Annotated in this window: 53 protein-coding genes and 5 pseudogenes (2 of these 58 cut by a window edge); 30 read left to right on the top strand and 28 right to left on the bottom strand. The window is 59.9% G+C overall.

All coding sequences use genetic code 11. From position 1 onward, the window contains the following. Nucleotides 1–188, top strand: the final stretch of a protein-coding gene (locus N7E02_RS00560) for an Rrf2 family transcriptional regulator (protein WP_286578187.1). Its footprint begins 271 nt before the window's first position; only the last 188 of its 459 coding nucleotides appear in the window; the start codon falls outside the window, past its left edge; it ends in the stop codon at nucleotides 186–188. Between the two features lie 47 nt (nucleotides 189–235). On the opposite strand, the gene fdxA is transcribed toward N7E02_RS00560, so the two are convergent. The 4 genes and pseudogenes from fdxA to N7E02_RS00540 form a co-directional block, all read right to left on the bottom strand. Then, nucleotides 236–574: a ferredoxin FdxA gene (gene fdxA, locus N7E02_RS00555; protein ID WP_286578186.1), complete on the bottom strand. Its 339-nt coding sequence runs from the start codon at nucleotides 572–574 to the stop codon at nucleotides 236–238. A gap of 10 nt (nucleotides 575–584) precedes the next feature. Further along, nucleotides 585–1046, bottom strand: a complete 462-nt coding sequence (locus tag N7E02_RS00550; RefSeq protein ID WP_286578185.1) for a group III truncated hemoglobin — start codon at nucleotides 1044–1046, stop codon at nucleotides 585–587. Nucleotides 1047–1244: 198 nt separating this feature from the next. After that, nucleotides 1245–2795: a diflavin oxidoreductase gene (locus N7E02_RS00545; RefSeq protein ID WP_286578387.1), complete on the bottom strand. Its 1551-nt coding sequence runs from the start codon at nucleotides 2793–2795 to the stop codon at nucleotides 1245–1247. Nucleotides 2796–2811: 16 nt separating this feature from the next. After that, nucleotides 2812–3232: pseudogene (locus N7E02_RS00540) on the bottom strand (PAS domain-containing protein). Between the two features lie 433 nt (nucleotides 3233–3665). Between N7E02_RS00540 and N7E02_RS00535 the strand changes: the two are divergent. Beyond that, the gene (locus N7E02_RS00535; RefSeq protein ID WP_286578184.1) at nucleotides 3666–5144 is read left to right on the top strand and encodes a Na+/H+ antiporter; all 1479 of its coding nucleotides are present in this window, start codon (nucleotides 3666–3668) and stop codon (nucleotides 5142–5144) included. A 10-nt stretch (nucleotides 5145–5154) separates the two neighbouring features. Here N7E02_RS00535 and N7E02_RS00530 read toward each other — a convergent pair whose 3' ends face one another. The 15 genes and pseudogenes from N7E02_RS00530 to paoA form a co-directional block, all read right to left on the bottom strand. Further along, the gene (locus N7E02_RS00530; protein WP_286578183.1) at nucleotides 5155–5793 is read right to left on the bottom strand and encodes a hypothetical protein; all 639 of its coding nucleotides are present in this window, start codon (nucleotides 5791–5793) and stop codon (nucleotides 5155–5157) included. Between the two features lie 110 nt (nucleotides 5794–5903). Beyond that, nucleotides 5904–6311, bottom strand: a complete 408-nt coding sequence (locus tag N7E02_RS00525) for a hypothetical protein (RefSeq protein WP_286578182.1) — start codon at nucleotides 6309–6311, stop codon at nucleotides 5904–5906. A 280-nt stretch (nucleotides 6312–6591) separates the two neighbouring features. Further along, nucleotides 6592–7011, bottom strand: a complete 420-nt coding sequence (locus tag N7E02_RS00520) for a hypothetical protein (RefSeq protein ID WP_286578181.1) — start codon at nucleotides 7009–7011, stop codon at nucleotides 6592–6594. A gap of 76 nt (nucleotides 7012–7087) precedes the next feature. Next, nucleotides 7088–10213, bottom strand: a complete 3126-nt coding sequence (locus N7E02_RS00515; RefSeq protein ID WP_286578180.1) for an efflux RND transporter permease subunit — start codon at nucleotides 10211–10213, stop codon at nucleotides 7088–7090. Between the two features lie 12 nt (nucleotides 10214–10225). Next, the gene (locus N7E02_RS00510) at nucleotides 10226–11395 is read right to left on the bottom strand and encodes an efflux RND transporter periplasmic adaptor subunit (RefSeq protein WP_286578179.1); all 1170 of its coding nucleotides are present in this window, start codon (nucleotides 11393–11395) and stop codon (nucleotides 10226–10228) included. 199 nt (nucleotides 11396–11594) lie between these two features. Continuing rightward, complete coding sequence (locus N7E02_RS00505) at nucleotides 11595–11735, bottom strand: hypothetical protein (protein WP_286578178.1); 141 nt, start codon at nucleotides 11733–11735, stop codon at nucleotides 11595–11597. Between the two features lie 315 nt (nucleotides 11736–12050). Next, a complete protein-coding gene (locus N7E02_RS00500; RefSeq protein ID WP_286578177.1) occupies nucleotides 12051–12878 on the bottom strand; it encodes a carbohydrate ABC transporter permease in 828 nt (275 codons plus the stop codon). Beyond that, nucleotides 12875–13753, bottom strand: coding sequence for a carbohydrate ABC transporter permease (locus N7E02_RS00495; protein WP_286578386.1), 879 nt, complete (start codon nucleotides 13751–13753; stop codon nucleotides 12875–12877). The genes N7E02_RS00500 and N7E02_RS00495 overlap by 4 nt, the downstream gene beginning before the upstream one ends. 72 nt (nucleotides 13754–13825) lie before the next feature. Further along, on the bottom strand, nucleotides 13826–15094 hold the full coding sequence (locus N7E02_RS00490; RefSeq protein WP_286578176.1) for an extracellular solute-binding protein: 1269 nt from the start codon (nucleotides 15092–15094) through the stop codon (nucleotides 13826–13828). Between the two features lie 70 nt (nucleotides 15095–15164). Beyond that, on the bottom strand, nucleotides 15165–16235 hold the full coding sequence (locus N7E02_RS00485; protein WP_286578175.1) for an ABC transporter ATP-binding protein: 1071 nt from the start codon (nucleotides 16233–16235) through the stop codon (nucleotides 15165–15167). A 9-nt stretch (nucleotides 16236–16244) separates the two neighbouring features. After that, nucleotides 16245–17756, bottom strand: coding sequence for an arabinosylfuranosidase ArfA (gene arfA, locus N7E02_RS00480; RefSeq protein WP_286578174.1), 1512 nt, complete (start codon nucleotides 17754–17756; stop codon nucleotides 16245–16247). Nucleotides 17757–17897: 141 nt separating this feature from the next. Beyond that, on the bottom strand, nucleotides 17898–18827 hold the full coding sequence (locus N7E02_RS00475; protein WP_286578385.1) for an ArsR/SmtB family transcription factor: 930 nt from the start codon (nucleotides 18825–18827) through the stop codon (nucleotides 17898–17900). A 214-nt stretch (nucleotides 18828–19041) separates the two neighbouring features. Further along, nucleotides 19042–21246 (bottom strand): aldehyde oxidoreductase molybdenum-binding subunit PaoC, encoded by a 2205-nt coding sequence (gene paoC, locus N7E02_RS00470; protein ID WP_286578173.1) that lies wholly within the window; start codon nucleotides 21244–21246, stop codon nucleotides 19042–19044. A gap of 3 nt (nucleotides 21247–21249) precedes the next feature. Then, a pseudogene (locus tag N7E02_RS00465) lies at nucleotides 21250–22199 on the bottom strand (FAD binding domain-containing protein). Next, a complete protein-coding gene (paoA, locus tag N7E02_RS00460) occupies nucleotides 22196–22846 on the bottom strand; it encodes an aldehyde dehydrogenase iron-sulfur subunit PaoA (protein ID WP_286578172.1) in 651 nt (216 codons plus the stop codon). Before paoA ends, N7E02_RS00465 begins: the two are co-directional and overlap by 4 nt. 278 nt (nucleotides 22847–23124) lie before the next feature. On the opposite strand from paoA, the gene N7E02_RS00455 reads away from it, so the two are divergent. Both N7E02_RS00455 and N7E02_RS00450 read left to right on the top strand, forming a co-directional pair. Then, nucleotides 23125–24039, top strand: coding sequence for a LysR family transcriptional regulator (locus N7E02_RS00455; protein ID WP_286578171.1), 915 nt, complete (start codon nucleotides 23125–23127; stop codon nucleotides 24037–24039). 180 nt (nucleotides 24040–24219) lie between these two features. Then, nucleotides 24220–24975 carry an SDR family NAD(P)-dependent oxidoreductase gene (locus N7E02_RS00450; protein WP_286578170.1) on the top strand — a complete coding sequence of 252 codons (756 nt, stop codon included), beginning with the start codon at nucleotides 24220–24222 and terminating at the stop codon, nucleotides 24973–24975. Nucleotides 24976–25047: 72 nt separating this feature from the next. Here the strand turns inward: N7E02_RS00450 and pcaF are convergent. The 3 genes and pseudogenes from pcaF to N7E02_RS00435 all read right to left on the bottom strand — a co-directional run bounded on the left by pcaF (nucleotide 25048) and on the right by N7E02_RS00435 (nucleotide 28357). After that, nucleotides 25048–26252: pseudogene (pcaF, locus tag N7E02_RS00445) on the bottom strand (3-oxoadipyl-CoA thiolase). Nucleotides 26253–26407: 155 nt separating this feature from the next. Then, nucleotides 26408–27229: a bifunctional allantoicase/(S)-ureidoglycine aminohydrolase gene (locus N7E02_RS00440; RefSeq protein ID WP_286578169.1), complete on the bottom strand. Its 822-nt coding sequence runs from the start codon at nucleotides 27227–27229 to the stop codon at nucleotides 26408–26410. Between the two features lie 111 nt (nucleotides 27230–27340). Continuing rightward, nucleotides 27341–28357 carry an MFS transporter gene (locus tag N7E02_RS00435; RefSeq protein WP_286578168.1) on the bottom strand — a complete coding sequence of 339 codons (1017 nt, stop codon included), beginning with the start codon at nucleotides 28355–28357 and terminating at the stop codon, nucleotides 27341–27343. A 5-nt stretch (nucleotides 28358–28362) separates the two neighbouring features. On the opposite strand from N7E02_RS00435, the gene N7E02_RS00430 reads away from it, so the two are divergent. Further along, nucleotides 28363–28659, top strand: a complete 297-nt coding sequence (locus N7E02_RS00430; protein ID WP_286578167.1) for a hypothetical protein — start codon at nucleotides 28363–28365, stop codon at nucleotides 28657–28659. 197 nt (nucleotides 28660–28856) lie between these two features. On the opposite strand, the gene N7E02_RS00425 is transcribed toward N7E02_RS00430, so the two are convergent. Both N7E02_RS00425 and N7E02_RS00420 read right to left on the bottom strand, forming a co-directional pair. Beyond that, a complete protein-coding gene (locus tag N7E02_RS00425) occupies nucleotides 28857–29240 on the bottom strand; it encodes a response regulator (RefSeq protein WP_286578166.1) in 384 nt (127 codons plus the stop codon). Next, on the bottom strand, nucleotides 29221–29637 hold the full coding sequence (locus tag N7E02_RS00420; protein ID WP_286578165.1) for a response regulator: 417 nt from the start codon (nucleotides 29635–29637) through the stop codon (nucleotides 29221–29223). The genes N7E02_RS00425 and N7E02_RS00420 overlap by 20 nt, the downstream gene beginning before the upstream one ends. A 370-nt stretch (nucleotides 29638–30007) precedes the next feature. On the opposite strand from N7E02_RS00420, the gene N7E02_RS00415 reads away from it, so the two are divergent. The 10 genes and pseudogenes from N7E02_RS00415 (at nucleotide 30008) to N7E02_RS00370 (ending at nucleotide 37632) form a co-directional block, all read left to right on the top strand. Then, nucleotides 30008–30868, top strand: a complete 861-nt coding sequence (locus tag N7E02_RS00415) for an amidohydrolase family protein (protein ID WP_286578164.1) — start codon at nucleotides 30008–30010, stop codon at nucleotides 30866–30868. Further along, a complete protein-coding gene (locus N7E02_RS00410) occupies nucleotides 30865–32316 on the top strand; it encodes a class I adenylate-forming enzyme family protein (RefSeq protein ID WP_286578163.1) in 1452 nt (483 codons plus the stop codon). Before N7E02_RS00415 ends, N7E02_RS00410 begins: the two co-directional genes overlap by 4 nt. An 82-nt stretch (nucleotides 32317–32398) precedes the next feature. Next, a complete protein-coding gene (locus N7E02_RS00405; RefSeq protein WP_286578162.1) occupies nucleotides 32399–33211 on the top strand; it encodes an acetoacetate decarboxylase family protein in 813 nt (270 codons plus the stop codon). Between the two features lie 47 nt (nucleotides 33212–33258). Continuing rightward, nucleotides 33259–33474, top strand: coding sequence for a twin-arginine translocation signal domain-containing protein (locus tag N7E02_RS00400; RefSeq protein ID WP_286578161.1), 216 nt, complete (start codon nucleotides 33259–33261; stop codon nucleotides 33472–33474). Then, nucleotides 33399–34280: an ABC transporter substrate-binding protein gene (locus N7E02_RS00395; protein WP_353622772.1), complete on the top strand. Its 882-nt coding sequence runs from the start codon at nucleotides 33399–33401 to the stop codon at nucleotides 34278–34280. The genes N7E02_RS00400 and N7E02_RS00395 overlap by 76 nt, the downstream gene beginning before the upstream one ends. Further along, nucleotides 34280–34891: a cysteine hydrolase family protein gene (locus tag N7E02_RS00390; protein ID WP_286578160.1), complete on the top strand. Its 612-nt coding sequence runs from the start codon at nucleotides 34280–34282 to the stop codon at nucleotides 34889–34891. Before N7E02_RS00395 ends, N7E02_RS00390 begins: the two co-directional genes overlap by 1 nt. Continuing rightward, nucleotides 34888–35715, top strand: a complete 828-nt coding sequence (locus tag N7E02_RS00385) for an ABC transporter ATP-binding protein (protein WP_286578159.1) — start codon at nucleotides 34888–34890, stop codon at nucleotides 35713–35715. Before N7E02_RS00390 ends, N7E02_RS00385 begins: the two co-directional genes overlap by 4 nt. A gap of 19 nt (nucleotides 35716–35734) precedes the next feature. After that, nucleotides 35735–36511, top strand: coding sequence for an ABC transporter permease (locus N7E02_RS00380; protein WP_286578158.1), 777 nt, complete (start codon nucleotides 35735–35737; stop codon nucleotides 36509–36511). Nucleotides 36512–36796: 285 nt separating this feature from the next. Then, a pseudogene (locus N7E02_RS00375) lies at nucleotides 36797–36991 on the top strand (GntR family transcriptional regulator); the annotation flags it as partial. Next, nucleotides 36958–37632, top strand: a complete 675-nt coding sequence (locus tag N7E02_RS00370; RefSeq protein WP_353622771.1) for a GntR family transcriptional regulator — start codon at nucleotides 36958–36960, stop codon at nucleotides 37630–37632. The pseudogene N7E02_RS00375 and the gene N7E02_RS00370, both read left to right, overlap by 34 nt. A 100-nt stretch (nucleotides 37633–37732) precedes the next feature. Here the strand turns inward: N7E02_RS00370 and N7E02_RS00365 are convergent, their stop codons facing one another. Next, nucleotides 37733–38398: a TetR/AcrR family transcriptional regulator gene (locus tag N7E02_RS00365; RefSeq protein ID WP_286578157.1), complete on the bottom strand. Its 666-nt coding sequence runs from the start codon at nucleotides 38396–38398 to the stop codon at nucleotides 37733–37735. Between the two features lie 422 nt (nucleotides 38399–38820). On the opposite strand from N7E02_RS00365, the gene N7E02_RS00360 reads away from it, so the two are divergent. The 7 genes and pseudogenes from N7E02_RS00360 (at nucleotide 38821) to N7E02_RS00330 (ending at nucleotide 46168) form a co-directional block, all read left to right on the top strand. Beyond that, nucleotides 38821–39831: a TRAP transporter substrate-binding protein gene (locus N7E02_RS00360; protein ID WP_286578156.1), complete on the top strand. Its 1011-nt coding sequence runs from the start codon at nucleotides 38821–38823 to the stop codon at nucleotides 39829–39831. Between the two features lie 58 nt (nucleotides 39832–39889). Then, nucleotides 39890–40753, top strand: a complete 864-nt coding sequence (locus tag N7E02_RS00355; RefSeq protein WP_286578155.1) for a shikimate dehydrogenase — start codon at nucleotides 39890–39892, stop codon at nucleotides 40751–40753. Between the two features lie 19 nt (nucleotides 40754–40772). Beyond that, complete coding sequence (locus N7E02_RS00350) at nucleotides 40773–42662, top strand: bifunctional sugar phosphate isomerase/epimerase/4-hydroxyphenylpyruvate dioxygenase family protein (protein ID WP_286578154.1); 1890 nt, start codon at nucleotides 40773–40775, stop codon at nucleotides 42660–42662. Nucleotides 42663–42910: 248 nt separating this feature from the next. Further along, nucleotides 42911–43519: a YkoF family thiamine/hydroxymethylpyrimidine-binding protein gene (locus N7E02_RS00345; RefSeq protein ID WP_286578153.1), complete on the top strand. Its 609-nt coding sequence runs from the start codon at nucleotides 42911–42913 to the stop codon at nucleotides 43517–43519. Between the two features lie 21 nt (nucleotides 43520–43540). After that, nucleotides 43541–44346: pseudogene (locus tag N7E02_RS00340) on the top strand (ABC transporter permease). Next, nucleotides 44343–45140, top strand: a complete 798-nt coding sequence (locus N7E02_RS00335) for an ABC transporter ATP-binding protein (RefSeq protein ID WP_286578152.1) — start codon at nucleotides 44343–44345, stop codon at nucleotides 45138–45140. Before N7E02_RS00340 ends, N7E02_RS00335 begins: the two are co-directional and overlap by 4 nt. Further along, nucleotides 45137–46168: an ABC transporter substrate-binding protein gene (locus N7E02_RS00330; RefSeq protein WP_286578151.1), complete on the top strand. Its 1032-nt coding sequence runs from the start codon at nucleotides 45137–45139 to the stop codon at nucleotides 46166–46168. The genes N7E02_RS00335 and N7E02_RS00330 overlap by 4 nt, the downstream gene beginning before the upstream one ends. Before the next feature lie 60 nt (nucleotides 46169–46228). Here N7E02_RS00330 and N7E02_RS00325 read toward each other — a convergent pair whose 3' ends face one another. Next, nucleotides 46229–47059, bottom strand: a complete 831-nt coding sequence (locus N7E02_RS00325; protein ID WP_286578432.1) for an alpha/beta fold hydrolase — start codon at nucleotides 47057–47059, stop codon at nucleotides 46229–46231. Between the two features lie 320 nt (nucleotides 47060–47379). Next, nucleotides 47380–48498 carry an RHE_PE00001 family protein gene (locus tag N7E02_RS00320; protein WP_286578150.1) on the bottom strand — a complete coding sequence of 373 codons (1119 nt, stop codon included), beginning with the start codon at nucleotides 48496–48498 and terminating at the stop codon, nucleotides 47380–47382. Between the two features lie 283 nt (nucleotides 48499–48781). Here N7E02_RS00320 and N7E02_RS00315 point away from each other — a divergent pair, with 283 nt between their 5' ends. The 6 genes from N7E02_RS00315 to N7E02_RS00290 all read left to right on the top strand — a co-directional run bounded on the left by N7E02_RS00315 (nucleotide 48782) and on the right by N7E02_RS00290 (nucleotide 55161). Then, nucleotides 48782–50164, top strand: a complete 1383-nt coding sequence (locus N7E02_RS00315; protein WP_286578149.1) for an FAD-binding oxidoreductase — start codon at nucleotides 48782–48784, stop codon at nucleotides 50162–50164. Nucleotides 50165–51279: 1115 nt separating this feature from the next. Next, entirely contained in the window at nucleotides 51280–52371 is a 1092-nt protein-coding gene (gene rutA, locus N7E02_RS00310; protein WP_286578148.1) for a pyrimidine utilization protein A, read from the top strand. Further along, nucleotides 52371–53105, top strand: coding sequence for a pyrimidine utilization protein B (gene rutB, locus N7E02_RS00305; RefSeq protein WP_286578147.1), 735 nt, complete (start codon nucleotides 52371–52373; stop codon nucleotides 53103–53105). Before rutA ends, rutB begins: the two co-directional genes overlap by 1 nt. Before the next feature lie 28 nt (nucleotides 53106–53133). Beyond that, nucleotides 53134–53520, top strand: a complete 387-nt coding sequence (gene rutC / locus N7E02_RS00300; protein WP_286578146.1) for a pyrimidine utilization protein C — start codon at nucleotides 53134–53136, stop codon at nucleotides 53518–53520. A gap of 49 nt (nucleotides 53521–53569) precedes the next feature. After that, complete coding sequence (rutD, locus tag N7E02_RS00295) at nucleotides 53570–54343, top strand: pyrimidine utilization protein D (protein ID WP_286578145.1); 774 nt, start codon at nucleotides 53570–53572, stop codon at nucleotides 54341–54343. 185 nt (nucleotides 54344–54528) lie between these two features. Next, nucleotides 54529–55161 (top strand): LysE family translocator, encoded by a 633-nt coding sequence (locus N7E02_RS00290; protein ID WP_286578431.1) that lies wholly within the window; start codon nucleotides 54529–54531, stop codon nucleotides 55159–55161. A 64-nt stretch (nucleotides 55162–55225) separates the two neighbouring features. Here N7E02_RS00290 and N7E02_RS00285 read toward each other — a convergent pair whose 3' ends face one another. After that, nucleotides 55226–56050 (bottom strand): IclR family transcriptional regulator, encoded by an 825-nt coding sequence (locus N7E02_RS00285; RefSeq protein ID WP_286578144.1) that lies wholly within the window; start codon nucleotides 56048–56050, stop codon nucleotides 55226–55228. Between the two features lie 347 nt (nucleotides 56051–56397). On the opposite strand from N7E02_RS00285, the gene N7E02_RS00280 reads away from it, so the two are divergent. Together N7E02_RS00280 and N7E02_RS00275 are read left to right on the top strand one after the other, a co-directional pair. Then, the gene (locus tag N7E02_RS00280; RefSeq protein ID WP_286578143.1) at nucleotides 56398–56682 is read left to right on the top strand and encodes a hypothetical protein; all 285 of its coding nucleotides are present in this window, start codon (nucleotides 56398–56400) and stop codon (nucleotides 56680–56682) included. Nucleotides 56683–56693: 11 nt separating this feature from the next. Then, on the top strand, nucleotides 56694–57134 hold the start of the coding sequence (locus N7E02_RS00275; protein ID WP_286578142.1) for an MFS transporter. The gene runs 588 nt beyond the window's last position; the window shows 441 of its 1029 coding nt (coding positions 1–441); the start codon lies at nucleotides 56694–56696; the stop codon falls past the right edge of the window.

Here is a 57134-nt window from a genome sequence, read left to right as displayed (position 1 = left end):
GCTTCGGTTGCGACAATCAGTGTGTAATCACACCGAGCTGCGGATTGAAGAAGTTGCTTGCAGAAGCGCTGAAAGCCTTCCTGGCAAAATTAGATCAAGCTACCTTAAAAGACATGCTGCTAGACCGGTCCATGGTGGCCGAACTCGATGCAATGCGTGACAATAGTGCTGCGTCACCGAGCATATGAGACAAACTAGGTCGCTGTTATCCGAATAGCGGACTTCTCACCAAGCGTCAGTCCGGCTGGTGTGCGTTATCGCTCAAATATTTGACCTTATCCGGCAGTCCATCCCAGTCTCTTGCATCGCTCGGTGGCGATCCTTTGATGGATAGGTTGGGCCAGAGCCCCGAATATCTGCGATTGAGCGCCAGCCAAAATTTCGTGGCACCCGGATCACTATCTGGAAGAATTGCCTCCGCGGGACACTCCGGTTCGCAAACTCCGCAATCGATACACTCATCCGGATGAATGACCAGCATAGATTCGCCCGCGTAGAAACAATCGACAGGACAGACCTCGACGCAATCCATGTATTTGCATTTTATGCAGTTTTCCGTGACCACATACACCATGAATTCCGCCCTAGCTCCCCACTTTCGATGAGGGATTCCATGACGAGAACCGGCCTTGTGAGCTAGCGATCCCGTAATGCAAACTACGCGCAACATTCTCGGCCTTACCAATTATGACGCGAGCGACGGCTTCATCGTAGACGGCTGCGACCACCTCTCGGAACAAGGTGAGCCAGCGCTCGAAATGGACTATGTCGAGATGCGGCATCGCCAGATGAATGGCCATCGGAGCGCCTTTGTATCGACCGGATGCCAGGAGGAGCGATGACCAGAAGTCACTCATTTTATCCAGATGCACCGGCCAATCATCAGCACCAATGCTGGCGAAAAGCGGAGCGAGCATATCGTCGGTTCGAACTCGTGCATAAAACTGGTCGACCATGAAACGGATCTCCGCCTCGCTGATAGCCAACGCGCCCGCTCTTGCATGAGAGATCAACTCGTGGCGCTGTTTGTCTTCCTCAATGTGCACCTTTATGTACTCCAATATCGCTTACCCGGACCGAAGCCGGCGATGCGTGATCCTTCTGTCATCGGACACCAACGGGCGCACCGCATTTCAAACATACACGACCGTTGATCGCGCACATCGCAGCCGCGCCGATGATGTCAAAAGAGAGCAAGCTCTGGACCGGTTGCTTCCCTTACAGCAAGCAACCGGCTTCGATTGTCAGTAGAGTTCCTTGTGCAGTCTCTGGTCTTGGTTCAGGCGCAGCAAGAACTCGTGAGCCAGATCCTCCGTCAGATCTCCAGTCTGGACTGCAATCCGATGAATCGCGTCGTCAATAGACTGTCCTAAATTCGTCTTGCTTCCGCACACATAGACATGAGCACCATCATCAAGCAAACGCCAGATATGCTTCGAATTATCGAAGAGCGCATGCTGCACATAATAGGGTTGATTGCCATCGCGCGAGAAAGCGGTGATCAGCTTGCTGAGTAGACCAGTTCCCTGCCACCTTCGGATTCTCTCTTCATAAAGAAAGTCCGATTCACTACGGCGATCACCGAATATCAGGCATGTCTCGGCAGATCTTTCGCACTGCTCAGCGTTCTTCAGCAAGCCCATATATGGACCGATACCAGTCCCGGTTCCGATCATGATGACAGGAGCCTTTTCATCGGCGGGTAGCCTGAAACGTGGATTGGCACGCACGAAAATCGGTGCGGTGCTTTGCGCGCGTCCAAGGAAACCGGTCGCAGCCCCCTGTCGATCTCGATCTTGGAGATTGTACGACACTTCGCGAACACAGAGATCTACATGGTTCGGATCTCCATCCGATGCTATTGAGTAAGCCCGCGGCTGAATATCGGGCAAATGCTGAGCAAGTTCAGATGCAGTCACAGTCTCCCGAGCACAAAAGTCCATCAGCAAGTCCAGGAGATCTCGACCATATAGATAGGTCTCCAACGATGCCCTGTTGCTGCTCTTCAGGAGCTCTTTGAGCGCATCGTTTTGAGCAAGCCTGGCGAGGTTTCGCAGGAAGGACTTTCCGACATTTCTAATTTCCTTCGGGCCGAAGAGTTCGTAGGCATCGTCGCTCCCGAACCAATCCGCAAGGCGTGACAGAAGGCCGGGATCGTTTGCCGGTACGACATAGAGATTATCCCCTGCGCGATATTTGATGCCGCTGCCCGCGATATCGAACCGGTAGTGCCACGCGTAAGGGGCACCTCCATTCAACCTCTCGCGCTCGACTATAGGCGCTCTGTAGGCGCTATTCTCCCCATAGGATTTGACCTGCAGAGCAAGCGACTTCCCTGCCTCGCGATCGCCCTTGAGCGTTGCCAACAGCGTCTTGCGCCAGATGTCGAAAAATTCTTCGTAGTCGGTGTCGGCGTCGACGCGGTTTACGACAGACGTCGAGCCGCAGGCAGCGAGAGCAGCATCCAAGGTCTTGGTGAAGCCGCAGAAGTTCGGGTAAGCGACATCACCCAGTCCGAAGATGGCATATTGCACATTCAAAGGGGCGTGCAGCGCGTTCAGTCGCTCAAGAAAACCTTCCGCCGTAGCCGGCGGCTCTCCGTCACCGAATGAACTTGATATGATGACGAGCACGCCACCGCGCCCCAGTGTATCGATATCGAGCGTTGCAAGCTTCTCGACTCTTGGGGCAAAAGGCCGGAATGACGGATCGGCGGCAAGACGAGCGGCAAGGCCTGAAGCATTGCCGGATTCCGATCCGACGCCTATGACAATATGCGATATGCCGAGTGACATGATGGTCACAGCCTCATCAGTTATAGTATTGATCGTAAATGTCTTTCGACGATTCTGAGCTGGTCGAAATCAGCCATGAGGTCGTTGATGACGCGGCGGATGCTGATGTATTCGACAACCTTGCCCTCGCTGTCGCGAACAGGCTGAATGGTGGTGTCTACAACATATAGCGCGCCGCCCTTGCCGACATTCGGGAACGCACCCGACCAGGTTTCGCCCGCCTTGATCGTATCCCAGAGCTCTTTGTAGACGCTCTTCGGGACGTCCGGGTGCCGGACGATGTTATGGGGCTTGCCGATGAGTTCCTCACGGCTGTAACCGGTCAATTTGCAGAACAGGTCGTTCACATAGGTGATGTTTCCCTGCAGATCTGTCGTCGAGATGACCATGACACGATCCAGTGCATCGAGAACCTTAGCGTTCAAATCGTTGTTCATTGTGGATGTCCTTTCCAGAGGCGGATGGTTCAAGACAGCCCTATCGGCTGGCGAGATGAACATCGGCCGTAAAAGATACATTTTCAATACATCTTTTACGGCCGCGTCAAACCGCCGCACGAATATTCGAGTTCATCGGAATGGGGCGCCTCGCTTTGAGGCCGATGAGATGACCGTCAATCGGCAGATAACATGCCTCGTAAGTCACGTGTTCTTCGGCGCGCCAATCGAAAAAAGCGTCGAACGAAGATACACCCTTGTCTAGCTTATCAGGCTTGGATTTCGCGTTATTCTCAGTATCGGAAGAATGGACGTTGGGGCCAAATCGAGCGATGTCGCTGCATTCACAGTACGAATTTTTAGTCCTGCTGCTGATGGCAGTGATGACGCTCGAACTTGTAGCGCGCTACCTAAGGCTTCCCCGGCGGCGGCATTGATCCTTGGCGGCGCAGCGCTTGCATTCGTGCCCGGCATTCCGACCGTCATTTTCGACCCTCAACTCATTCTTGTCGTATTCTTGCCACCGCTTCTGCTGAGCAGCGCTTACTCGACGGCGTGGCGTGACTTCAAACAGAACTCTGCAACGATTATATCCTTAGCCGTCGGAGCCGTGCTGTTTACATCGCTTTCCGTCGCAGTCGTATTCCATCTTCTTTTTCCTGATCTCCCGTGGGCCGTGGGCTTTGCGCTTGGCGCCGCGGTTTCTCCACCGGATGCTGTTGCGGTAAAAGCTGTGCTTCAGAAGTTGCGACTTCCTACGCGGGTGACGACCGTGCTCGGTGGCGAAAGTCTGGTCAACGATGCCAGTGGTCTCGTGCTGTTTCACTTCGCCGTCGCGTGGACAATCGCTGGCTCGTTCAACTTTGCGGATGCGCTGGCGATGTTTGGCATGGTATCGATCGGTGGCATAATCATTGGCTATGGAATTGGCCAAGTCGGTGTTGCCGTACTTCAAAGGCTCGGCAGCAGTGAGCTTGTTATCACCGGCACCCTGCTTCTTGCGGCGACATCGTACATCGCGGCAGAGCGTTTGGGCCTTTCCGGCGTGCTCTCGACTGTGACGACCGGTCTTTTACTCGGCTGGCGACAGCATGAGATATTCTCCGCTGCAACACGCATCACTGCGGCCAGCTTTTGGCAGATTCTGGTCTTCCTTCTCCAGTCCATGCTTTTCATTTTGGTTGGATTATCGCTACGCGGAACGCTGGATCGGATCGCAACAACGGATCAGATGTTCGCCGATCTACTGGTTCCCGCTGGTGTTATCATCGCTGTGGTGCTTGCAGCGCGTTTCGTCTGGCTTTTCGGTTCAGATATCTTGTGGTTGGGGATCGGACGGCTCGGATGGCAGCTCAGGTTCAAGCCCGTGTTCTCCATCACAACGATCTTGAGTTGGGCCGGGATCCGCGGCCCCGTGACCCTTGCAGCAGCCCTGTCGCTTCCAGAAAATTTTCCCGGCAGAGATATAGTCCTGATCTCGGCGTTCGGGGTAATTTTCGTAACGGTCTTGCTTCAGGGCCCTTCGCTTCCGCTGCTCGTGAAAATCCTGCCATCCACCGGATCGCAGTCATCGAGCCGGCTAGCCAAGGACGAGGCGCAAGCAAGGATGAATATGTCCAAGGCGCAACTTGCAGCACTTTCTGCGGCCTTTCCCCACCCCGCGTCAAATGAGGAAACCTGCCTTCTCGAACATTACAGGAGCCGCGCCTCTCGCCGCGCTTCCCTGCTCGTGGAAGATGAAAGCGAGAAAGAGCACCTCGTCGCTCAGCCTTCCGCTGCCATGGCGGCGGCGATCCACGCTGGCCGCGCCGAGTTGCTTCGGATGTACCGGACAGGTGAGATCAGTGATCGCGTGCTCCGCAAACTCGAGCAGGACCTGGATATCCAGGAATTCGGTGTCGAGACGCGCTAGCCGGATCGTGCTAAATTCTGTCGAACCGCTTCACCATTTGCCTCAGCTGTTCATTCTGCACAGCCAGTTTCTCTGCGAGCCGTTTTCTCAACACGGCGATTTCCGCATCCAACTCCGCCATCTCATCGAAAACCGTGTTCGACCCGCTGGCGGGACCTGAATTCTGGTCCTCGAAGCTGATGGTCGTCTGCTCTGCCTTAACGGCTTGCGGTTTTGTCTTCCTGATCTTTGTCACCGGTGCCGGAGCTTCGCCGCCCACCACCTCCGCGCGATCGGCTCGGTTAAGCGTCGCCTCACCTGACAACGGGATTTCAGGTCTGTTCGCGCTTCCTACTTCTCTGTTACGCTTATCGGCCGCATCTTCGGCACCCACGAGCGGCGCCACGGCGTCCCCGCCGTCATCGCCTCGAACAATTCCCGCTTCAACGACCTGGCCACTTGCAGGGTTATCAGAGGGGATCAAGTCAGCCTTGGCGCCATCTTGTTCCCTCGCAATCTCGACTGCGTCAGGCTCAATCTTTGCAAGCTCGTCTGTCGACGGAAAATTTTCAGCCTCGTTGGATTTCGCTCCATTTTGAAGGTCATCGACATGACCTGCCGTCGGCTTTCTCGTGACCAGGTCAGACAGAAATCTCCACGGCGTTCTCATATTTCATACCTTTCGCATGGCACGGCGGTTAAGCCGGATTCCAAGTGCCGGACCAAGTTATAGGCCCGGCACTTTCAACAGACGACCACGTCAGCTGATGATTGTCGCAATCACTTCTGTCCCAGGCGCTTGCGCAGGTCGGCGTTTTCGGCGCGCAGCTTGTCAGAGAGCTGCTTGCGAAGGCTCTTGTTCTCTTCTTCGAGCTTCAGAAGTGCGGCGATGTCGTCGATCGGTTCAGCAGCACGAGCCGCAGGCGTCGCAGCCTTACGGGCGACCGTTGTCTTCGTCGTGGACTTGCGAGCAGCAGCCTTCGGCGTCTTTACCTCGGCGACCTTGCTTCCGCGCTTGGCGCGCGTCTTCTTGACCGGTGCTTCAGAGGCCACGACATCGGTGGTCGCGGCAACTTCAGCAGCAGCTTTCGGCGTGCGTGGCTTGCGGGTTTTCTTGACTGCGGGTGCGGTGACGGGTGCATTTGTTGCAGCGTTCGTCGCGGCCTCTACATTGGTATCATCAGCCATCAGTTAACTCCTATTTGGCGGGACATGTTCGTAATTGAATCAGAACATCTAGGAGTCAATGTCTACAGGGCTTCCGCAGCCTCCTTTGATTACCAAATCATGGATTTCTGTTCGTACATCGGTCGGCATTGTGCCTCAGCTGCAAGCATTCTTGACAACCATCCCTAGTCACCCCACGGACAAGACCTGGACATTCAGAATTCGTTGCCGAGACGCGCTGAACTTTTTGCTTAGACGACTTGTAAAGCGCCGTCCGATCAGATCGGACGGCGCAAGTCGATCAACGCAAAGGCTTATCGAAAGTCCCTCTGGCGGCTTGGAATACTGAAGAGAACCCGTCAGCATATTCCTGCTCGTTCAGGCGACCTTTTCCTTGGCTATCGAGCCGGTTCCAGCTGTTCTGTACGTCTCCAAGATCAGGTTGATAACCATCGGATCTCGTCTGCATGTTACGATCGATGTATTCCTTCTGATCGACATAACCGTCGCCATTGGTATCATCGCGATCGAAATTACTTTTCGCCAGGCGCGCCAAGAAGGCCGCGGCAGCTTCGTCATGGCTGAGAGCGCCCATACCTGCCGAACCACCACCACCAGGACCGGATGGCAAGCTAGCGTCTGACGGGCCGTCGTTATTATCCTTGGATTTTGCCCTTGGGACTAGAAGAGAATATATATCAGATGAAGATCCAACACGCATGAATATCCCTCATTGGTTGCATCCGACTCCTGCGCCTCGACACTTGTGCGAAGCTTACCGTCATCGAGTGCTAAGGTTATCCCTTCTTCTTTTCCCACCGCTCCTCGACGGCACGGACGATCATGTAGAGGGCGGGCACGACGAAGATGGAAAGAACGGTCGACACCAACATTCCGCTGACGACTGAAATACCAATCGACTTGCTCGCGCTGGCGCCCGCACCACTTGCAAGCACAAGCGGGATCATCCCGAGAATGAATGCGATCGAGGTCATCAGGATCGGCCGGAAGCGCAGTCTGCCCGCGACGACAGCCGAATCCACAAGTGACTTGCCTTCCCCTATCCTCAATTCTCGGGCGAATTCGACAATCAGAATGGCATTCTTGGCAGCCAGAGCGACCAGCAGGACAAGCCCGATCTGCGTATAGAGCGTATTTTGAAGGCCGAGCATGAGGAGGACGACGACGGTGCCGGCAAGCGCCAGAGGCACAGACAGAATAACCGGCAATGGTCCAAGCCAGCTACCGTACTGGCCGGCGAGGACGAAATAGACAAGCACGAGCGCCAGACCGAAAGCGATATAGATCTGATTTCCCGCGAGCTTTTCCTGATAGGAGATCGCTGTCCAATCGGTAGTGGCGCCCGTCGGCAGCACGCTGGCGGCAGCCTTTTCCATGATCTTCAACGCGTCCCCCGAGCTGATGTCAGATTGCGGACGGCCGGCAATCGATGTCGACGGACGCATGTTGTAGAGAGAGATAAGCGACGGACCGATCGCCTCGCTCACCGTGACGATGCTGCTGATTGGCACGAGCGAACCCGATGCGTTCGGAACGCGCAGGCGATCAATTCCCTCCGCAACACTGCGATAGGAGCCCTCCGCCTGCACGTAAACCTGGAACGTCTTCCCGAATTGCGTGAACTGGTTGACATAGGCGGAGCCGAGGTAACCGGACAAGGTATCGAACACATCACCGATCGCAACGCCAAGCGTTGCAGCTTTCGTCCGGTCGACGGTTACGGCAAGCTGGGGAGAGTTGAAATTCGAGTTGACCTGTACGCCTTGTAACGCCTCATTTTTCATGGCCTCGCCGGCGACGTCGTCGGCAATCCCTGCCAGCCGATTGAAATCTCCGCTGCCATCGGTCAATGCAACGATCATGCTGAAGCCCGCGGTATTGCCGATACCCTGAATGGACGGTGGAGGCACCGCGACTGCGATCCCGTCATCGAGGTCGGCAAGCCTCTTGGATATCGCCTGATAGATCGGCAGGAGGCTTTGTGCCTTGCCGCGTTCGTCCCACGGTTTCAACACGATATAAGCGAGACCAGCACTGGGAAGCGGAGCATTGTTGTCAAGCAGCGAGACACCGGCGACCGTGATGACGTTGTCGACGCCGGGCTGCTCCTTCAGCCGTGCCTCCACCTGTTTCAACGAACGGTCGGTGCGCTCGAGCGAAGCTCCCGGCGGCAATTGAACCGCTGCAACGAGATAGCCCTGATCTTCGAGCGGCAGGAATCCCGTCGGCACTTTCGATAGGCCGACAAAGGCAAGGGCTACGATCGCAGCCGTGAAGACAGCGACCAGATAGCGAAAGCGCATAAGCCAGCCGAGGAATGCAGCATAGCCATCCTCCATGCGATTGAACCCATGCTCGAACCAGCGGAAGACGAAATTGCGCTGCTCTAGCGGTTTGATCGGCCGCATCCAGAGTGCAGCCTGTACAGGTTTCAACGTTATCGCATTGATCGCGCTGATGATCGCCGTCGCGGCTATAACGAGGGCAAACTGCTGATAGAGCTTGCCGGTCAGGCCGGGGAGAAAGGCGGCGGGCAGGAAGACTGCGACGAGGACGAGCGTAATGCCGATAATAGGGCCAAACAATTCGTCCATCGCCTTCTCGGCGGCTTGCGGTCCATTCAACCCATCGGACATGTGACGGGCGGCGCCTTCGACAATGACGATAGCGTCGTCGACGACGATGCCGATTGCCAGAACCAGCGCGAACAGGGTCGACATGTTGATCGAAAATCCGAGCATCGCCATCGCCGCGAATGCGCCGATCAATGTCACGGGCACGGTCGTCGCCGGCACAAGCATGGCCCGCCAGTCCTGCAGGAACAGCAGGATGACGACGAGGACGATGAAACAGGCCTCGATCAAGGTCGCATAGACGGATTCCACGGCGGCGTTGACGAAGGCCGTGGTGTTGAATGGCACGGAATAGGTCAGGCCCTGTGGAAATGCTTTCGCCAACTCGCTCATGCGGCTTTCGACGGCCTGTGCCACGTCCAGCGCGTTCGCCTCTGGCAGCTGGCTGATAGCAAGTGAAGCGGAAGCCTTGCCGTTGACCCGGAAGACCTGGCTGTAGGACTTCGAGCCGAGTTCAACGCGAGCGACATCACGCAATGAGGTGATGGCGCCGGTCTCGGTATCCGTCTTGACGATCACATCCTCGAATTGCTCGACCTGGTCGAGCCTGCCGGATATCTCGATCGGCATCTGGAAGCCCTGCCCGGTATCCACCGGAGGCATGCCGATCTGCCCACCTGATACGGTCTGGCTCTGAGATTGGATCGCGCTCACCACATCGGACGGCTTGAGCCCACGGGCCTGCAATCGATCCGCATCAAGCCAGACACGCATCGCATAGTCACCCGCGCCATACACGGTGACGTCGCCGACACCGGGAACGCGAGCGATCTCATCCTTCAGGTTGATCGTGGCATAATTGGCAAGGAAGAGGCTGTCATGGTTCGGATCAGTCGCATCAAGCGTTACGAAGGCGAGGATCGACGTCGACCGCTTGCGGACTGTGACGCCTTGCGACTGCACCGAGCTTGGAAGCTGGGCATTGGCGGCATCCACACGGTTCTGTACCAGGATCTGCGCCTCATCGGGATCGGTCCCGATATCGAATGTCACCGTCAGCGAATAGGACCCGTCGCTGGCACTGTTCGACTGCATGTAGAGCATGCCCGGAACACCGTTAACCTGCTGCTCGATCGGCAGTGCCACGGTGTCCATCAGGGTCTTCGCGCTCGCGCCCGGATAACGGGCCTGCACCTGCACGGTCGGCGGCACGATATCGGGATACTGGGCGATGGGGAGCGCGCGAAAGGCAAGCGCACCGATGAGGATGGTCAAAAGCGCAATGACATTGGCCAGTACCGGCCGCTCGATGAAGAACCTTGAGAACATTCAATTACCCGATCATTTGGCCGCTGGCGTGGCGCTGTCTTGCGACCGGCCTTCAGCCTTAACGCCGGCATCTGCATCCGAAGTCATGGAAACAGGCTTCTTTTCGACCTTTTCTCCCGCACGAATGCCGGAGGCCACGTTCTGCACGATCCAGTCGTTAGCCTGCACCTCTCCCTTGATCTGCTGCAGCGTATCGCTGCGCTCCAGAAGCGTGACCGCGCGCCGCTCGACCTCGCCAGCGCCATTGACGGCCAGCAGATAGCGCCCCTCCTGATCGGTACCGATCGCGGTCGGAGGTACGAGCACGGCATCCGTGATCTCACCCATGGGAATGCGAAGTCTCAGGAAAAGATTGGGCACGAGGTCGCGGTTCTTGTTGTCGAAGATAGCCCGCACCGAAAGCGTACCTGTCCCCTCATCGGTCTGTGGCGCAATGTAATCCAGCTTGCCACGATAGGGGAAACCATCATCGACCATGGTTGCCGCCTCGACGGTAATCCTGTCGAGATCCTCCGGGTTGATCCCGCGCGCACGGGCGCGCTTGCGCAGCTGCAGCATGTCGGTGTCCGGGATCGAGAATGTAACATGGATGGGGTCGAGCTTGACGATGGTTGCTAACGTCGTAGGGCTGCCGCTCCCGACCAAGGCTCCGACATCCGCCTGATGTGCGGTGACGAAGCCGTCGAATGGCGCAAGAATGCGCGTGTAGCCGAGATTGATCTCGGCTTCCGTCAGCGAAGCCTTCGCGGAATTAAGTTGCGCGCTGGCCTCATCGCGGCTTGAGCGGGCGTTGTCGACATTGGCCTGCGTCGTTGTGGAAGAACGCGCAAGCTCTTCCTGTCGCGCCAGCTGTATCTGGGCGTTGTCGAGACTGGCTTCGGCCTGTTCGACCGCCGCCTTGGCCTGCTGCATCTGGGCTTCGTATTGATCCGGCTCGATGAGGAAAAGCGGATCCCCGGCTTTGACCTCAAAGCCGTCCCTATAGCCGATGGACTTAAGATAGCCTGAAACACGCGCTGTCAGATCGACGCTCTCGAGAGCCCTGACCGTACCCGTTTGATGAAGGTATCTGGTGATCCGTGCAGTCTGAGGCTGCACGACCTTGACTGACTTGGGAGCCGCCTCTTCCGATTGCGTCTCGCCGCTGCCGCTACAGGCGGTCAGCAACAATGCGAGGGCCATGAGCCCTGCGCTCATGCCATGCCGAAAGATGTAGGTCGTAGAGCCCAAGAAGTCGGTTCTTGTGCATCGCATCGGCTTGCCTTTTCGTTTTATGGTCGATGGATGATTGCGCTTGACGAAACCAAGCCCGCGACGCCAGCTATGGGCACCTGACCGCGTTGGCGATCGCGCGATGTGCAAGGAGGTCTAGGGTCAAAACTCAATCAGGATGGGTGTTCTGCAAGCTGTATTTTGTGCCTGAGTAGGAGGGGAAGTGCCAATCACTTTCAAACTTCTCCGACGCCCGCGAACAATGCTCGACAAGACCTTCGGATCTTGCCTTGCGCTTGTTCGCTTCCATTCAATCCTATCCCGTTCAACAGAACACCCATCCTGATTGAGTTTTGACCCTAGAACCGGGGAGTTGCTGCCGCTTTGCAATATTGTTGCAGCTTGTTACACAAGCTTGCCCGCGCGAAAGATCGGCCCGCCGCTGACCGCTTGGCGGTGCCGATCATCAGCCTTGCCCTGCCTCAGACTTTCGAGAGCAGTCCAACCGTGATGTTGCAAATTGGATCGATGCCGCCGCAATCGCCGTAGCGCAATGGCGATAGGCTTGGCCTACGACCTGGAAGCAGGAGCGCCTGGCACGGCGGTCACCATCAAATCAAGATAGCTACCCTTTGACACCGGACGAGATCATGACTGCCTCGGTCACTTTCTTCTGGAAGATCAGATAGGCGATCGCAACGGGCATGGCTCCGAGAAGGGCAACCGACATCAGGCGGGCATAGAACACGCCGAAGGCGTCGTTGACCTGCGTGATGCCGACCGGAATCGTCATCTTGTTTTCGGTGGTCACCGCTAGGAAGGGCCAGAGGAACTGGTTCCAGGCCATGATGAAGGTGATGATGGCGAGCGCTGTCGTAATGCCCCAGTTGAGCGGCAGGTAGATCTTGAAAAGCAGCGTATAGTCGCCGCCGCCATCGAGCACGACTGCCTCGCGCATTTCCTTCGGCACCGCATCGAAAAACTGCTTGTAGACGATGATGACGACCGGCACGATCAACTGCGGCAGGATGATGCCGGCCCAGGTATTGATGAGGCCAAGATCGTTCATCAGGATGAACTGGGTCACGACCAGCGCCTGCGTCGGCACCATGAAGCTTGCCAGCACCACGCCATAGAGAATGCGGCGGCCGGGAAATTTCAGCTGCGAGATCGCATAGGCGCACATCATGCCGGAAACGATCACCGTGAAGGTGATGATGACGGCGGTGCCGATGGAATTGATATACCAGTTGACGATATTGGAGTTCCACAGGATGTCGACATAGGCCGCGAGGTTGAACTCGTCTGGCAACACGCCTGCCTCTGCCGACACGACCCGCTCCTCGCTGCGGATCGAGGTGATGAAGGCCCAGTAGAGCGGGAAGATCCAGAGCGCTGCGGCGAGGAAAGTACCGACCGTCAGCACGCCGTTTTCGAGTTTACGGATATTCATCGGCGGCCTCCTGCGCGCAGAAGCTGGAACTGCAGCACCGAAAGCACGGCAATGACGACGAAGAGAACGAGCGCGATCGCGGACGCATAGCCGCCGTGATTGAGCTGGAAGGCTTCGCGGTAGACCATCAGCAGCAGCACATAGGACGAGTTGAACGGCCCGCCGCTGCTTAAGAGATAGACCTGGTCGAAGATCTTAAGCTGCAGGATGAGCTGCAATGTCAGTACCAGCGCCGTAACCGGCCAGAGCAGCGGCCAGGTGACCTTGGTGAACAGCTGAAACCGTGTCGCGCCGTCAAGCTGCGCGGCCTCGTAATAATCCTTCGGGATGTTGCGCAGGCCTGCGATGAACAGCAGGACATTGAAGCCGTTCGTCCACCAGATCGTCACCATGGCGACCATCGGCATGACCCAATAGGGGTTCTTGAAGACTGGAACGGGCTTTCCGTAGAAGAAGCTGATGACGGGCTGCAGCACGCCGAACTGGAAATCGAGCATCCAGGTCCAGATCTGGGTAACGACCGAGACTGGCAGGATATAGGGCAGGAAGAAGATGGCGAGCGCCAGCGCCTGCAGCGATCCCCTGAGCCGCGTGATCATCAGCGAGATACCGAGCGCCAGCGCCGTTGTCGGGATCACCGTCAGGAGAATGAAGTAGCCATTGTTCTTCAGCGACGTCAGAAACAGCTTGTCGGTCAGGAGACGCTTGAAATTGTCGAGCCCTACCCACTCGCCAGGTCCGATCAGCGGCGAATTTGTCAGGCTGAGTTCAACGAGCCTGATGGCGGGGAAGAGAAAGACGAGCGCGAAGGTTAGCACGAACGGCGCTACAAGCGTCGCAGCCACGGCGACTTCCTTGCGTCGATTGGTCAGCATTGCCACGTGGATACCTCCCGGACATCGAAAAGCGGCGGCCGCATCATGCGAAGACGCGGCCGCCTTGCGATCTTATTTCAGCGCGCCTTCAAGGTCGGACTTCGCCTGCTCGGCCGCCGCCATCGGCTCGGCATAGCCGTGAATTGCCGGAGAGATGACGTTGATTGCAGCGTCATAGGCGGGCGAAGCAACCCCTGCGATCGGCGAGCGCGGATCGTAGGAGGCGCTGTCTGCGAGCGACGAATAGGTCGCATTCGGCTCCATTTTCTTGAAGTCGTCGCTCTCGGCGACCGGCTTGTAGGCCGGGATATGGCCGGCATCGGCCCAGGAGATGGCGTTCTTCTCCATCCAGCCGATCACGGTCATCACCGCCTTGCGCTTTTCCGGCGACATGCCGGTATCTTTCGGAATGGCGAAGGCGTGCGAATCCGCCCAGGTGGTCGCGGTGCCCATCAGGTTCGGCACCTGCACGGCGCCCCATTCGAAGCCCAGCGTGCCCTTTTTGGCGAGATCGACCATGGTCGGCACTTCCCACACGCCGTTCAGCATGAAGGCGGACTTGCCGGAGGTGAAGAGCGCAACCGAGGCCTCATAGGCCGCCTGTTCCGGCTGCCAGCCGTTTGTGCCCCAGTTGGTCATCACCTCGATCGCCTTGGACGCCTTTTCCAGGCTGTCGCCGGGCAGGACCTGGCCGTCCTTGATCAGTTCGCCGCCCTGCTGGCGCAGGAGCGTATAGAAGACGCGGTAGGTACCGCCGTCATCGCCGGTCGCATAGGTGACGGGAGCCTCGGCACCCTTCTCCTTGGCGGCCGCCATCGCCTCCTCAAAGTCCTTGAGGCTCTGAATGCCCGTCAGCTTGCCGTCAGCATCGAGGAAACGGGAGCCTTCGAGGTATTTCTTGTTATAATAGAGCACGATCGAATGGATATCGAAGGGCACGGCATAAAGCTTGCCGTCGTCGCCGGTCGCCGCTCCGACCGCCGCGTCGAAGAAATCGCTCTTCGCCACGCCGGCATTCTTCAGGTCCTCGTCGGTGATCTCGTCGAGCGCACCTTCCTCAAGCCCCAGCGGCAGGCGGGACAGATGATAGGTCATGATATCCGGCCCCTGCTTGACCGCGACTGCCGTGCGCACCTTGGTGTAGTAGGGAATGCCCCATTCCAGCGTCGTGCCGGTGATCTTGATATCCGGATGTTCCTCGTTGAAACGGTTGATCAGGGCCTTCATCCGCACCCCGTCACCGCCGCTCAAAAAGTCCCACCAGGTGATGTTTTCCTGGGCAAGGGCCGGCATCGCCATCAGCGCCATCGCGCCGGCTGCAAGAAGTCTTCTGTATCGCATCGGATCTCCTCCAAAGATCAGGCCGCCATTCTCCCGATGGCGGCGGTTTCAGTCACTGCATGTCAGCCTGTCAGCGCAGCCGGCTTCCGTCCTCTGCAAAGACAAGCACGTCCTGCGCATCGGCCGAAAGCGTAACGGAGCGGCCGTCCAGGCTCTCGCGCCGGCCACGCGTTTCCACCACGATTTCCTTGCCCGTCGGCAGGCGGGCGTGCAGGTAGGACACGCCGCCGAGATCCTCCTCCATCTCCACCACGGCCTGGAAGCCGCCTTCCGTCGGGTTGAGATGTTCGGGTCTCAAGCCCACCTTGACGGCGGCACCATCGGCAACCCCGCCCGCGACCCTGGCCAGAAGCTCATGGCCCAGCCCATCGAGCGCCACACGCAGCATATCACCTTCGCGGCCAACCACGCGGCCATCGAGAAAATTCATCGCCGGCGAACCGATGAAGCCGCCGACGAACTGGTTGTCGGGATCGTCATAGAGTTGAAGCGGACGCCCTGCCTGCTGCAGCTTACCGCGCTTAAGCACGAAGATGCGGTCGGCGAGCGTCATCGCTTCCACCTGGTCATGGGTGACGTAAATCATCGTCGCGCCGATCTGCTTGTGCAGCTTGGCAAGCTCCAGCCGCATCTGCACGCGCAGTTCCGCATCGAGGTTCGACAGCGGCTCGTCGAACAGAAACACCTTCGGCTGGCGCACGATGGCGCGGCCGATCGCGACACGCTGGCGCTGGCCGCCGGAAAGCTCCGACGGACGTTTCTTCAACTGTTCCTCCAGGTGCAGGATGCGGGCCGCCTCATGCACCATTTCGTCGATCCTGGCCTTCGGCGTCTTCTTCAGCTTCAGCGAAAAGGCCATGTTCTCGTAGACGGTCAGATGCGGATAGAGCGCATAGGATTGAAAGACCATGGCGACCTCGCGCTGGGCGGGCTCGACCTCGGTCACGTCCCGTCCCTCGATCGAGATCGTCCCGGCGCTCGTATCCTCGAGCCCCGCGATCATCCGCAGCAGCGTCGATTTTCCGCAGCCGGAGGGCCCGACGAAGACGGCGAAGTCGCCGGTCGGAATATCCATGCTGACATCGTGAATGACGCCGACGGAACCGAAACTTTTGCTGACATTGCGTATGGTGATACCCATCGTGCCGCCTCAACCGACCTTGAGACGCAGCACGTGGTATGACAGGGCCTTGAGCGATCCCTTGACCTTGCCGTCCTCGACGCCGATACCGGAGCCCGCCTTCGGCACGACATGATCCGGCTTGTCGGGGCCATTCGTTTCGTTGAGGCCATAGCCCTCCATCGCGTGGTGCTCGACCAGCGCCAGGTCTGCAAATCCGGTCAGGCCGATATCGAGATCGGCCGCTTCCGTCAGGTGCCGGTTGACGATGAAGAGCGTCAGCAGCCCTTCCTCACGGTTATGGACGGCGGCGACATCGAGATAGGAGACATCGTCGGCAACGCTGCAGTCATAGGTCGGCGCGTCGACCGCGACGTTCAACGCATCCCCGCGACCATAGATCGAGGCGAAACGATAGGGATGGTAGATTGTCTGGCGCCATGCCGGGCCGTTCTTTTCCGCGCGGATCGGCGCGATCACGTTGACGAGCTGGGCGATGCAGGCAATGCGCACGCGGTCGGAACGGCGGATGAACTCGTTGAGAAGCCCGGCGACAAACAGCGCGTCCTCGAAATTGTATGTCTCTTCCAGCAGCGCCGGGGCTTCGGGCCAGTCCCAGGTGCGCCAGCGATGGCTGTCTTCCTCGCGGATATGGTACCAGACATTCCATTCGTCGAAGCAGATATAGACGTCGTTCTTCGCCCGCTTCTTGGCCTTCACGTAGTCGATCGCTCCGGCAATCGTCTGGATGTAGCGACCGGTCTCCTCGATCTTGCCGAAATAGTTGAGCGTGTCCTTGCTGCTGTTGCCGAAATACTTATGCAGCGAGATATAGTCGACATTCTCGTAGCACTCCTCCAGCACCTCGCGCTCCCATTCGGGATAGGTCGCCATACCATCGTTGGAACTGCCGCAGACGATCGCCTCGATCGACTTGTCGAAGCCCTTGAAGGCCTTGGCGGTCTCGTTGGCGAGCCGTCCGTATTCGGTCGCCACCTTGTGGCCGATCTGCCAGGGACCATCCATCTCGTTGCCCAGGCACCACATCTTCACGCCATAGCCGTCATTGTCGACATGCGAGCGGCGCAGGTCGCTCCAGGTCGTGCCGCCGGGGAAGTTGACATATTCGAGGAAGTTGCGGGCGTCTTCCAGGCCGCGCGAGCCTAGATTGACGGCGAGCATCATCTCGATGCCGGCCATTTTCGACCAATCGGCGAATTCGTTTATGCCGACCTGGTTGGTCTCCTTGGAGCGCCAGGCGAGGTCGAGGCGCACCGGGCGCTGGTCACGCGGGCCGATACCGTCTTCCCAGCGATAGGCGGAAACGAAATTGCCGCCCGGATAGCGGATCGCCGGGATCTTCAGGTCCTGAACAAACTTGAGCACGTCCTTGCGAAATCCGTTCGCATCCGCCTGCGGGTGGCCGGGCTCGTAGATGCCGCCATAGATGGCGCGCCCCATATGCTCGATGAAGGCGGAATAGAGCCGTTCGTCGATGGTGCTGATCTTGAAATCCCGATGGACGGCCACACGTGCCTTCATGCTCATTCCTCCCAGAAGCAATCACAAAAACGATATAAATCGTATTTTTCGATATACTCACGAGAGATACCCAGTGATGTCAATGGGGAAATTGTGACGCACCGCAGCAAAAACCGGCACCGCGCGGCTCAAAAATAGGACTTATCGCCTTGTTTTCAGGCGCAGCAGCAGGTCCTGGTCGTAGTTTCCAAAACCTTTCCCGAAGATGTTGAGACCGCCGGGATGCTTGCCTTCGGCCTTGACCTCGATGCGCACGCGGATCGACCGGTGATCGTCGAGGGACAGATGCGATGTCGTCACATCGGAGATCTTAAGCCCGTCCACATAGGTACCGGCCTCTGTCACCGACCATGTCTTGAGCATGCCGTATTGCGAACCTTTAAGCTTCCACCAGCCGGGCGTATAGGTGCCGCGCCGGTCGCCGAAATCACCCGGCGACGTCCATACACCGATCTCGTGCCCATTGATGGACAGCATGATATCGGATGGCCAATTGGACAGCGTCCCCGGCACTTCCGAGCTGACTTCCATAACAATTTCAACCGCCTCGATCGCATCGCCGCGCAGCTTGGCATTGTTCGGAAACTGGTATTCGACAAAGCCGCTGGTGAACCAGAGCAGGTTCGTCTTCATCCGTTCGGGATCCATGAAGGTTTCCGGAACATCGAGAAGACCGATGATACCCTCCGTCGAGCAGATGCCGCAGGGTGCCGTGACGGCATTATTTGTATAAAGCCCTAGCGGCATCGACACCTCGATCAGATCGGATGCCAGTTCCTGCGTCTTCGGCTGAAAGGTGACGATCAGTTCGTCATAGATGGCGAAGCAGATTTTCTGGTTGCCCTTGCGCGCCTTTTGCACTTCGATACGCACCAGCCCTGCCTTCTCCAGCACCTGCAGGTGTGTGGAGACGGAAGATTGGGGTAGATTTGCAGCCTGCGCCAGATCATTGATGTTCAGGCCTGGCCGTTTCGACAGCTCTTTCAATAGCTTAATGCGGGGCAAGGAAGATACGCCCTTGATCGCGGCCAAGTCTTTCTCTGGATCTATAACGAGGAATTTCTGGTTCATGGTGAAAACCTGCATATCATAATCATGCATGCATATCGGATTTCACGATACAGAGAAACATATACTTTCAGCTGCTTTCCGTGCGCGCTGGTCGGTCAACGGCGTCGAGAACCGAGTTTTAGGTCGTCGGACAATCGTTGAGCGTTGCGCGCCGCATCGGTGCTCGCAGCAAAAGGCTGCGGTGACGGCCTAGGATGGCCGCCACCCTCCGCGGTCAGGCGACCTTCGGCAAACCGCTGATCACCTTGTCGAGTGTGATCGGATAATGCCGCACCCTCACACCTGTCGCGTTGTAGATCGCGTTGGCAATCGCGGCAGAGACGCCGCACAGACCAAGCTCGCCGATACCCTTTGCCTTCATCGGCGACGACATCGGATCCGTCTCATCCAGGAAGATGACGTCCTGATGAGGAATGTCGGCATGTACGGGCACCTCGTAACCGGCGAGGTCATGGTTCACGAAGAATCCACGCCGCGTATCGACGGCCAGTTCCTCAGAGAGAGCCAGTCCTGCCCCCATCGTCATCGCTCCGATCACCTGACTGCGCGAGGTGATCGGATTGATGATCCGGCCGGCTGCACATACGGCCAACATGCGTCGAATGCGCGTTTCTCCGGTGGCTATATCGACGCCAACCTCGACGAAATGGCCGCCGAAGGTCGATTGCTGATAGGTATCGGTCAGATCACCCCATTCCATCGTATCTTCGCCGACGAGTTCTTCCGGGCCAACAGCTTCGGCAAGCGGCACCGAACGGTTTCCCGACCGGACCTCGCCGTTTTCAAACACAACGTCGGCGGAGTTGAAACCAAGCCTCTTGGCCACTGCTTCGCGCAACTTGACGCAGGCTGCATAAACACCCGATGTTGCGGAGTTCGCACCGAACTGACCACCGGATCCCGCCGAGATCGGGAACCGGGAATCCCCGAGCTGGACGCCGACCTTATCGAGGCTCACACCCATCATCTCCGCTGCGGTCTGGGCAATGATCGTGTAGCTGCCGGTGCCGATGTCCGTCATATCGGTCTCGACGGTTACGGCACCATCGCTGCTCAGCCGGACACGGGCGCCGGACGGCATGACGAGATTGTTTCGGAAGCCGGCAGCAACGCCCATGCCGATCAACCAATCGCCCTCCCGTCTAGAGCCCACCTTGCCGCGACTGTTCCAGCCGAAACGCTCAGCGCCCAGCCTGAGGCAGCCGATGAGATTGCGCTGAGAGAATGGTCTTTCGGGCTTCTCGGGATCGACCTGCGTATCATTGAGAATTCGAAACTCGATCGGGTCGATACCGAGTTTTTCGGCCAGTTCATCTATGGCGATCTCGAGCGCCATCAAGCCTGGCGCTTCGCCAGGCGCCCGCATGGCATTGCCTTCCGGAAGGTTCAGTTCCGCCAGACGCAGGGCCGTCATGCGATTTTCACCGGCATAGAGCAGCCTGGTCTGCAGCACAGCCGCTTCCGGTCCCCCGCCGGCAAGATCCCCGGACCAGCTTTCGTGACCGATCGCAGTAATTTTGCCGTCCCTGGTTGCACCGATCCTGATGCGCTGGATCGTTGCCGGACGGTGAGTGGTGTTATTGGCGATAAACGGGCGTGGCAGAGCAACCTTGACCGGACGGCCGGCCGCCTTGGCTCCGAATGCTGCAAGTACTGCATCCGCCCGCAAGAACAGCTTGCCGCCGAAGCCGCCGCCGATGAACGGCGACATCAGATGCACCTTGTCCTTGTCGATGCCGAGAGTTGCCGCAAGATCCGACCGCCACCAATCGATCATCTGGCTTGATGTCCAAAGCGTCAGCTCGCCACCATCCCATGCAGCAATCGAGGCGTGAGGCTCCATCATCGCGTGCGACTGATCGGGGGTCGTATAGGTTTCGTCCAGAGTGATTTCGGCCGAGCGGAACGTGCCCTCGAAATCGCCAATTGCCGTGTCCGGCGGTGCGCCGCCGGCATCTTTCGGCTTGATTGCATCGCTGCGCGCGCCGGCAAGATCGAACACGCCATTTGCCTCTTCATACTCGACCTTGACGAGACTTGCTGCGGCACGGGCCTGCTCGAAGGTTTCGGCTACGACAACCGCTATCGCCTGATGGTAGTGCTGGATCTCGTCGCCACCGAATAGCTTGGCAGTATTGTACTGACCTTTTTGCAGCTCCCCGACAGAGAGCGTTGTGACGACAGCCAAAACACCGGGCGCATTCTCGGCGGCCGCCACATCCATCGACTTGACCCGACCCTTTGCGATAGCCGACCCGACCGGATAGCCATAGGCATATTTCATATGGGGATCATGCCACTCATAGGCATAGATCGCCCGGCCTGTCGTCTTCAACTCGCCATCGATACGATGGATGGGCTGCCCAACCACTTTGAGGTTGTCGATAGGGTTGGTTTTCGCGGGTGTTTCGAACTTCATGGCTCAACCCCTTGCTTCTCTTATCACCGCATCAAGCGTGCGCTCGACGAGATCGATCTTGAACTTGTTCTGCTCGGTCGGGCGGGCATCGGCGAGCAGGATGGCGCTCGCAGCCTTCGCCCCCTGGACAAGGCAGCGTCCGCCTCCTCAACCCGCCAGGGTTTGTGCGCGACACCGCCGACCGCCATCCTGCCTTCACCATCGGGCTGGATCACGGCACCAACGGAGACCAGCGCAAAGGCATAGGACGCCCGATCGCGGACTTTCCGATAGATGTGCCGACCGCCCATCGGAGGCGGAAGTGTGACCGCCTTGATGAATTCGCCTGCCTCAAGCACTGTTTCGATATGGGGTTGGTCACCCGGCAAGCGGTAAAACTCCCCGATCTTGATGGATCGTTCACTTCCATCGGCCTGTACGGTCTCCACGACCGCATCGAGAACCCGCATTGCGACCGCCATGTCGCTGGGATGCGTGGCAATGCAGGCATCGCTGACCCCGACCACGCCCAACTGGCGGCTGAAGCCACCAAGGGCGGAACAGCCGCTGCCCGGCTGCCTTTTGTTGCATGGCTGGGCAGTATCGTAGAAATAGGGACAGCGGGTGCGCTGGAGGAGGTTTCCGGCCGTCGTCGCCTTGTTGCGAAGCTGCCCCGATGCGCCGGCGAGCAACGCTCGCGACAGCAGACCATAGTCGCGCCGGACGATTTCATGAGCGGCTAGATCGGTGTTGCGTACAAGGCCGCCGATCCTCAGCCCACCGGCCGGCGTCGCTTCGATCTTGTCCAGCCCCAGGCCGTTGACATCGATCAGATGCGTCGGGGTTTCGATTTCCAGCTTCATCAGATCGAGAAGGTTCGTGCCGCCGGCGATGAACTTGACGTTCGGATTGGTCGCAGCTGATTTTACCGCCGTTTCGATTGATGATGCGCGCTCATACGTGAAGGCTTTCATGCTCGTGTCCCCGCAGCTTCGACAATGGCCTCGACAATGTTCGAATAGGCACCGCAGCGACAGATATTGCCGCTCATGCGTTCGCGGATTTCAGCTTCGGAGATCGTTGTCTGGGTGGTGAGGTTTCCGGTGACGTGGCTCGGGATATTTGCCTTGATTTCCTCGAGCATCGCCACCGATGAACAGATCTGTCCGGGGGTACAGTATCCGCATTGGAAGCCATCGTGCCTGACGAAGGCCGCCTGCATCGGGTGCATATTGCCAGGTTGGCCAAGACCCTCGATCGTCGTCACCTCGTCGCCATCGTGCATGACGGCGAGCGTCAGACAGGAATTGATCCGGCGGCCACCAACCATCACCGTACAGGCGCCACACTGGCCGTGATCGCAGCCTTTCTTGGTTCCGGTAAGATGCAGGTGCTCGCGCAGGGCATCGAGTAAGGTTGTGCGATTGTCGATGGCGAGATCACACGTCTCGCCGTTGACCTTCAAGGAAATGGTAGATGTCTGTGCCATTGACCGACCTGAATTTTCTTTTGCCGCACCACCGGATGCGGCTCCTGTCAACGCAACTGTCGCGGCTGACGAGATAAGCAAGCCCCGCCTGGAAATTTCGAGATGATGGATTTGCGCTATCTTGGCCTCCACTTCGTGCTTGAGAACGGGCGTGAGCCGCCGCTTCGGAAGCTGCGACTGAGAGAACGCCTGAAGTAGGGCTAAGGCGTATCAAGATTAGGCCTGCTACGTGCTAGGCCCTATCGATCCGGTTCATGAATAGCTGCGTTGCAGCGGCTTTGGTCAGGAAATAACTTGGAGCGATTTTGCGAAGACGAGCAAAATTATAAACGCGAGCGCAAGAACATTCATGTCCATCGGCAATGACCTCGCTATAGTGCTCCTAACATTTCGATCAGCCGGGTCACCAATTGGATCAAATTCTCGCCATACGAACCTTTGTTCGCGTAGCCGAAGCCGGATCGTTTGCAAAAGCCGCAGACACAATGAATCTGCCCCGATCATCTGTGAGCAAGCTGGTCCAGGATCTTGAGACCCATCTCGGGATAAAGCTCATCGAAAGAACCACCCGCTCGGTAACCATGACGACGGAAGGCGTCATCTACCACGAGCGCGCTCTTCGTCTACTTGCTGACCTCAACGACATGGATGGTTCGGTCGCTGGTTCGCGCAGCAGTCCTAAGGGAAAGCTTAGGGTGGACATTGGATCCATACTGGCAAACGAAATCCTCATCCCTGCGCTCTCGGAGTTTCAACTTCAGTATCCCGATATCGATCTCATACTTGGCGTCAGCGATCGATCAGCAGATCTGGTCGGCGAAGGTATCGATTGCGTCATTCGCGGCGGTTTGCTGCCGGACTCCACCATGAAGGCACGGAAGTTGTGCGAACTCGACTACGTGCTCTGTGCCGCTCCCGCATATCTCAAAGGCCGAGACTTGCCGACGCACCCTGACGATATTCAGGCGCACAGGGTGGTCAGCTATTTCTCGGCCTTGTCGGGAAAACGGTTTCCGTTGCGCTTCCGGCGCGGCGACGAGAAGACAGAATATGTTCCATCTTCCGACGGCATCTCGGTCAATGAGAGCACCGCACATCTCAATGCGCTGATGGCTGGCCTTGGAATAGGTCAGAGCTTCGGCTTCCTGGCAAGACCGCGCATAGAAGATGGCGTACTTGTACCACTCCTGCCGGATTGGAAACCGGACAACCATGTCCTTCACCTGGTTTACCCTGCCAACAGGTTCCCGAACTCTCGATTGCGCGCATTTTCGGACTGGGCGGCCAAACTATTCGAGGGCATCGACGCCAGGCGCATTGCATGAATGCGACCATCCATACGGGTGGATAATGTCTCCATAACGAGCGGCTTCTTCGCTACGAGCCAGGACACTACCTTCCTGTCATCGGAAGGCGAAGAGTTGTCGACGCCATTTGCCGAACAATTCCAATAGCTCGACAGACGCGCTTCAAGGCTCCCCTTTAGCGCGCATCAGGAGATTAAGATGAGCAACAGACTTGCGAATAAGATAGCTGTCGTAACCGGTGCAACCAGCGGCATTGGCCTTGCCACTGCCAAACTCTTCGCGGCGGAAGGCGCGCGCGTCTACATCACAGGCCGCCGCGAAAGCGCTTTGAGCCAAGCAGTTGCGGAGATTGGCCATGGTGCTGTCGGCATACAGGCTGACTCGGCGAAGAACGACGATCTGGACATGCTTTTCGCCCGGGTAAAATCGGAGCAAGGACGTGTGGACACCCTTGTCGTCAACGCTGGTGGCGGTTCCATGCTTTCACTCGGTCAGATCACCGAGGAGCAGATTGACGACACGTTCGGCCGCAATGTGAAGGCTGTCATCTTCACCGTTCAAAAATCGCTTCCACTGATGGGCCCGGGCTCATCGATCGTTCTGACCGGCTCTACGGCGGGGACGGAAGGCACACCGGCTTTTTCCGTCTACTCCGCATCCAAAGCGGCAGTCCGCAATCTCGCTCGCTCCTGGGCGCTCGATCTGAAGGGCACCGGAATCCGTGTCAACGTGGTATCGCCTGGCGCGACGCGCACACCGGGCCTCGTCGACCTTGCCGGGGACGACAAGGACCAACGGCAGAACCTCCTCGACTATCTCGCCTCACGCATTCCGCTCGGCCGCGTCGGCGAGCCTGAAGAAATCGCCAAGGCGACGCTGTTCCTTGCGACCGATGATGCAAGTTTTGTCAACGGCTCAGAACTCTTCGCCGACGGCGGCCAGGCTCAGGTCTGACACAGCGACGATGCCTTGCATGGAAGAATGCCGCATGTCTCATCCAGGATGATGGCGTGTCAGGCGAGCTACTCACGTGCGTTCCATAGCAATCGCAATGCCCTGTCCTACTCCGATGCACATGGTGGACAGGGCATAACGGCCATTGCTTGCCTGCATTTCCAGCGCAGCAGTCCCCGTGATACGCGCACCTGACATTCCCAACGGATGCCCTAGCGCGATCGCCCCGCCATTACGGTTCACACGTGGATCATCATCCGAGAGGTGAAGCATGCGCATCACGGCCAGCGCCTGGCTGGCAAATGCCTCGTTGAGTTCGACTATGTCGAACTGGTCAATTCTCAGCCCGAGCCGGGAAAGCAGCTTCTCGGACGCCGGCGCAGGGCCTATGCCCATGACGCGTGGAGGAACGCCGGCAGAAGCGCCGCCGAGGATACGCGCCATCGGCTTCAAGTCGAACGCCTTCACGGCTTTCTCTGATGCGATGACGAGTGCTGCGGCACCATCGTTTACGCCGGAGGAATTGCCTGCCGTAACTGTTCCACCAGGCTTGCGAAAGGGTGTGGGGAGGCTCGTCAACGCTTCGAGCGAGGTGGTGCGGGGATGTTCGTCCTTTGCAACGACAATGGGCGCTCCCTTGCGTTGCGGCACCGAGACTGGCGTGATCTCCATGTCCAGCCGGCCGTTTGCCTGGGCGGCGGCCGCCTTGGCCTGGGAAGCGAGCGCGAAACGATCCTGATCCTCACGGCTTACAGAATATTCCTCGGCGACGTTTTCTCCGGTTTCCGGCATGGAATCCACGCCATAGAGGGCCTTCAGCGCCGGATTGACGAACCGCCATCCGATCGTCGTATCGTGAATTTCCGCGGCACGCGAAAAAGCCGTCTCCGCCTTTGGCATCACGAACGGTGCGCGTGACATGCTTTCGACACCACCGGCGATGACGAGCTCCGCCTCGCCGGCACGAATTGCACGCGCGGCCGTGATGACCGCATCCATGCCGGACCCGCAGAGCCGATTGATCGTCGTGCCGGGGACGGTAGTGGGCAACCCCGCCAGAAGAAGCGACATACGGGCGACATTCCGATTGTCCTCGCCAGCCTGATTGGCGCAACCGAAGACGACCTCGTCGATTGCCTGAGGATCCAGGCCCGGATGGCGGGACACTAATGCCTTGAGGGGATGGCGCCAAGGTCGTCAGTCCGGATCGAGGCTAATGCGCCGCCGTACCGACCGATCGGCGTTCGGATATAGTCACAGATGAATGCTTCAGCCATGATCTTTCTCCTCCAAAATCAAAGCCATACAAATTGCAGCGAGTGACGAATGTCATGGCGGTGACAGCCATCAATACTTAATCCACCCTATCGCGCGGAAAGCCATGGCGGGTCACCAGCTCGCGATCGATGTCCGTCGGCTGCACCGTTCGAAGCTACCAGAGGTCGGCGTGGCGATTGACGTCCTTGTAGAGGAGATAGCGGAAACGGCCCGGCCCGCCGGCATAACATGCCTGCGGGCAGAAGGAGCGCAGCCACATATAATCCCCTGCCTCGACCTCAACCCAGTCTTCGTTGAGCCGATAGACCGCCCTGCCCTCCAGCACATAGAGCCCATGTTCCATGATGTGGGTTTCCATGAACGGGATCACCGCGCCGGGCTCGAAGGTGACGATGTTGAGATGCATGTCATAGCGCACATCGGACGGGTCGATGAAGCGGGTCGTCGCCCAGCGGCCGTCGGTATCCGGCATAGGGGCGAGTTCGCATTCGTCCTCATGGGTGAAGATCGCCGGCGGCGGGTCCAGTCCTTCGACGATCTTGAATGCCTTGCGCACCCAGTGAAAGCGGCAGGCTTCCTGCGTCGCGTTGGTGAGGCTCCACTTCGAGCCCGCCGGAAGAAAGGCGAATGAGCCTTCGCGAAGCTTATGAACCTGGCCATCGAGCGTGATCGTGCAGCCGCCCGCGACGACGAAGATCGCGGCCTCGGCGCGGGCGTCCGGCTCCGGACGGTTGCTGCCGCCGCCCGGCAGAACCTCCATGATATACTGGGCAAAAGTTTCTGCAAAACCGCTGAGCGGCCGAGATATGATCCAGGCACGCGACTTTTCCCAGTGCGGCAGCACGCTGGTGACGATGTCGCTCATCACCGTCTTCGGGATCACGGCATAGGCCGTCTTGAACACGGCCTTGCTGGATAGAAGCTGCGTCTGGGGCGGCAGGCCGCCCACGGAAGAAAAGTATCGGCCTTCGGTCATGCGGTCTCCCCGTCTGTCGGTCCTCCAGCTTTAAGCGCGGAGACGAATTTCAGCAATCGGCAAACGACGGAGATACCGGCCGGTACGGCCGGATCAGGACTCAAGTCTGCATCATTGCTCGAAGTGACTGTCCATGCGGTCTTCGTTGCCGCGCCGATATTTCATGACCGCCGGCGTGATCCACAGGTAGATCCCGATCATGACGGCACCGGCACTGATGCAGAGAAGAAAATAGACATGCGCGAGCGCATTGTCCCGCGACAACAACGCCATGCACACGGGCGTAAGCCCGCCGAACACGGCGTAGGAAATATTGTAGGAGAACGAGACGCCCGTGAACCTGACCTGAGCCGGGAACGCCCGTATCATGACGACCGGGACCGCGGTGGCGACGGCTCCGGACAAACCGATGACCGCGCTCACGATATAGAGGTAGTTCATTCCCGTGCTCTCAAGCGTCGCAAGCGCGAAAGCGCCGGCGGCCAGAAGCCCGCCTCCGACAACGAAGAAACGGGAAGCGCCGATATAATCGATGGCAATGCCGGCGAGAATGACCGCCAGCATTCTGAAAGCAGCACTGATGCTGGTTATCGTCAATGTCTCCAGGCGGCCGATGTGATGTAGTTTCTGCAGGATGGTCGGCATGAGAAGCGACAGCGTCAACACGCAGGCCGCAAGCACCCAGGTAGACAGGGCGGAGACGATCACGCCTGCCCGGTAATGCTTCAGCACGGTGCGCAACGGCGGCTCGGGAATAAGCAAACCCCGTGCCTGCAACGTCATGAAGACCGGAGTTTCCTGCAGCATTCGCCGCAGATAGACGGCTATGATGCCCAACAGGCCTCCGAGTAGAAAGGGCAGCCGCCAGCCGAACGTGAGCATGTCCTCGGGCGAGAGCGTGGTGGAGATGGCTTCCGTCACGACGGACCCGAGGAATACGCCGAATGCCAGGCCCGCGCCGACGATCCCGCAGGCAAGGCCGACGCGCTCCGGCGGCACATGCTCGGACGCAAAAATCCAGGCGCCCGGCACTTCGCCGCCGATGGCAATCCCCTGAAGAATGCGAAGCAGCATCAGGATGAGCGGCGCTGCGATCCCGATCTCGGAATAGTCCGGCAGAAAGGCCATGATGAGTGTCGAACCCGCCATCAGAAGGATGGAAAAAGAAAGACATTCCTGCGGCCGAAAATATCGCCGAAATGTGCGAAGACGACCCCACCGAGCGGACGGAAAAGATAGCCCGTCGCGAATATCCCGAATGTCTGCATCAAGACCAGCCAGGCAGGCAGATCCGGCGGAAAGAACAGGACTGCAATGAAGTCGGCCACGAAAATGAATATTACGAAGTCGTAGAACTCAAGGGCTCCGCCCGCTGCCACGAGGCAGAGTGTCCTCAGGCTCCGATGATGCGTCACAATCGATCCGACTGATGGCGGACTGTGGTAGCGCGACATGCAATCACCCTCTGTTGCGTCTGACGCAACAGAACCATCCAAGGCAAACCTAATATTCTGAAAGTTTACCGTTGCGTTACATCTGAAATTTTTCAGAATTTCGCGCGGTCCGCGCCGATGGTCGCCAATCTCTGACTTTCCGCGTGGCTCGGGTATCGGGCGCGGTAGATCGGCTACCGGCGCTGGTGACGCATCGCTCGCAGCCGCCTGATCTCGTCGAGCAATTGCTGCGGATGATAGGGCTGCTCCAGCGGCCCCTGCTCACAGAGGTCGCCGGCCACCTCCGCGGTCTTGGTCAGGGATTGGGTCAACACCACCTGCGCCTCGCCGCCCTGCTGCTTGACATAGGTCGACAGATCGAACCCGCTGCCATCACGCATGGCGACGTCCGAAACGATGACATCGACTGGATGATGCTCGACACTGAGCTTGGCATCTTCGAGACCCGTTGCCTCGATCACACGGTATCCGCATTCGCGCAGATATTTCGCCACCGCCGAGCGCTGCAGCGCGTCGCTGCTGACCACGAGAACGGTTTCAGCGGTCTCCGTCTGCATGCGGCTCTCCCTTCATCAAGGTGCGGAGCACGTCCGCGACGTTCCAGACCGGCTTTTTGAGGAAAAGGTCGCAGAAACGCTGGTCTGGATCCTGACGGACATCGGCGGTCATGATGGCGATCTTCATGTCGCGATGATGGATACGGACATGACGTGCGAGATCGAGGCCGTTTGCCTGGCCGGGCATGTCGATATCCGTCAGCAGCAGATCGAATTTGACGCCGTAGCGCAGCAGGTCCATCGCCTCGTCCGCGGAGGAGACCTCGATCACTTCCCAGCCGATCCTGCGCAAGTTATCGGCGGCATCCATCCTCAGCAGGAATTCGTCTTCCGCGAGAAGCACACGGATGGGCGCGTCGTCCACGCCGGGCCTGCCGCCCAAATATGCCGGGATCATGCCGATCTTGCCTCTCGCCCCTGTGGCCTGCTCTCAGAAATAGCTGACACTGTATTTCGTTCCCGACTTAACCGATCGACAGACGACAGCCAAGGGATCAGTGTGACACATCAAACACATTAGCGAACACCCATATGGACCGCGCCGATAGTCAGCACGAGATGATCGACAAAGATGGCGATTTGAGGAGAGTGACAACTACCATCCAGGAAATCCCGGAATTAAATGTTATATCGATATAACATATTGGACAGACTGATATCGCATTTCTATGGGCGAATTAGGCTCCAAATAGCCGAACTAATACGCTTGTGCTGCCGCCATGCGTGTGCATATTGTTATATCAATAAACAAAAATGGGAACTTCGACATGGGAACGGGCGCGATCGACGCAGTCGTCAACATATGGACCGAGGAGGCCCTTGCCGGCCGGCCGGACCGCAATGATTTCTATACGGGCAAGGTCAAGGTTGACCGCGGCACGTTCGAAGGCGTCTCTCTGGAAGACATGATCCGGCGCATGGATGAGGCCGGTATCGAGCGCTCCATGCTGATCGCCGCAAAGGTCGGCCCCGCCGATCACCGCGCCTGCTATCACGTCCCCTACAAGCTGGTGGTCGACGCGGTACAGAAATATCCCGACCGTTTTCTCGGCCTTGCCGGCGTCGATCCGACCGAAGGCATGCGCGGCGTGCGCGAGCTGGAAATGCTGGTGCGCGAATACGGCTTCATCGGCGCGCATACCTATCCGCACTGGTTCGAACTCGCGCCCGACCATGCCCGCTACTATCCATTCTATGCCAAATGCGTCGAACTCGACGTGCCGATCCAGCTGCAGGTCGGCCAGTCGCTCGTCTACGACAAGAGCTTTCCCCGCCGCAGCACCGGCCGCCCGATCACGCTCGATTCGGTCGCCTGCGATTTCCCGGAACTGAAGCTCATCGGCATCCATGTCGGCATTCCGTGGACGGAGGAAATGATCGCCATGGCCTGGAAGCACGAGAATGTCTTCATCGGCTCGGATGCCCATGCGCCACACTACTGGCCGCAGTCCTTCATCCACTACATTAACACCTACGGCCAGGATAAGGTGATCTTCGGCACCGATTTCCCGGTTCTCGATTTCGGCGAGACGATGCGCCAGATCGACGAACTGAACCTTCGTCCCGGGCCAAAGCAAAAGTTCCTGCGCGACAACGTGATCCGCATCTACGGGCTCGACGCGAAATGAACCTCGCAGAAGCAATCGAGATCAACGCCAAGGCACGGCCCGATCACATCGCGATCATCGAGGGCGACCGCCGGCTGACCTATCGCGAACTGGCGGGAGCGATAGCAACCGCCGCCGCGCGCCTGCAGGCCGCCGGCGTGGGCCGGGAGGATATTATCGGCCTCTGCCTCAAGGACAGCGCCGAGCACCTCATCTTCCTCTACGCGCTGGCCCGCATCGGCGCAGTCATCCTGCCCATGGACGTGCGCTGGACCGAGGCGGAGAAACTGCGCGTCGCCGCGCATTTCGAAACGAAGTTCATCCTGGTTGAACCGGACAGCGATCCGGTTGGAGACCTGCAGACGCTCGCCTGGGACGCACTGCCCGACCCGGCAGATGCGGCCGTTACAATCCTGCCCGGCGATGACATCCCCCTGCTCCTGTCGCTGTCGTCCGGCACGACCGGGCGCCCCAAGGGGCCGCGCATTACCCATACGCAGATGCTGCGGCGCTTCTGGACGCACTGGATCAATCTCGGCCTCAACAGCACCGACCGCTATGTCTCGGCAACCCCGCTCTATTTCGGCGGCGGACGGACATTCGCCATGTCCGTGCTATTTTCGGGCGGCACCGTCATCCTCTTCCCGCCGCCATTCGATGCGGCCGACCTCTGCGCCGAACTCGATCGCGTCTCGGCCACCAGCACCTTCCTCGTCCCGACGCAGCTCAGAAAACTGCTCACCCAGGAAGAGGCCAGCCTAGCGCCGATCGGCAAGCTGCGGCTGCTGATATCCAGCGGCGCGCCACTCGACGGCGAAGAACGCTTCGCCATCTCGAAGCTATGCGTCAATTTCGTCGAATATTATGCCTCGACCGAAGGCGGCGGCATCTCGCTTGCGACGCCCGACACGCGCCGCCTGCAGCCGAATGCTGTCGGGCGCCCGGTCTTCGGCGTCGAGGTGGAGGTCGTGGATAACGATCACACGCCTCTCCCGGCAGGCGAGATAGGCCGTTTCCGCTACCGCGGACCCGGTGTCGCAACCGGTTATTTCCGCGACGAGGACATCGACCGGGAAACCTTCCGCGACGGCTGGTTCTATCCCGGCGATCTGGCTGAAATCGACGAGGCTGGACACGTCATCCTGCGCGGTCGCGCCAAGGACATGATCATCCGTGGCGGGGTCAATATCTATCCGGGCGAGATCGAGACGATCCTGCGCGAACACCCTTCCATTTCGGAGGCCGCCGTGGTGGGATGGGCGTCGCAAAGGCTGGGCGAAGAGGTTGCTGCCTTCATCGTCCCGGCCGAACCTGTCGATGATACTGACCTCAAGCTGTGGTGCGCAGAGAGGCTGGCGCCCTACAAGCTGCCGAAGGCATTCTTCCGCGTCGACGACCTGCCGCGCAACAGTGCGGGCAAGGTTCTGAAGGCGGAACTGGCGGCTGGATTGCCGGCTTCTGCCAGCTAAAAAACTGCAAGGCGCGGTTGCGCGCCAAGCATCCTGTGTTAATGTTATGTCAATATAACAAATAAGAACTTCAGAGGGTGATATGCAGGCTGAAAAGCCGTGGGCAGGCCAGTCGTGGCCGCGCACCGCGTCCGGTCGTTCATCGTTGGTGGAGCCTCTTCCACATCACATCAGCTGTGATGCGCTGCACGTTAATTTCCGCGCCGATCCGGCGCGCGTCGCCCGGTTCCTGCCGCCGGGCCTGGAACCGCTCGATACCGGCGACGGCTGGGTGATGATCGCCGAAATGGCCAAGGTCAGCACCGCCAATCCCGAGCAGATGTGGCGTGATCCGGCGCGATCCTCCTACAATGAATGCGTACTCGGCTTTTACTGTCGGTTCGGCGATCGCATCGGCCGCTATAGCGCCCTCGTCTGGGTCGATCGCGACTGGTCGCTCGGCATGGGCGCCATCTTCGGCTGGGGCAAACGGCTCGCCTCCGTCGATCGCACCCGCTTTCAGGCAACCAACCCCGCTTTTGCCGGAAACAGCCAACGGCTGGGTGGAACCGTAACCCGCCATGGCCATCCTGTCCTGCGTATGTCGATCGACTTCGACAAGGACGGCGAGGTTGTCAAAAGCCTCCCCGGCCACGGCGGCTCGACCTTCCTCTATCGTTATATCGCAAGCCCCGGGCCCGACGTTGCCGATGTCGAACAGCTTTTCGAGCTCCCCTTCACCAATGTCTCCATGGGCGAGATCCGTTCGGGCCGTGGAGAGGTCGAATTCTTCGATGCCGAAGACGAGGAAGTGACGGCGCTTGGCGCCATCGAGGTGACCGGAGGCTTTTCCTATCAGCGCGGCTGGACGACCGACCGGACGGCGCGGCTGCTGCATGACTATTCGGGCGGATAGAACCGGCCCGGTGCGCATAAAGACCAACGACAATAAAAGAGGGTAACATGAGCACATTCGAACTGAACCGACGCAATTTCCTCATCGGCGCCCAGGCACTCGCCGTCGGCGCCGCGCTTCCTGCCATGCCGGGCCTCGCCCGGGCGCAGGACATGGTCAAGATGACCTACCTCACCCCTTCGGCTACATTATCGGCTTCTCCGAAGCGCTTTATGCCGATAGCGCCGGCATCTTCAAGAAGCACGGTCTCGACGTCACGGTAGAGGGCGGACGCGGCTCGTCGATGGCCGTCCAGCAGGTGACGGCCGGCAACGCGCTCGTCTCGCGCACCGGCGGCACCGACCTGATCAAGGCCTATGCCCGCGATCCCTCCATCGTCGCCGTCGGCGAGATCTACCAGCGCGACCTCTTCTATGTGATCAGCTCCAAGGATGCGCCGATCGCAAAGCCGGAAGACATGGCAGGCAAGACGATCGGCATCGTCTCGGCGGCCGGCGCCACCGAAAACCTTCTGGACATGATGCTGACCGCCCGTGACATCCCGAAGGACGAAGTGAAGCGCGAAGTCGTCGGCAACGCGCCCGCCGCCTTCCAGCTCATCAAGCAGGGCCGCATCTCCGCCTTCATCGCCACCAACGACACGGCCTTCCAGCTGCAGTCGACCAGCGAGCCGGTCCTCGCCTGGTCCACCGACGAGATCGCCCGTTGCCCCGGCCAGGTCTACATGACCTCCAAGGCGCAGCTCGCCGAGAAGAAGGATGTGATCGCCAAGTTCCTGGCCGCCATCTACGAATCCGTCAGCGCGATTGCCGGCGCAACGGACGTCTCCCCTATCCTCGCTTCGATGAACGAAAAGTACCAGCTTGCCGAAGCCGCCCGCGACGATAAGGGACTTGCCGTCCTCCAGTATGCCGCCAAGAACCTGAAGCGTGCCGAGACCGAGAAGCTGAAGTCGAACGCGGAAGCATGGACCTCCGCTTACAGCCTCATGGTCAAGGCCGACCTCATTCCGGAGCTTGCCGACCAGAATTTCTACGACGACTCGGCGCGCCTGCTGGCGTTCCCGTGATGTCCGGCGCAACCGGCACGGCCCTCATCGTCATCGATCCGCAGGTGTCGTTCTGCGATGCCACGGGATCGATGGCGCAACAGGGTCGCCCGATCGACACGATGCGCGAGGCGGCGGTGCGTTGCAACGGGCTGGCGGCACTTGCCCGCGAGCGTGGCGCAACAGTGATCTGGACGCGCATGGTCTTCGAGCCCGATTATTCGGATGGCGGCGAACTGATCGCCTCCATCAGGCCCGGGCTCGCCAAGATCGGCGCTTTGAGGCGCGGCAGCGGCGACGAGTGCCTGTCGGAGATCGTGCATCCCGCCGGGGATGACATCGTCATCGACAAGACCCGCTATTCCGCTCTCGTCGGCACCGGGCTCGAGGCCCTTCTGGCCGAACGGAATGTCGGCACCGTGTTCGTCACCGGTGTCACGACGTCGATGTGCGTCGAGAGCACCGTCCGCGACCTCGGCCAGCGCGACTACAAGACCTTCGTCGTCACGGATGCCTGTGCCGACTTCGACGAGGCCAGGCACGAGGCATCGCTTGCCGCCATGGCCTTCGGGTTCGCAAAGCTCGTCACGATCAAGGAGGCGAGCAGCATGTTGAATGGAACAAGAGCATGACAGTCAACGCAGCATTGGCCGATCCGGCCCCAACAAGCGCCAAGGGCGCAGGCATCCGGCTCTCAAAGGTCGAGCAGCGCTATGGCGTGGACAAGGGCACGGTCCTGGCGCTGACCGGCGTCAATCTCGACATCGCCAAGGGCGAGTTCCTCGTTCTTCTTGGGCCCTCCGGCTGCGGCAAGACGACCCTGATGCGCATCATCGCCGGCCTCTTGAAATCCACCGAAGGCACGGTCGAGATCAACGGCCAGCCGCTATGGACCGGCAACCGCCGCAACGACAAGGTCATGCAGGAACTCGGCGTCGTCTTCCAGGACGCCAACATGTTCCCCTGGATGACGATCGAGGACAATATCGCGCTTCCCCTCAAGCTCAGGGGCATCGGTAAGGAAGAGCGCCGCCGCCGCGCCGCCGAACTCTGCGAACTGGTCGGCATCAAGGGTTTCGAGAAACGCTGGCCGCGCGAACTCTCCGGCGGCATGCGCCAGCGCGCCGCGATTGCCCGCGCGCTCAGCACGAGACCGCAGATCCTCCTGATGGACGAGCCCTTCGGCGCGCTCGACGCCATGACCCGCGAACAAATGAACCTTGAACTGCAACGCATCTGGATGGAGAGCGGCTGCACCGTCGTTCTCGTCACGCATTCGATCCGCGAAGCCGTGTTCCTCGCCGACCGGGTACTTCTGCTCTCGCCGCGTCCAGGCAAGATGGACACGATCCGCGACATCTCGATCGCCCGGCCACGCAGCAGCTACGACCAGTCTACGCCCGAATTCCAGGCCCACGAACTCGAGCTGCGCAAGCGCCTCGATTCTTTCGCCTGAGCCAGAAAAGGAGGCTTAAATGTCCAAAAACAACGCCGCCTGGTTCGCCACGCCACTGGTCCTGATCGCCCTCATTGCCATCTGGCATGCCTATGTGACGATCTTCTCCGTCTCGCCCTTCATCCTTCCCTCGCCTCTCGAGGTCGGCAAGGCGATCGTCAAGCTCCTGAGCGATCCGCGCACCTGGCAGCACACGCTGATCACGCTCTACGAAATCGTCGCAGGCTTCATCATCGCCGTCATCATCGGCATCGTCTTCGGCGGGCTCCTGGGCAAGATCCGCTGGCTCGAACAGACGCTCAATCCGCTGATCGTCGGCCTGCAGGTCATGCCCAAGGTCGCGCTCATCCCGCTCTTCATCGTCTGGTTCGGCTTCGGCGTGACGTCGAAGATCGTGCTTGCCGCCGTGATCTCCTTCTTCCCGATCATGACCAATACGATCCTCGGCATCAAATCGGTCGAGACCGGCCATCGCGACGTGATGCTGGCGCTCAATGCCAGCCGCTGGCAGACGTTTCGCGATGTCGAACTGCCGAGCGCCCTGCCCTTCATCCTGACCGGCATGGAAGTCGGCATCGTGCTCGCCACGATCGGCGCCATCGTCGGCGAATATCTCGGCGGCAGCCAGGGCCTCGGCTACATGGCGGTGTCGACGCTCAACGCCTTCGACGTCCAGTCCATGTTCGGCGTCATCTTCATCCTGACGGCGCTCGGCCTGATCCTCTACTTCCTCGTGGTGATGATGCGCCGCTACCTCACCCCTGGCACGCCGCTGCCAAGAGCGATTGAGGCTTAAGATATCGGTCGCGGCTGTAACCCTTAGGGTGGACAATCGACGTATCGGCAAGCCTTCACGGAAACGTGTATACTGTCGCAGTCGCCTACCTGACGGGTACACCGCGCAATTCATGCAGGACGTTGTGCACAGGGTATCCCCCAAGAAGCACTGGACGGCCTGAGGGAAGAAAATGTTATTCGTGTCCTCAACCCTGATTTGCCAGCGGCGCACCAGGTGTTGTTGCGGTTGATGTGATCCCTGCTGCCGGCTTTGCCCGCAGCGTCAAAGGGGAAGGATTTTGATATGACAGACGGCCCCATCGCGAATACGCCGCTCGTTCGCTCGCCGGCAGATATCCCCACCCCGCTCTATCACCAGGTGCATCTCGTGCTGCGCGAGCGGATCGAGCAGGGCTATTACGGGCAGAAAGGCACGCTGCCGGCGGAGATGGAACTCGCCCGGGAATTCGATGTCTCGCGCATCACAGTCGCGCGCGCCATCAACGATCTGGCGCAGCAGGGACTGGTCGAGAGGCGACGCGGCGCCGGCACGCGCATCGTCAACCGCGAACTGGCCTCCACCGTGCCCGCCAATATCGACGGCCTTCTGGAAAACCTGTTCGACATGGGCGTGCGCACCAAGGCGCAGGTGCTCGAATTCGGCTTCGTTCTGCCCCCGTCGACGCCCAGCAGGAGCTGCAGGTCGGCTCCACGGAGTTGGTCCAGCGCGCCGTGCGCGTGCGCAGCTACAATGGCGAGCCCTTCTCCTACCTCGTCAGTTTCGTGCCCGGCCATATCGGGCGCAACTTCACCGAGGAGGACATGAATTCCGGCTCCCTGATGGGGCTTCTGGAAAAGAACGGCATCAGGATCGGCAGTGCCCAGCAGGCCTTCAGCGCCTCGCTGGCGGACCCGAAGATTGCCCAGGCGCTCGGCGTCCAGGTCGGGACGCCGCTTCTCGCCATCGCCCGCACGGTCTTCGATACGACCGGCAAGCCTGTCGAGTTCATCCGCATCCTCTACCGCACCGATCGCTACCAGTACCGGATGACGATGGAGCGCAACAAGAGAGCCGGAAAACGCTCACAGGAGGCCGCGAAAGCCGACGGGAGCGAGGATGGTGAGGGCAGCAGCCTCTAAAGCATGTCTCCCGAAAATGGCTCCGGTTTCGGGACAAAGACATGCGACAAAACAAGGAGCTAAAAGCGTGAGAGCGAGATCCGAGGGATCGCGACACGCTTTAGCCGGACGCCGCCTGTTTTTCCTCGGGCGTCATGAGATAGCTCAGCACCGCATCGGCAATCATCTGCCGATGTCGCGACATGAGTTGCGGCTCGGAGAGATCGAGCCGGAAGATCGTACCGAACGTGTGTCGGTTCGAGACCCGGAAGAAACAGAAGGCGCTGATCAGCATATGCACGTCGAGCGCCTCCGGCCGGCGCCTGAAGACGCCTTCCTTCACGCCGCGGGCAATAATGTCGTCCAGCGTGTTGATGATCGAAACGTTGAGATCGCGGATCTCTTCCGAGCGTTGCATATGCAGGGCATTGTTGATGTTCTCGACGCTGACGAGCCGGATGAAATCCGGATGGGCCTCGTCATGGTCGAAAGTCGTCGAAACCAGCACGCGCAGCGCCTCGTCCGCCGGCAGATCGGTAAGCTTGAGATCGGCCTCCAGACTGCGGATCGCCCGGTAGGATCGCTCCAGCACGGCCAGATAAAGCGCTTCCTTGCTGCCGAAATAATAGTAGATCATCCGCTTCGACGTGCGGGTCTTTTCGGCGATCGCATCGACGCGACCACCGGTCAGACCGTTGGCCGCGAACTCCTCCGTCGCGACGTCCAGAATATCGGCCTTGGTCCGCTCGGGATCGTTTTTCCTGCTGTTTGCGGACCTCGCCGACATGCTGAAACCTCTATCATTCTGCTGCGGAATCGCTTCCGCCTTCTCCGCCTCTCCCCCATCTGACCGGAGCGGACGCCTCAAGTCCAGCATCCGCGTATTTTCTTGACATACTCACCAGTTCGTACATTTTGTGGTTGTCGTCCGAAGCGATTGGAGGATCGGAAGCCCGCAGCTTATGCGCCGGGCTCGCGGACGTCAGGAGGGCCAAAGCAATTCCAGCAAAAGTGGGAACCGGTTTTGCGTCCGGAATTGCGTAGAAACGAATAGAAGGAGCAGTTTCGCGTTTCAAAGAGGGGCGGAAATGCTCCGGGCCCGGAATGGAGGTTCCGGGCTCAGGGAGACAAGAAGGCAGGCAGACGAGACGCGGTCGACGGACACAGCATTGGCCGTTGCGCTCACCGTTCCTTTGGGAGGAGGACAAGATGCTGAAGAGATTGATGATAGCGGCGCTCGCCGCATCCATTCCGCTGCTCGCCGGCAGCGGGAATGCGCTCGCCGAAATCCGGCAGCACACGCTGAAATTCGCGGCCGCCAACAGCAAGGGCCATCCGCAGGTCACCGGCATGGAAAAATTCGCCGAGATCGTCAAGGAGAAGAGCGGCGGCAAGATGGTCGTGAACCTCTTCCCGGGCGGTGCGCTTGGCGGCGACCTACAGACGGTCGCCTCGCTGCAGGGCGGCACGGTGGAAATGCTGGTGCTGAATGCCGGCATCATGGCAAGCCTCAACAAGTCCTTCGGCGCCGTCGACCTGCCCTTCCTGTTCGACAGCGGCGAGGAAGCGGACAAGGTCATGGACGGGCCGTTCGGCAAGAGCCTCGCCGACAAGCTGCCGTCCGTCGGACTGGTCGGGCTGGCCTATTGGGAGCTCGGCTTCCGCAACGTCACCAATAACCGCCGCCCGATCGCCAAGCTTGAAGACATCAAGGGCCTGAAGATCCGCACGCTGCAATCGCCGATCCCGATCGCGCTGTTCAGCTCACTCGGCGCCAATGCCGTGCCCATGCCCTATCCCGAGCTTTACCCAGCGCTGGAAACCGGAGCGGTAGACGGGCAGGAAAATCCCTATGCCAACATTCTCAATGCAAAATTCTTCGAAGTTCAGAAATACCTGACCGTAACCCGGCACCAGTACAACCCGCAGATCGTCCTGATCAGCAAGATGATCTGGGACCAGTTGAACGGCGAGGAGCAGCAGGTCCTGCAGGATGCCGCCGTCGAGGCGCGCGATTTCCAGCGCAAGACCTCCCGCGAGGCGGAAGTGAAGGCGCTTGAGGAGATCAAGGCGACCGGCATGCAGGTCACCGAGCTTTCTCCCGAAGAACTCCAGAAGCTGCGCGATGCCGTCAAGCCGCTGATCGAGAAGTTCACCCCCGATATCGGCCAGGACACCGTCACGCTTCTCTTCAAGGAGCTGGAGACAGCCCGCAAGTGAAAAGCAATCGCCGGCCCTTCACGGGGCCGGCTCATCCGTCAATCACGAGGCATTCCCCATGGCCGATACGTTGGTAAAGCCCCTGATGGCCGGCCTCATCGGCACCGGCATCCAGGCATCGCTGACACCGGCAATGCACATGGAGGAAGGCAGGGCGCAGGGCTTTTCCTACACTTACGAGCTTATCGACCTTGCCGCCCGCGGCCTTGTCCCGGATGCGCTTCCAAAATTGCTGGACGATGCCGAGGCACGCGGTTTTTCAGGCCTCAACATCACCCATCCCTGCAAGCAGCTCGTCATCCCCCATCTCGACGAGTTGTCGCCGGAGGCGCGCGCCATCGGCGCGGTCAACACCGTCGTCTTCAAGGATGGCAGGCGATATGGCCACAATACCGACTGGTGGGGTTTTGCCGAAAGTTTTCGCGGCGGTCTTTCCGGCGTTGATATGGCTTCTGCCGTGCAGATCGGCGCCGGTGGTGCCGGTGTCGCGACGGCCTACGCAATCCTCTCGCTCGGGCTCAGGCATCTCACCGTCTTCGACCAGGATGACGCGCGCTCTCGGCAATTGGCCGCCACCATGTCCGCCCTCTTCCCCGCCGCCACGATCGTCACGGGAAAAGACCTCGCGTCCGCCATGCGCGAGGCCTCCGGCCTCATCCACGCAACCCCTACAGGAATGGCAAACTACCCGGGCCTGCCCCTGCCGGCAGAATTGCTGGCCTCGCATCACTGGGTCGCCGAGATCGTCTATTTTCCGCTGGAGACCGAACTTCTTCGGCAGGCGAGAGCCATCGGTTGCCGAACCCTGAATGGCGGCGGCATGGCCGTATTCCAGGCCGTTGGCGCCTTCCGGCTTCTGACCGGCCGTGAGCCCGACGCGGTGCGCATGCGCCGCCATTTCGACAGGATGACGACGGCTTAGCAACGGTGAAGGAGCCCGCATGAAGACTTCGATTGCGACCGTATCCATCAGCGGCGAATTGCCGGACAAGCTCGATGCCATTGCCCGCGCGGGCTTCGACGGCGTCGAAATCTTCGAAAACGATTTCCTAGCCTTCGACGGCAGCCCGGCGGATGTCGGCCGCATGGTGCGCGACCACGGGCTGGAGATTACGCTCTTCCAGCCCTTTCGCGATTTCGAGGGCATGCCGGAGCCGCATCGCAGCCGCACATTCGATCGTGCCGAGCGCAAGTTCGATATCATGCAGGAACTGGGCACCGATCTCGTCCTTGTCTGTTCCAACGTCTCCCCGGTATCGCTCGGCGGCATCGACCGGGCTGCGGCGGATTTCCACGAACTCGGCGAGCGGGCGGCGAAGCGTGGCCTCAGGGTCGGTTACGAAGCGCTCGCATGGGGCCGCCATATCCACGACCATCGCGACGCCTGGGAGATCGTCCGCCGGGCGGACCATCCCAATATCGGGCTAATCCTCGACAGCTTCCACACCCTGTCACGCAGGATCGACGTCAACTCGATCCGCTCAATCCCGAAGGACAAGATCTTCATCGTTCAGCTGGCCGATGCGCCGCAGATCGAGATGGATCTCCTCTACTGGAGCCGCCATTTCCGCAGCATGCCGGGCGAAGGCGACCTGCCCGTCACCGAATTTACGACGGCAATCGCCGATACCGGTTATGACGGCTATTACTCGCTGGAAATCTTCAACGACCAGTTCCGCGGCGGGTCTACCCGTTCGATTGCCGCCGATGGTCATCGCTCGCTCATCTATCTCGGCGATCAGGTCCGCCGCGCCACACAATCAACGGCGTCGCAACTGCCTTCCATGCCGGACAGGGCAAAGGTCAAAGGCGTCGGCTTCGTCGAATTTTCCGCCGATCCGAAAGACGCCGCCGACCTCACGGGCATCCTTCACACCCTCGGCTTCCGCCGCCTCGCGAAGCACCGCAGCAAGCGCGTGGACCTGTTCGGCCAGGGCGACATCCGCATCATCGTCAACACGGATGAGAAGGGTTTCGCCAACGCCACCTTCGCCGTCCACGGCGTCTCCGCCTATGCCATTGCGCTTGTTGTCGATGACGCGCGCGAGACATATGCACGAGCTATTGCGCTCGGGGCCGAGCCATTCGAACAGCCAGTCACGGAAGGCGAAGTTGCAATACCCGCGATCCGCGGCGTCGGCGGCGGGCTGATCTACCTCCTCGACGACAGAAGCGATCTCGGCCGCTTTTCGGAAATAGACTTCGAACCGGTCACGGATGACACCGGGGCCACACCGGCAGGGCTCGAAACGGTTGACCATATCGCCCAAACCGTCGGCTATGACGAGATGCTGACATGGCTGCTCTTCTACGGCTCGATCTTCGAGGTCGGGAAAACGCCGATGGTCGATATCATCGATCCCGCAGGCGTGGTCCGAAGCCAGGTGCTGGAGAGCACAGACGGCGCGCTGCGCATCACCCTTAACGGTGCCGAAAACCGGCGCACGCTTGCCGGCCATTTCATCGCAGAGAAATTCGGCTCCGGCGTTCAGCACCTTGCCTTCCGCACGGACGACATCTTCGCGACGGCGGAAGCACTCCGGCAGAACGGTTTCAAGCCGCTGCCGATTTCACCGAATTATTACGGCGATGTCGAAGCCCGTTTCGGCCTAGATCCAAACCTGACCGAGCGGCTCAAAGCCGGCAACATCCTCTATGACCGCGACGAGCACGGCGAATATTTCCAGCTCTACAGCACCACCTATGGCGAAGGCTTCTTCTTCGAGATCGTCGAACGCAAGGGCTACCGGGGTTATGGCGCGGCCAATGCCATCTTCCGCATCGCCGCCTTGAAGAAGGCACTGCGGCCCGAGGGTGTCCCCAAACCATGATCCCTATGAGGTATCGCATGATGAAATGCCCATAAGATTCTGTTTCAAAATGGATTTAAGACGGGGCCTCATCGCCCATCCCGCCTTTTCGATGACATCTGAAACAAACCCGCTTGCGCTTCACCCCGCAGTTGATCTATCACTTGCGCCGACAGGGGTGCTCCGTATTGCCGGGGCTGAGATGCGGTTGCCAAGACCGTGGACCCTCAAGCTGATCTGGATAATGCCAGCGGAGCGAGGTTCAAGCGATGTTTTCCGGCGCGCAAATTTCCCTATACCCCATGTCCGACGATTTCGTCGGCGTTATTCTCGGCTCTTTGAAGGCGTTCGATCCGTACCGCGATCGCCTAAGGATCGAGACCGACGACATCTCGACCCTGATCGTCGGCACGCCCGACATCGTCTTCGCCGCCATGCGCGACCTCTTCGTCGAGGCGGCAAAAAGCGGCAAGCATTGCGTCCTGCACGCGACGATCTCCCGCGGATGCCCCGGCGAACCCGATGATCCGATCTGCGCAGTCCCGGAAATGACCGGCCCGCTGGCGCCGCTCGAGGAGCGCAAGGCAAAGGCGCTTGCCGCGGTCTCCTCGGCCGGCACATCCGGCCAGCCCGCGGCGGCCCAATTCTCGCTCTATACGCTCGGCATCGACCAGCACATGGACGAGATCTATGGCTGCATCGACTTCCTGAAGACGTCCGGCGTCTTCGACAAGGCGAAGAACTTCTGCACCAAGCTGCGCGGTGACGCCGCGCCGGTTTTCGCCACGATCGGCGAAGCCTTCGTGCGCTTCGGGCCGCCTGAGGGCCATGTGACCATCGACCTGACCGTTTCGGCCAACAGCCCTACCGCTATCTGACCGCGAAACACGGACATTTCGATGCCATCACGCGCCTATCGTCGGCGAACCGCGCCGTTTCGTGCCTCCCTCATCCGCGTCTTGCCCGCGCTGATCGCCGTCGCCTGCCTGTTTTTCGCATGGGAAGCCTATTGCGATTTGTCCGGCATATCCTCGACGACCCTGCCCGCCCCGTCGCACGTCTTCGCACAGGCCTGGACGAACCGGCAGGGTCTCTGGGACAATCTGCTGCCAACATTGCGCGCTACCCTCTTCGGCTTCGCCCTGTCGCTCGCCGCCGCCTTCGTGCTGTCGGTCGCGGTCGACTTCTCCCCGACCCTGCGGCAGGCGCTGTTTCCGATCTTCATCATCAGCCAGACCTTGCCCATGGTGGCGATCGCGCCGCTCGTCGTCCTCTGGTTCGGCTTCGGCCTTTTGCCGAAAATCCTGCTCGTCGCCCTCGTCACCTTCTTCCCCATGCTGGTCGCACTCGTCGAAGGTTATGCGGCGACTGAGAAGGAGCTTGAGGATCTGCTCGGCTCGATGGGCGCCTCGCGCTGGCGGCGCTTCCTGCTGGCCCGGCTTCCTCGTCCCTGCCCTATTTCTTCGCCGGCCTCAGGATCGCCATCACCTATGCCGTGGTCGGCGCGATCTTCGCGGAATATGCCGGGTCGGCAAAAGGCCTCGGCATCTACATCCTCAACGCCAAGAACAATTTTCGCGCCGATCTCGTGCTTGCCGCCGTCATGGTCAGCTCGGTGCTGACGCTCTTGCTGTTCGGCGCAACGCTCCTCCTGCAGCGCATCCTCGCTCCCTGGATCATAGAGACGGAGGGAGCCCGCCGATGAAATCCCCTCTGCTGCAGCTCGACCGGGTCTCCTTCAGCTATGACGGCCTTCCCGTCCTCGATGATCTGTCGCTGACGATCGGGCGCTCACAGTTCATCTCGATCGTCGGCCCGTCCGGCGCCGGAAAATCGACCATATTCAAACTATTGACGGGCGCGGCTCATCCGGATCGTGGGCGGATCCTCTTCGATGGCGACATGCTCGACGCCGGCCCCCGCCACTTCGCCTATATGCCGCAGCGCGACGCATTGATGCCGTGGCGGCGGATCCTCGACAACGCTACGCTCGGGCTCGAAGTGCAGGGCCTGTCGCGCAAGGCGGCGCGGCGGCGCGTCGAGCCGCTCTTCGAGGAATTCGGACTTGCCGGTTTCGAACAGCATTATCCGGCAGCCCTCTCCGGCGGCATGCGCCAGCGCGTCGCCCTGCTGCGCACCGTCGTCCAGGGCCGTTCCATCCTGCTCCTCGACGAACCCTTCGGCGCGCTCGACGCGCTGACCCGCAACCGCATGCAGCTCTGGCTCGAAGAGATGTGGCTGAGACACCGCTGGACGGTGATCCTCGTCACCCATGACGTACGCGAGGCCGTCATGCTGTCCGACCGCATCTACGTGCTGTCACCGCGCCCCGCGACGCTCGCCAAAGTCATCGACGTGCCCCTGCCCCGCCCGCGCCTGCGCGATGTCGCCAGCCGCGCCCGTGCATCCGCCATCGAGGGCACGATCCTCGATGCGCTCTTTTCACCTCAGGACGACGATCAGCAACGCCCGCACCTTCAGGGAGAAGTTACCCGATGACCCCGACGACGAACCCGTTCCACCTGACCCGCCGCGCCACGATGGCCGGCCTCGCCACCCTCGCCATGCCGGCAATTTCCGGGCGGGCCCATGCCGCCACGAAAGTCTCCGTCGCCCTCGACTGGACGCCGAACACCAATCATATCGGCCTCTTCGTCGCCCGCGAGAAAGGTTTCTACAAGGAAGCAGGCCTCGACGTCGACATCCTGCCCTATACCGACAGTTCCGCATCCACCCTCGTCGCCAGCGGCGTAGCGAATTTCGGCATATTCGGCACGATCAGCCTCTTCACCCAACGCGCGGTCGGTGCCGATCTCGTCGCCACCTATGCCATCGTCCAGACGGAAACGGGTCGAGTGGTCTTCAACGCCGACCGTGGGGATATCCAGAGCCCGAAGGATCTCGACGGCAAGACCTATGGCGGTTTCGGATCGGAATGGGAAAGCGCCCTGCTCAAATCGATGATCCGGCACGATGGCGGCAAGGGCGAATTCGAGACGGTCACGCTCGGCACCTCGGCCTATCAGGCGCTCGCCAACGGCGCCGTCGATTTCACCGTCGAAGTCCGCACCTGGGAGGGCGTCAAGGCCGAGCTCGATGGCGTGAAGCAGCGGACATTCCGCTACGGGGATCACGGCGTGCCCGACGAATACACGACGCTGATCGGGTCGAGCAGCAAGTTCTTGGCCGCCGACCCGAAAGCCGCATCCGCCTTCCTGTTGGCAACCCAGCGCGGCTACGAATTCGCCAACGGTGAGCCGGATGCTGCAACCGACATCCTGATCGGCGCCAACAGCGATGCCCTGACCGATCGGGCATTCGTACTTGCCTCGATGCAGGCCCTGATCGACGGCCATTATCTGAAAGGGGCCGACGGCGTGATCGGCAGTTTCGACCCGGCCAAGATGGAGGCGATCGGCGCCTATCTCTTCGATGCCGGAATCCTCAAGGACGCGAGCGGCGCTGCCCTCCGCGAGAAGCCGGATTTCGCTCCGTACTTCACCAACGACTTCCTCAAGGTCCGCTGAGGAAGGGAGCACGGGACAGGCGCCGCCGCGAGAACGGCGCCTGTCCCGCCTGTCCGGATATTAGCTCAGAGCGAATTCCAGCAGATCGGCGTTGATGACATCCGCATGGGTCGTCAACATGCCGTGCGGGAAGCCGTCATAGACCTTCAGCGTGCCGTGCTTGAGAAGCTTGACGGAGAGGCGGGCGGAATCGTCGATCGGTACGATCTGGTCGTCGGAGCCGTGCATGACCAGCGTCGGTACCTCGACCTTCTTCAGGTCCTCGGTCAGGTCGGTTTCGGAAAACGCCTTGATGCCTTCGTAATGGGCCTTGGCGCTGCCGATCATGCCCTGCCGCCACCAGTTCTGGATCGAGCCCGGATAGACTTTCGCATTCGGCCGATTGAAGCCGTAGAAGGGACCGGAGGGAAGGTCGAGATAGAACTGCGCACGATTGGCGGCAAGCTGAGCGCGCAAGCCATCGAAGACTTCGATCGGCAGGCCGCCCGGATTGCTCTCGGTCTTCACCATCAGCGGCGGAATGGCACTCATCAGAACGAGTTTGGCCACGCGCCCCTTGCCGTGACGGGCTACATAGGCCAGGGCCTCGCCGCCGCCGGTGGAATGGCCGATATGGATGGCGTCGCGCAGGTCGAGATGTTCGGTCAGAGCGGCGGCATCGGCGGCGTAATGGGCGATGTCATGGCCTTCGCTGACCTGCGACGAGCGGCCGTGGCCACGGCGGTCGTGAGCGATGACGCGGTAGCCCTTCTGCACGAAAAACAGCATCTGCGTATCCCAGTCGTCGGCGGACAGCGGCCAGCCGTGATGGAAGACGACCGGCTGCCCCTTGCCCCAGTCCTTGTAGAAGATGTCGACGCCATCCTTGGTCTTGATGAATGCTTCGGTCATATGGTCGATCCCTTTTTCTGCGTGCGATGATGAAGTCTGGGCTGCGAAGACCGGACTGGTCATCGCGACTGACAATGCGGCGCCCGCAAGCAATGCCTGCCTGCGGGAAAGCTCGAGGTGATGCTCACTGCTCATGCTGCGGCTCCGTTCTATGCTGGAGACACGGAAGGTCTTCCGCATCGGTCGCGAACGAAGCTAGGCAAAGGAATTCAAGGCATATTGTATATTTCGACGGCAACACGTCTGGTCATGCGCAAAGGCGGCTGCAACCATTTGATAGCTCTGCATCCGCAACGGCAGGATGACACGAGACGGGCGGGTCAGACAATTCCCCAGGCACGGAACCGGCCTCGGCCCGTCAGTTCGCGAAGGTTCAGTTCGGAGGCGATCTTCAACGCCCCCTGCGGCGTAACCGAAAGCGCTTCGGCGATCATGCCGGAAGACACCATCGGCCGCGACAGGACGAGATCGATCAGCTGCGGCAGTTTCGACGACTGGCGCCGCCCGACAAGCCGGTGGTTCAGCTGCTGGCGTGCCAAGAGAAGCCGGTCATGTTCCTTGAGGCCGATCCCGCCTGCCTCGGCAACCGCCTCGATCAGTGCGACAAGCCGGGTATCGCGATTGCGGCTCGCACGCCGCTCGCGGGGGATCATCTTCAACCCAAGGCTCAATGTTGCGAGATGGCCTCCCGCCAGCCCCTCCGCCCGCAGCAGCGATGCGGCAAGCAGCCGCCCCATCCAGGGCGCATGCTGCAGCACCTGCAGGCCGTTCCACGCGTCCATCACCAGCGCGGCGCGAAGCACGGCGGGAAATCCGATGCTTTCGCCCAGAACCTGCGACCATTCCTCCAGCCGCTCATCCTCGTCCCAATCCGGCTCGTAGACCAGCGGATCGCGCTCGCGACGCGGAGCCGGCGCTGCCTCCGTCGGCCGCAGCGCATTCGATATGGCCGCCTCGCTCCTCGCCAGCGCCGCATCGACCTCCGCCAGATAGTCGGCCAATGGGTCCCCCTCGGCACCCTCGTCCGGATCGGTCTCCTCGAATTCGCTCTCGGTCGCCGGTTCGGCATTTGAAGTCACCGGCTCGGGCTCGCCCGCCCGCCCACGCAGTCGCTTCAAACCCTCGGGACTGATCGCCCAGCCCGGCGCTTGATCGAGAATGCGGCGGCGGCTTCTGAGCACGTCATGGGCTATCGTCAGCTCATGCGTCGGCGCGCGGATGCCCATCGAGGCATCGTGCAGCACCAGATCCTCGATATGAACCAGCTCCCCGTCGATCCACAGCGAAGCGGCAGCATCGAGAAAATGCGACCGCTCGCGCCATCCCGGCCCCACGGGCGATCGCGAAACGCGTTCATCCAGCCGTGTCACGGCCGCCGTCGCCCGGGCGATCGGGCCCATCAGGCTTTTCAGTGGCAAGTCGGAAAGATCGTAACGCATAACATCGTCTGGTCGGGGATTCGCGTTCGTCATCATAGCGGACGGCGATAGCGTCGCGAAAGCTGATATCCGGGTTTCGAACAGACATTGCAGAATCGCTTCCCCGCGACAGATTGTTCGAAGCAATTCCAGCAAAAAGTGGAAATCGGTTTTGCGTCCGGAATTGCGTTGAAACAAAGAGGTAGAGCGTTTTTCGCGGTTCGAAGAAAAGCGGAAATGCTCTAAGGAAAAGGCGTCACAAAAGCCGAAAACCAAATCGGCAAGACGCAAAACGGGGACAGGCATGGAATTGATCGCAGCGTTAAAGAAAGCAGTCGGCGAGAATTTTGTCCGGGAAGGCGACGCCATACCCCATCGAAACTGGGCCGACATGGCCGAAATGCCGCCCGTCCGTCCTGCAGCCCTCGTCATGCCCGGCACCACCGCGGAAGTCTCCGCCGTCCTGTCGCTCTGCTCAAGCGCCGGCCAGAAAGTCGTCGTCCAGGGCGGCATGACCGGCCTCGCCGGCGGCGCGCATCCGCAGGAGGGCGAGATAGCCGTCTCGCTGGAACGTCTGCAGGGCATCGAAGAGATCGATGTCGCCGGCCGCACCATGATCGCCCGCGCCGGCACGCCGCTCTACAAGGTGCAGGAAGCGGCCAAGGATGCCGGCCTGCATTACGGCGTCGATCTCGGTGCCCGCGGCACCTGCACGATCGGCGGCACTGTCGCCACCAATGCCGGGGGCGTGCAGGCATTGCGCTATGGCGTGACGCGCCGCAATGTCCTCGGCCTCGAAGTCGTGCTGTCCGACGGGACGGTGCTCGATGGCCTCAACAAGCTGATGAAGAACAATACCGGCTATGACTGGCCGCAACTGATGATCGGCAGCGAGGGCACGCTCGGCGTCATCACCCGCGTGTCGCTGTCCCTGTCACCCGCCCTTCCAGCCTATCAGAGCGCGCTTTGCGCCGCCGCAAGCGCCGATGATGCGGTCGCAGTTCTAGGTGAACTGGACCGTCTTTTCCCCGGCCGGCTCGTCACTTTCGAGGGCATGTGGCGGGAATACATGGATGTCACCGCCAGCATGGGCAAGACGCGCGAGCCCTTTGCCGAACGGGCGGAAATCACGCTCCTGATCGAAGCCGCGCTGGGGAATGACGAGACGGCGCAGGACGAATTCGCTGAAGCCTTGTCGGGGCTTCTGGAACGGGGCCTGATTTCCGATGCCCTGATCGCCCAGTCGCTGCAGGACAGGCAGCGCTTCTGGGATTATCGTGAAGCGAATTACGAATTCGACACCGCCATGCCGGGCTTCATCCATCTCGATGTCAGCCTGCCGACCGCCAGAATGGACGAGGCGATCGACCATATGCGCCGCGAGACCGAAGCCCGCGCACCCGGCCGCATCTTCATCGCCTATGGCCACATGGCCGACAGCAACCTCCACCTCTCGCTCTTTCCGTCGAAGGCCGGAGAAGACCTCTATCCCGCCGCCGAGGCGCTCTACGAGGCAGTCGGCCGATTCGAGGGCAGCGTCTCGGCCGAACACGGCATCGGCGTGTTGAAGCGCCCCTATCTGTCGCGCAGCCGCAAGCCGGAAGAGATCATCCTGATGAAGGGCTTCAAGCGCTTGCTGGACCCGGCAGGTATTTTGAACCCCGGGCGGATATTTGCGGCTGAGTGAATTTCGGACGTAGCCTCGGCGCTCATAGCGGCATGGATAAAGAGGCGTGTCGCGGTGATTGTCCCCTCACCAACAAAATCTAGCACTTAGCTGACGCTAAGATGCTGATTTTGTAACCTCTCCCACAAGGGGAGAGGTAGGCCTCGCGGGTGCCGCACGCTCCCTATCTCCCCCTTGGTGGGGGAGAATGGAATTTCAGCATCTTAGCCGCAGGCTAAGTGCTAGAAATTCCAAGTGAGGGGTCGCCATCCCCGGGGACGTTCCGGCACCCCGTTTGAGCAAAATCAATCCTTTACAACAAACTTCATCCACGCCTTTTCGAACCATGCCTACAATCCCCCCGTCCCGTCGCGGATACACCGGAAGGCGTTCCGGCGAGGCGGGGCCGGCACTGGTGATGAAGGGACGACGTGAACCTTCCTCATCGGGGTCCGTGAGAAAATGGTTGCCCTCCGACGACCGGGAGGCGCGGGATGAAAGTCGGACCGACATCCCGCATCACTTCCCTTATGGCGCGTCGGGCGTGCCTGTGAGGCATTAGAGGGTGGCGGGATGGCGCCATGGGGCGTTCGCGAACATTCTCGGATGTTCGGAAACCGTGGCGCAGGTGGATGACGTGACCCAAGGTCGTCATGGCCCGGGTCGGGTTCCGTAAAAGGGCGTGCATGACACTCGCGAATGAGACACGCCCCCGTGCCCACTGTCCCGCTCACCGCAGAGCAACCGGAGTTCACGGATAAAAACTGCCGAACGGGGCGCTGAGAGGTGTCACTTTAAACTTAAACTTACGAGGCAGCTTTCAGCGCCCCGGCCGTCCTCGGGTTAAACCCGAGGATCAAAAAATGCCAGAGATCGCCAAGGGCGGAGTCTGTCTGCAGTTCAAGCGCGGCAAATCCAAAGGATCGCCATGGACAACCCCATTTTGCCAGGCAATGCACAAGGATCGGGCAAATATTTATCAAATGGTCAAAATTCCGACTCCCGTTCTTGCAGCCAAATCCGGTGGATCGCCTATCCCTCTGAAATCCCGTCAAAACTTCACCTGGCACGGTTCCTGCTTATCAAAACGCAAGTCCGCGGCGCATCGCCGGCGGCCAAAGGGTGAAGGAGTCGACATGGAAGTTGGTGTATTCATTCCCATCGGAAACAACGGGTGGCTGCTGTCGGAGAATTCCCCGCAATACAAGCCGTCCTTCGAGCTCAACAAGGAAGTGACGATCAGGGCCGAGAAATACGGCTTCGACTTCGCGCTTTCGATGATCAAGCTGCGCGGCTTCGGCGGCAAGACCGAGTTCTGGGACTATAACCTGGAATCCTTCACCCTGATGGCAGGGCTTGCCGCCGTCACATCGAAGATCAAGCTCTTCGGCACGGCCGCCACGCTCGTCATGCCGCCGGCGATCGTCGCCCGCATGGCGACCACGATCGACAGCATTTCCGGCGGCCGCTTCGGCGTCAATCTCGTCACCGGCTGGCAGCGCCCGGAATACAGCCAGATGGGCATGTGGCCCGGCGACGACTATTTCGCCGATCGCTACGCCTACCTCACCGAATACGCGACCGTGCTCAAGGACCTTTTGACCACCGGCCAATCGGACCTCAAGGGCCAGTATTTCCAGATGGACGATTGCCGGATGAAGCCGATCCCGGAAGGCGGCGTCAAGCTGATCTGCGCCGGTTCATCCAATGCCGGCATGGCGTTTTCCTCGCAATTCGCCGATTACAGCTTCTGCTTCGGCGTCGGCATCAACACGCCGAAGGCCTTTGCGCCGACCAACGACCGTCTGCTTGCCGCAAACGAGAAGACCGGCCGCGACGTCCGCTCCTTCGTGCTGACCATGATCATTGCCGAGGAGACCGCCGAGGAAGCCTGGGCGAAATGGGAGCATTACAAGGAAGGCGCCGACAAGGAGGCGATCAGCTGGCTCGGCCTGCAGAGCGCCGCCGACACCAAATCCGGTTCCGACACCAATGTCCGTCATATGTCGAGCGCCGTGTCGCCGGTCAACATCAACATGGGCACGCTGATCGGCTCCTATGCGGAAGTCGCCGCCATGCTGGACGAGATGAGCGAGGTACCCGGCACCGGTGGCGTCATGCTGACCTTCGACGATTTCATCGAAGGCGTCGAGAAATTCGGCCAGCGCGTACAGCCGCTGATGAAATGCCGCCAGCACGTGAAACCGGCTCTGGAGGCTGCGGAATAATGGTGGCGGTTGCAGGATACAGGGCTCCCGAAAGCCGTCTCGACAGCGTCACGCTTCCCGCAAGACCCGAGCCGATCTCGATCAAGCCGTCGGAAACCGCCGTCGTCGTCGTCGACATGCAGAACGCCTATTCGACCGAAGGCGGCTATGTCGATCTCGCCGGCTTCGATATTTCCGGCGCCAAGGGCACGATCGACAATATCAAAAAGACGCTGGATGCCGCCCGCGCCAATGGCGTGCAGGTCATCTATTTCCAGAACGGCTGGGACAAGGACTATGTCGAGGCCGGCGGCCCGGGCTCGCCCAACTGGCATAAATCCAATGCGCTCAAGCACATGCGCGCCAATCCGGAGATGCAGGGCAAGCTTCTCGCCAAGGGCACCTGGGATTATGCGATCGTCGACGAGTTGCAGCCGCAGCCGGGCGATATCCTGGTGCCGAAGACCCGCTATTCCGGCTTTTTCAACACCAATATGGACAGCGTGCTCAGAGCCCGCGGCATCCGCAACCTCGTCTTCGTCGGCATCGCCACCAATGTCTGCGTCGAGAGCTCGCTGCGCGATGCCTTCCATCTCGAATATTTCGGCGTGATGCTGGAAGACGCCACCCATCACCTGGGCCCGGAATTCATCCAGCAGGCGACCGTCTACAATGTCGAAAAGTTCTTCGGCTGGGTCGCCACCGTCAACGATTTCTGCGCCGTCATTTCCCAGGCCGCCCCGGCGGACGCCTGATCCGATCATCAAAGAGGAGAACTTCAGAATGCCGAAGTCGATCATCGTGCCCGAAGGAACCCAGAAGCCGATCGCCCCCTATTCTCCCGGCACGCTCGCCGATGGCGTCGTCTATGTCTCGGGCACGCTCCCCTTCGATAAGAACAACGACGTCGTCCATGTCGGCGATGCCGGCGCACAGACCCGCCATGTGCTGGAGGTCATCAAATCCGTTATCGAGACCGCCGGCGGCACGATGGAAGACGTCACGATGAACCACATCTTCATCACCGACTGGGCGAACTATCAGGCCGTCAACGCGGTCTATGCCGAGTATTTTCCGGGCGACAAGCCTGCCCGCTACTGCATCCAGTGCGGCCTCGTGAAGCCGGATGCGCTGGTGGAAATCGCAACCGTCGCCCATATCGGCAAATGAGAGGAAGGGAGGTTGCCGCCTCCCCGACCTCCCCAATCGAAGGCACGCCATGCATTATGAAGTCAAAGGCCTGACCGATCCGGCAGCCCCGACGATCATCCTGTCCTCCGGCCTCGGCGGTTCGGGCGCCTATTGGGCGCCGCAGATCGAGGCGCTTGCCTCCGACTACCGCATCGTCACCTACGACCACCGCGGCTGCGGCCGCACCGGTGGCGAAGTGCCCGAAGATGGCGGCATCTCAGGCATGGCGGATGACGTGCTGGAGATCGCCGACGCGCTCGAACTTGAGCATTTCAGCTTCATGGGTCACGCGCTCGGCGGCCTGATCGGCCTCGACATCGCGCTTCGCCGGCCGGGTATGATCGAAAAGCTCATTCTGATCAACGCCTGGAGCAAGGCCGACCCGCATTCCGGCCGCTGTTTCGACACGCGGATCGCGCTCCTCGAAAACACCGGCGTCGAGGCCTTCATCCGGGCACAGCCGCTTTTTCTCTATCCGGCCATCTGGATGGCGGAAAACGCAGCTCGGCTCGCCGAAGAGGAACAGCATGGCCTTCGCCATTTCCAGGGTCGCGACAATATCCTGCGCAGGATAGCGGCGCTCAGGGCATTCGATATCGATGCGCGGCTCGGCGAAGTCGCGGTCCCGACGCTGGTGATCGCAACGAAGGACGACCTGCTCGTGCCCTACAGCCGGTCGCTGCATCTTGCCGAAAAACTGCCCGACGCCGAACTCGCCCTCTTCGACTTCGGCGCCCACGCCGTCAACGTCGTCACTCCGGCACCGTTCAACGAGGCGGTGTTGAGGTTTTTGCAGATCTGACGGGCCGGCACCAAAGAACGTGTTGCAGCCTCGGCCATTTCATCTGAAACGCGATTTGATTTTCCGCTTATTGCCAGAACATACGACGCAGGCGTGGATAGCTCCACCGCCATCCGGCGGCCCGCCTCTTGCCACGATCACTCCGCCAAGCGGTGGCCGGCGGGAAAATCAAGGAGCCAACCATGCTGTCACCCACCGCCATACTGATCACAATTCTCGGGACCATCATGGTGGGCGCGATGAGCCCCGGTCCAAGCTTCGTGATGGTCTCGCGCATATCGATTTCGCGTTCACGCATGGACGGACTTGCCGCCGCAATGGGCATCGGCCTCGGTGGCACGATATTCGCCACCCTTGCGCTGGCCGGCGTCACCGCCCTGCTCACCCAATTCCTCTGGTTCTACGTCGCGCTCAAGGTCTTCGGCGGCGTCTATCTCATCTATATCGCCACCCAGATGTGGCTGGGAGCATCCCACCCGATCACGGCGACAGGCACGGCGGAGCAAAGCACCGTCGGCCGCAGCTTCGGGGTTGCGGTTCTCACCCAGCTGAGCAATCCGAAGGCGATCGTCGTCTATGCCAGCGTCTTTGCCGCGGTACTTCCGCCCAGCATACCGCCGAGCCTGTTCATCGCGCTGCCGGTCGGCATCTTCCTTGTCGAAACGAGCTGGTACGTCATCGTCGCACTGATCTTCTCGTCGTCAAAGCCCCAGTCCATCTACCTGAGCGCGAAACGATGGATCGATCGCGCTGCAGCAGGCCTTCTCGGCGCGCTCGGGCTGAGGCTCGTCTACAGCGCCGTCTACAACCGCGCATGAGAGCTTCAGACGAGTACACTAGCCATACTATCGTCCCTGCGATGGCACCCTTGCGATAAAGGCGTCAAAATTCCGAGAAACCGAGTTGCACGGATATCGACGCGGCGTGATCCATGACGAGCGGCCTGAAAGTCGCCAGCCGTTCGTCGGTCATACGGCGCGCGGGGCCTGAGATACTTACCGCCGCAAAGACGCGGCCGTTGGCATTGCGGATCGGGGCGGCAATGCAGCGTATATCAGTCTCATGCTCCCGGTCATCAATGGCATAGCCTTGACTGCGAATGTCGGCCAAATGGTCACGCAGCTTCTGAGGGTCGGTGATGGTGTGCTGTGTGAATGGCGCAAGTCCCGCCTCGATGATCTTGCGCAGCGTCGCCTCCGGCTGGAAGGCCAAGGTCGCCTTGCCCACTCCGGTACTGTGACAGGCGCTTTCCTCCATCACGGTCAGGGTGTTCTGCCTGCTTGAGGCCTTCGATGCGCGTTTGACGAGAAGCATGTGGCTGCCGTTGAAGACGCAGAGATGAACATTCTCGCCTGACCGCTTCGTCAGTGCCTCGATGAACGGGTTGGCGACGCGATTGAGTTCCATACTTCCGAGAACCGTGCTGCCATACTCGAACAGGCGCAACCCCAGCCTGTAACGCTCGCGAGACGCGTTCTGATCAAGAAAGCCGGCAACGCGCAAACTGTCCGCTATGCGGTGCGCAGTGCTTTTCGGCATGCCGGTGCGCCGCGCGATCTCGGACACCGACAACTCGCGCTCTTCCAGTGAAAAGCAGTCGAGAATATCGATGATCTTGAAGAGCGACTTCAGGTTGCTGGATTCGCTGTCGCGGGCCGCCGCAACGCCTTTTTCGGTCCTCTCCAGGATGTCAGTCTTATTATCCATATTCGCACGATAACTCCGATGATTGCTCATCTGTCAAGGATTGGCGACGGCCCCGACGATGTCGAGACCACTCTATCCATCAAAGACAACTCCAGATCGCAACCCGATACAAGGCAGCAGCGAGGAGACCCGAAGCGTAATCATCCCACAATGCGGAACAGATTTCAATCTTGTAACTGCGTCCGAAAAAATATTCAGAAATTTATTCCATAATTTACAACAGGATAAAGGCGGAATAGAGCATCAAAAGCCGCAACCTTGACTTATAGAGCTTGACAATTTCTCGATACAGCACTCCTTTTCTGTCCTGGAATATGGGACGGTATTCCAGATTCAGGGAGGTTTGAATGCTGCAAAATACTGCAACGCGTGCCGGGTCCAAACAGCCGGCAGACGACACTTTACCGTCGGCGGGGCCAGGTCAGGTTGCGCTGGCAAGCGCGATCGGAACGACGGTCGAGTATTATGATTTCACGCTCTATGCGACTGCGACCGCCCTCGTCTTTAATCACATATTCTTCGTCAGCAGCGACCCGATGGTTGGTTCGCTGGCGGCCTTCGCCACGTTTTTCGTCGGGTATTGCGCTCGCCCGCTCGGGGGCTCCTGTTCGGCCATTTCGGTGACCGCGTAGGTCGCCGCACCATGCTTCTGCTGACTGTTCTCATCATGGGGATAGGCACCTTCCTGATCGGTCTCATCCCGTCCTACAATACGATCGGCGTATGGGCACCGATCCTTCTGGTAACGCTTCGTCTTTTGCAGGGGATCGGCCTCGGCGGGGAATATGGCGGCGGCATGGTCATGACGATCGAGAACGCGCCGGAACATCGGCGCGGGTTCTATTCGTCATTGGTGCATATCGGCACGCCCGCCGGTTTTCTCATCCCGATCGCACTCCTCAGCGCCCTTAGCGCTGCCATGGCTCCGGAGGCATTCCTCTCCTGGGGCTGGCGCATCCCCTTCCTTGTCAGCATCTTGCTTGTTGCACTGGCATTGTTCATCCGATTCCGCATTGCCGAATCTCCGGTCTTCGAGGAAGCGATCGCCAAGGAAAAGCCGGCGGCATTGCCCGTAGTCGAAGTT

Origin of the sequence: Terrirhizobium terrae (assembly GCF_030323265.1) — a bacterium.
Classification (GTDB): Bacteria; Pseudomonadota; Alphaproteobacteria; order Rhizobiales; family Rhizobiaceae; genus Neorhizobium.
Note: the sequence above shows the minus strand (reverse complement) of the source record. Positions and strands in the feature narration are given on the sequence as shown.

What these genes read in the sequence shown, in the direction of transcription:
- fdxA (WP_286578186.1), bottom strand. Translation starts at nt 574, where the DNA reads ATGGTGTATGTGGTCACGGAAAACTGCATAAAATGCAAATACATGGAT.
- N7E02_RS00545 (WP_286578387.1), bottom strand. Translation starts at nt 2,795, where the DNA reads ATGTCACTCGGCATATCGCATATTGTCATAGGCGTCGGATCGGAATCC.
- N7E02_RS00530 (WP_286578183.1), bottom strand. Translation starts at nt 5,793, where the DNA reads ATGAGAACGCCGTGGAGATTTCTGTCTGACCTGGTCACGAGAAAGCCG.
- N7E02_RS00525 (WP_286578182.1), bottom strand. Translation starts at nt 6,311, where the DNA reads ATGGCTGATGATACCAATGTAGAGGCCGCGACGAACGCTGCAACAAAT.
- N7E02_RS00520 (WP_286578181.1), bottom strand. Translation starts at nt 7,011, where the DNA reads ATGCGTGTTGGATCTTCATCTGATATATATTCTCTTCTAGTCCCAAGG.
- N7E02_RS00515 (WP_286578180.1), bottom strand. Translation starts at nt 10,213, where the DNA reads ATGTTCTCAAGGTTCTTCATCGAGCGGCCGGTACTGGCCAATGTCATT.
- N7E02_RS00510 (WP_286578179.1), bottom strand. Translation starts at nt 11,395, where the DNA reads ATGGCCCTCGCATTGTTGCTGACCGCCTGTAGCGGCAGCGGCGAGACG.
- N7E02_RS00505 (WP_286578178.1), bottom strand. Translation starts at nt 11,735, where the DNA reads ATGGAAGCGAACAAGCGCAAGGCAAGATCCGAAGGTCTTGTCGAGCAT.
- N7E02_RS00500 (WP_286578177.1), bottom strand. Translation starts at nt 12,878, where the DNA reads ATGAATATCCGTAAACTCGAAAACGGCGTGCTGACGGTCGGTACTTTC.
- N7E02_RS00495 (WP_286578386.1), bottom strand. Translation starts at nt 13,753, where the DNA reads ATGCTGACCAATCGACGCAAGGAAGTCGCCGTGGCTGCGACGCTTGTA.
- N7E02_RS00490 (WP_286578176.1), bottom strand. Translation starts at nt 15,094, where the DNA reads ATGCGATACAGAAGACTTCTTGCAGCCGGCGCGATGGCGCTGATGGCG.
- N7E02_RS00485 (WP_286578175.1), bottom strand. Translation starts at nt 16,235, where the DNA reads ATGGGTATCACCATACGCAATGTCAGCAAAAGTTTCGGTTCCGTCGGC.
- arfA (WP_286578174.1), bottom strand. Translation starts at nt 17,756, where the DNA reads ATGAAGGCACGTGTGGCCGTCCATCGGGATTTCAAGATCAGCACCATC.
- N7E02_RS00475 (WP_286578385.1), bottom strand. Translation starts at nt 18,827, where the DNA reads ATGAACCAGAAATTCCTCGTTATAGATCCAGAGAAAGACTTGGCCGCG.
- paoC (WP_286578173.1), bottom strand. Translation starts at nt 21,246, where the DNA reads ATGAAGTTCGAAACACCCGCGAAAACCAACCCTATCGACAACCTCAAA.
- N7E02_RS00450 (WP_286578170.1), top strand. Translation starts at nt 24,220, where the DNA reads ATGAGCAACAGACTTGCGAATAAGATAGCTGTCGTAACCGGTGCAACC.
- N7E02_RS00440 (WP_286578169.1), bottom strand. Translation starts at nt 27,229, where the DNA reads ATGACCGAAGGCCGATACTTTTCTTCCGTGGGCGGCCTGCCGCCCCAG.
- N7E02_RS00435 (WP_286578168.1), bottom strand. Translation starts at nt 28,357, where the DNA reads ATGGCCTTTCTGCCGGACTATTCCGAGATCGGGATCGCAGCGCCGCTC.
- N7E02_RS00425 (WP_286578166.1), bottom strand. Translation starts at nt 29,240, where the DNA reads ATGCAGACGGAGACCGCTGAAACCGTTCTCGTGGTCAGCAGCGACGCG.
- N7E02_RS00420 (WP_286578165.1), bottom strand. Translation starts at nt 29,637, where the DNA reads ATGATCCCGGCATATTTGGGCGGCAGGCCCGGCGTGGACGACGCGCCC.
- N7E02_RS00415 (WP_286578164.1), top strand. Translation starts at nt 30,008, where the DNA reads ATGGGAACGGGCGCGATCGACGCAGTCGTCAACATATGGACCGAGGAG.
- N7E02_RS00410 (WP_286578163.1), top strand. Translation starts at nt 30,865, where the DNA reads ATGAACCTCGCAGAAGCAATCGAGATCAACGCCAAGGCACGGCCCGAT.
- N7E02_RS00405 (WP_286578162.1), top strand. Translation starts at nt 32,399, where the DNA reads ATGCAGGCTGAAAAGCCGTGGGCAGGCCAGTCGTGGCCGCGCACCGCG.
- N7E02_RS00400 (WP_286578161.1), top strand. Translation starts at nt 33,259, where the DNA reads ATGAGCACATTCGAACTGAACCGACGCAATTTCCTCATCGGCGCCCAG.
- N7E02_RS00390 (WP_286578160.1), top strand. Translation starts at nt 34,280, where the DNA reads ATGTCCGGCGCAACCGGCACGGCCCTCATCGTCATCGATCCGCAGGTG.
- N7E02_RS00385 (WP_286578159.1), top strand. Translation starts at nt 34,888, where the DNA reads ATGACAGTCAACGCAGCATTGGCCGATCCGGCCCCAACAAGCGCCAAG.
- N7E02_RS00380 (WP_286578158.1), top strand. Translation starts at nt 35,735, where the DNA reads ATGTCCAAAAACAACGCCGCCTGGTTCGCCACGCCACTGGTCCTGATC.
- N7E02_RS00365 (WP_286578157.1), bottom strand. Translation starts at nt 38,398, where the DNA reads ATGTCGGCGAGGTCCGCAAACAGCAGGAAAAACGATCCCGAGCGGACC.
- N7E02_RS00360 (WP_286578156.1), top strand. Translation starts at nt 38,821, where the DNA reads ATGCTGAAGAGATTGATGATAGCGGCGCTCGCCGCATCCATTCCGCTG.
- N7E02_RS00355 (WP_286578155.1), top strand. Translation starts at nt 39,890, where the DNA reads ATGGCCGATACGTTGGTAAAGCCCCTGATGGCCGGCCTCATCGGCACC.
- N7E02_RS00350 (WP_286578154.1), top strand. Translation starts at nt 40,773, where the DNA reads ATGAAGACTTCGATTGCGACCGTATCCATCAGCGGCGAATTGCCGGAC.
- N7E02_RS00345 (WP_286578153.1), top strand. Translation starts at nt 42,911, where the DNA reads ATGTTTTCCGGCGCGCAAATTTCCCTATACCCCATGTCCGACGATTTC.
- N7E02_RS00335 (WP_286578152.1), top strand. Translation starts at nt 44,343, where the DNA reads ATGAAATCCCCTCTGCTGCAGCTCGACCGGGTCTCCTTCAGCTATGAC.
- N7E02_RS00330 (WP_286578151.1), top strand. Translation starts at nt 45,137, where the DNA reads ATGACCCCGACGACGAACCCGTTCCACCTGACCCGCCGCGCCACGATG.
- N7E02_RS00325 (WP_286578432.1), bottom strand. Translation starts at nt 47,059, where the DNA reads ATGACCGAAGCATTCATCAAGACCAAGGATGGCGTCGACATCTTCTAC.
- N7E02_RS00320 (WP_286578150.1), bottom strand. Translation starts at nt 48,498, where the DNA reads ATGCGTTACGATCTTTCCGACTTGCCACTGAAAAGCCTGATGGGCCCG.
- N7E02_RS00315 (WP_286578149.1), top strand. Translation starts at nt 48,782, where the DNA reads ATGGAATTGATCGCAGCGTTAAAGAAAGCAGTCGGCGAGAATTTTGTC.
- rutA (WP_286578148.1), top strand. Translation starts at nt 51,280, where the DNA reads ATGGAAGTTGGTGTATTCATTCCCATCGGAAACAACGGGTGGCTGCTG.
- rutB (WP_286578147.1), top strand. Translation starts at nt 52,371, where the DNA reads ATGGTGGCGGTTGCAGGATACAGGGCTCCCGAAAGCCGTCTCGACAGC.
- rutC (WP_286578146.1), top strand. Translation starts at nt 53,134, where the DNA reads ATGCCGAAGTCGATCATCGTGCCCGAAGGAACCCAGAAGCCGATCGCC.
- rutD (WP_286578145.1), top strand. Translation starts at nt 53,570, where the DNA reads ATGCATTATGAAGTCAAAGGCCTGACCGATCCGGCAGCCCCGACGATC.
- N7E02_RS00285 (WP_286578144.1), bottom strand. Translation starts at nt 56,050, where the DNA reads ATGGATAATAAGACTGACATCCTGGAGAGGACCGAAAAAGGCGTTGCG.
- N7E02_RS00280 (WP_286578143.1), top strand. Translation starts at nt 56,398, where the DNA reads ATGCTGCAAAATACTGCAACGCGTGCCGGGTCCAAACAGCCGGCAGAC.